Origin of the sequence: Pseudomonas sp. SJZ077, from assembly GCF_007993905.1 — a bacterium.
GTDB classification, from domain to species: domain Bacteria; phylum Pseudomonadota; class Gammaproteobacteria; order Pseudomonadales; family Pseudomonadaceae; genus Aquipseudomonas; species Aquipseudomonas mandelii.
This window is the reverse complement of sequence record NZ_VIUJ01000014.1, coordinates 1-57,671: the sequence shown is the minus strand read 5'-3', so window position 1 is coordinate 57,671 and position 57,671 is coordinate 1. Positions and strand designations below refer to the sequence as shown.

The following is a 57,671-nucleotide window of genomic DNA, read 5'->3' as shown; positions in this document are numbered from 1 at the left end:
AAAGTTTCTTTAACAAAGGCGCAAACATATCGGCAGGATCTTCCACACTAAAGGGATGGAGGGCGGCCCCGTGAGTCGCCCGTGCAGCCCTCATGGCCGCATGCGAACGAGCATTCTACCCGGAAACGATGGTGAGGAAAGTGGCGTTGTTCCACGATGCATGCACTGCGCTGTGACGGGGCTCACTTAAAATAAGGGCTTTTTGCGCAACTTCAAGCCATTCGCGGCAGAAGTTACTTGTTGATTTAATGGGTAAAGCGCTCGCAAAGCAATGGGTCGGGCGCATGTGATGCTTTCTGCTACCATGGCGGCTCTGTTACTTCAGGTGTCTGATCATGGCATTTCGCCCTCTCACGGCCAGAGCACCCGCCGTTCTGCTTCGCGAAGCCAAGCCGCTGAAAGCCATTTTTGGCCATGCTCAACGCCTGGGTCATCTGCAACGTCTGCTCGAAAGCCAGTTGCAGCCTGCTGCGCGCGAGCATTGCCATGTGGCCTCGTGGCGCGAAGGCAGTTTACTGCTGATCGTCACTGACGGTCACTGGGCCACCCGCCTGCGTTACCAGCAAAAACGCCTGCAACGCCAGTTACAGATGTTCGACGAGTTCGCCAGCCTGACGCGGATTCTGTTCAAAGTGCAGCCCCCCACCGTTCAGCAAGGGGCGGCGGGGCATACCATCAGTTTGTCGACGGATGCCGGCGCAACCATTCAGGCCACGGCCGATGGCATCAGCGATCCGAATCTGCGAGCGGCGCTGGAACGCCTTGCGGCCCACGCCAAACCCAAAACCTGAAATTGATGTTTCACCTGTAGGATCGCCGCACCGCTCGCTCCTACAGGGTTGTGTCCGGCCAGTGGTTGTCAGCGGCGTTTACTGCCACCGAGCAGCGAGCCCATCAGTCCGCGTACCAGCTGCCGGCCCAATTGATTGGCCGCCTGGCGCATCGCCGATTTCAGCGCCTGCCCCGCCGCCGTGCCGAGGAATTCCCCGGCCTTGTCGGTGAAACTCGGCTCTTCGGCGGCCGGTTTACCCGGAACGGCCTCAGGCTCCGGCGCCAACCCTTTACGACCCATCAATATTTCATACGCCGATTCCCGATCAACCGGCTTGTCATACCGCCCCTTGAACGGCGACCCGGCGATCAGCATCGTGCGCTCGGTTTCGGTCAACGGCCCGATCCGCGATTGCGGTGGGGCGACCAAGACACGCTGAACCATCTCCGGCGTGCCCTTGTCCTGCAAGGTGCCGACCAGCGCCTCGCCGATCCCCAGTTCGGTCAACACCGACAGGGCATCAAACGCCGGGTTCGGCCGGAAGCCCTCCGCCACCGCTCGCAGGGATTTCTGCTCCTTGGCGGTGAAGGCGCGCAAACCATGCTGGATACGCAGGCCGAGCTGAGCCAGCACGTCATCCGGCAAGTCGCCCGGTGATTGCGTGACGAAATACACGCCCACGCCTTTGGAACGAATCAGCCGCACCACCTGCTCCAGGCGATCCTGCAAAGCCTTGGGCGTGTCGGCGAACAATAAATGCGCTTCGTCGAAAAACAGTGCCAGCAGCGGTTTGTCCGAATCGCCACGCTCCGGCAGTTGCTCGAACAACTCGGCCAGCAACCACAGCAGGAATGTCGCATACACCTTCGGCGCTTCGTGGACCAGACGACTGGCATCCAGCAAATGAATGCGCCCACGGCCGTCAGCCGTCGGTTGCAGAATGTCTTCGAGTTGCAGCGCCGGTTCACCGAACAGCGCTTCGGCACCTTGTTGCTCCAGGGTCGCCAGACGCCGCAACAGCGCCTGACTGGAACCGGTGGTCATCAACGCCGCGTCGTCCCCCAGCAACTCAGGGTTGTCACGCAGGTGATTGAGCAGCGCCTTCAGATCCTTGAGGTCCAGCAGCAACAGCCCTTCGCGGTCCGCGACCTTGAACGCCGCATACAGCGCCGACTGCTGGCTGTCGGTCAACTCCAGCAGGCTGCCGATCAGCAACGGCCCCATTTCGCTCAAGGTGGTGCGCAATGGATGACCGGACTCACCGTGAATGTCCCACAGGGTGACCGGGTAAGCCGCAGGCTTGTGGTTGAGCCACGGCATCCCGGCGATCCGCTCGGCGATTTTGCCTTGAGGGTTGCCGGCAGCACCCAGGCCACACAGGTCGCCCTTGATGTCTGCCGCGAACACCGCCACGCCCGCGTCGCTGAAGGCTTCGGCCAGTCGCTGCAACGTGACGGTTTTACCGGTCCCGGTAGCGCCCGCGACCAGGCCGTGACGGTTCGCCAGGCGCATGGCCTGGGAGATAGGCTGGCCGGCAAGGTCAGCGCCGATAACGAGTTGCGATGAGTCAGGCATTTTGTCACCCATGGTTAATCTTTGATCCTGCACGGCCGATACAAATAGTTGTGAGACCAATCCGAAAATAGCGTCGGTAATTCCCTAAGGAGAGGATGGAAATATCAGCTTTTTTTCAACATTGCCCATTTTGCGTGCCTTTATAAAAGCACGCTCAGGACATTAAGACCTTAGCGGAACCCCAAGCCATGAACAAAAACCTGCGTTTCAGCCATAAAATCTTGCTTGCCGCCGCCCTCATCGTCATTGCCGCCTTCGCCTCGTTCACACTGTACAACGACTACCTGCAGCGCAACGCCATTCGCGAAGACCTGGACAATTACCTCAACGAGATGGGAGACGTCACCGCCAGCAACATCCAGACCTGGCTGACTGGCCGTATCCTGCTGATCGACAACCTCGCTCAAAACATAGCCGTCAATCCTGAACAGGCCAACGTCGCGAGTCTGCTTGAGCAGAAAGCCCTGACGTCGACTTTCATGGCGTCCTACCTGGGAGACTCCACCGGCAGCTTCACGATTCGTCCCGACGCCAAAATGCCTGCCGGTTTCGATCCGCGGGTGCGTCCTTGGTACAAAGGCGCCGAAAGCAGCAGCACGGCGACCGTGACCGAACCTTATATCGATGCGGCCACCGGCCAGACCATCATCTCCATCGCCACCGCCTCGAAAAAGGCCGGGCAAAGCGTGGGTGTGGTGGGCGGCGACTTGAGCCTGCAAACCCTGATCGACACCCTCAGCGCCCGTGATTTCGACGGCATGGGTTACGCCTTCCTGGTCAGCGCCGACGGCAAGATCCTGGTGCACCCGGACAAAGCCCTGGTGATGAAGTCCCTGAGCGAGGCGTACCCGAACAATACCCCGCGCATCAGCAGCGACTTCAGTGAAGTCGAAGTGGACGGCAAGACTCGCATCGTCACCTTCACAGCGATTAAAGGCCTGCCATCGGTCCACTGGTACATCGGCCTGTCGGTCGATAAAGACAAAGCCTTCTCGATGCTCAGCGAGTTCCGCGCCTCGGCGGTCGTCGCGACGATCATTGCCGTGGCGATCATCATCGCGTTGCTCGGCATGTTGATCCGCATCCTGATCCAGCCGCTACATGTCATGACCCGCGCCATGGAAGACATCGCCGACGGTGAAGGCGACCTGACCAAACGTCTGACCATCGTCAATAACGACGAATTCGGCGTTCTAGGCACAGCGTTCAACCGTTTCGTCGAACGCATTCACGGTTCGATCCGTGAAGTGTCCTCGGCCACCGGCCAGGTCAACGAAGTCGCGCTGCGTGTGGTCGCCGCGTCGAATTCGTCGATGTTCAACTCCGACCAGCAAGCCTCGCGCACCAGCAGCGTGGCCGCCGCGATCAACCAGCTCGGCGCCGCCGCTCAGGAAATCGCCCGCAACGCTGCCCAGGCGTCCAGCCAGGCCAGCGATGCCCGCAGCCTCGCCGAAGATGGCCAGCAAGTGGTGGATCGCAGCATCAAAGCGATGAATCAGCTGTCGAGCATGCTCAGCGCTTCGAGCACCAACATCGAATCGCTGAACAGCAAAACCGTGAACATCGGGCAGATTCTCGAAGTGATCACCAGCATCTCCCAGCAAACCAACCTGCTGGCGCTCAACGCAGCCATCGAAGCGGCCCGCGCCGGTGAAGCCGGGCGTGGTTTTGCCGTGGTGGCTGACGAAGTGCGCAACCTGGCGCACCGCACGCAGGAATCGGCGCAACAGGTGCAGACCATGATCGAAGAGCTGCAAGTCGGCGCCCGCGAATCCGTCAGCACCATGAGCGACAGCCAGCGCCACAGCCAGGACAGCGTGGAAATCGCCAACCTGGCGGGCGAGCGCTTGAACAGCGTGACGTTGCGTATTGGTGAGATTGACGGGATGAACCAGTCGGTGGCGACCGCGACCGAGGAACAGACGGCGGTGGTGGAGTCGATCAACGTCGACATTACCGAGATCAACACGCTGAATCAGGAAGGCGTGGAAAACCTGCAATCGACGTTGCGGGCGTGTTCGGACCTGGAGCAGCAGGCGGCGCGTCTTAAGCAGTTGGTGGGCAGTTTCCGTATTTGATGCGGCATTGAGGTCCTCTTCGCGGGCAAGCCTCGCTCCTACACGGATCAGCGTTAACGTGTAGGAGCGAGGCTTGCCCGCGAAGGCGTTTTGAAATACACCGCAAAAACCTCGCTGATCTGCGCGCCACAAAACCCCGACCGAACATCTATCCTTCATAAAGGTCAACCAAGGGAGAACAACGGACCGGAGGGATGCTCACTGTGCATATCGCGGACATCACCATGTTCTACGCCCCGGCCAGCGGTGGCGTGCGCACGTATCTGGATGCCAAGCACCGTCGCCTGAGCATCAAGCCAGGCATTCGCCACAGTTTGCTGATTCCAGGGGCACACCTGAGTGAGCATGACGGCGTCTATTCAGTTCCAGCCCCGGCCCTACCTTTCGGCAAGGGTTATCGTTTTCCTCTCCGCTTGGCGCCATGGCGAAATGTCCTGCATGATTTGCAGCCTGACCTGATCGAAGTCGGCGACCCTTACCTCACCGCATGGGCAGCTCTGGATGCGCGCCGGCAACTGGATGTGCCGGTGATCGGCTTTTATCACTCGGACCTGCCACTGCTGGTCAGCAATCGAATGGGCAATTGGGTGACCCCGAATGTCGAGGCCTATGTCCGCAAGCTGTATGGCAACTTCGACCGGGTGCTGGCACCGAGTCAGGTCATGGCCGACAAGTTGATCGGTCTTGGCGTGAAGAATGTGTTTGTACAGCCGTTGGGGGTCGACCTGCAAACGTTCAATCCCCAAGCAAGGGACAGCGGCTTGCGGGCCGAGTTAGGCATTGATGAAAACACCCATCTGCTGATTTTTGCCGGCCGTGGCTCCAAGGAAAAAAACCTGCCGGTCTTGCTCGGTTGCATGAAACGTCTGGGGCCTCGTTATCATTTGTTGCTAGTCGGTTCTTCCATGCCCGCTGTGGTGCCGGACAACGTGACTGTCGTCGATGAGTTCTGCCCGGCCACGCAAGTCGCGCGCTTGATGGCCAGCGCTGACGCGTTGCTGCATGCCGGCGATCAGGAAACCTTCGGCCTGGTGATCCTCGAAGCCATGGCCAGCGGTATTCCGGTGGTGGCGGTAGCCGCCGGGGCCTTTCAGGAAATCGTCACCGATCAATGCGGCTTGCTCTGCGCGCCGAACAATCCCCTGGCGATGGCCAATGCTGTTCGCGAGCTGTTCAGCCACGACAGCGCCGCCCTGGGCAAGCGCGCCCGCAGCCATGTCGAACAGCATTACGCCTGGGACACCGTGGTCGACAGCCTGCTGGGGCACTATCACGCAGTGCTCGGCAGCCAATGGCCGCTGACCGCCAATGGTTGAGCCCATGAGCCTGCCCAGCCTGGTACTCGTGCTGCATGACGTTGCGCCGCAGACCTGGGCCGATTACCAGCCTTTTGTCGAGGCTGTCGATGCCCTGGGCGAGGTGCCGATGACCTGGCTGGTGGTGCCGAACTTCCACAAGCACAACGACCTGGACGAGCATCCGGGATTTCGCCGATGGCTGACCAGCCGAATCGCCCGAGGTGACGAACTGGCATTGCACGGCTACTTTCATTGCGACGAAAGCCCTCCTCCCAGCAATCCCAGAGACTGGTTCATGCGCCGGATCTATACCCACGAAGGCGAGTTTTACAGCTTGTCGCAAGCCGCCGCCCTCGCCCGCCTGCGTGCCGGAATCGAAGTGTTCCATCGTTATCATTGGCCACTGGAAGGCTTCGTCGCCCCGGCGTGGTTGATGAGCGAAGGCACTCGGCAGGCGTTACGCCAGTTACCGCTGGGCTACACCAGCGATTCACAGCATCTCTATCGGCTGCCGGACTTCAAGGCCATCGATGCGCCGGGACTGGTCTGGAGTGCGCGCAGTGCCTGGCGCCGGGGGCTGTCGAAAATCATCAGCGACCAGCGTGAACAGCGCTGGCGGCACGCGCCGGTGATTCGTCTTGGACTGCACCCGGTGGACATGCGTCATGGATTTTCGCGCAACTATTGGCTGCAAACCCTCAAGCGCTTGCTCGATGAGGGGCGAGTGCCAATGACCAAGGCCCAGTGGCTCTCTTTTCACAGTGATCGTCTCGGTCGCGCCGCATGAGCCGGGGCATTCTGCTGTTTATCGCCCTGCTCGCCGCGGTGCTGATTCCATTGCTGCTGGGCGGCAACGAGACGTGGTCGCGGCTGCAAAATTTCCCCTTGAATGAATTGCTGATCATGTTCGGCATGATCTTGCTGTGCTGGGTGGTGAACACCCTGCGCTTGCGCCTGTTGCTGGGCGATCAGTGCGACAAGGTCGGCCGGGTGAAGAGTCTTGGCGTATTGATGGCCGCCGAGTTCGCCTACTGCGCCACCCCAGGCGGCAGCGGCGGCCCGCTGACCATCATGGCCCTACTGGCGCGCAATGGCGTGCGCCCGGCACGGGGCAGCGCGGTGTTCGCCATGGACCAACTCAGCGATCTGCTGTTTTTCCTCTGCGCGCTGAGCGGGATTCTGATTTATGCGTTGTTCCAGCACCTCAGCGAACGCCTGGAATGGCTGCTGATCGTCAGCGCCGTCTCCATGTTTGGCGGGTTGCTCAGTTGCGTGGTGGTGGCGCGCTACCATCGACTGCTGATTCGCCTGAGCGGGCGACTGCTCGTTCGCCTCAACGTCAAAGGCAGCACGCGCCTGCGCTGGGCACGCAAGCTCCTTCATTTCCTGGCAGCGTTCACTGACACGCTGAAGTTGCCCGTTATGACGTTGATCAAGGTGTTTGCCCTGACCTGCGTGCATTGGCTCCTGCGGTATAGCGTGCTGTATCTGGCGTTGCGCGGGCTCGGGGCCGACTTGCAGTGGGCCTGGTGCTTTCTGATCCAGATGCTTTCACTGAGTGCAGGGCAATTCAGCCTGCTGCCGGGCGGTGCGGGTGCGGCGGAGTTGACTTCAGCGGCGCTGTTGGCGCCCATGGTGGGGAAATCCACCGCCGCGGCGGCGATTCTGATCTGGCGGACGGTGACGTATTACTTCTACCTGGTAGTGGGCGGCCCGGTGTTTCTGCTGATGCTGGGGCGGCCGCTGCTGAAGAAACTGATGAAGTTCAAGCAGGCTTAGGCTTGTCTTCGGGTTGCTGCTGCAACTGCTCCCACAACTCGGCGGCACCGGGAAACTCCGTGCCGTCTTCAGGGCTCATCTCATCCGGGTCGTAGCGACTCAAACAGCCCTCCCCCAACGTGGCGGGGGCCTTGGAAGTGGCTTTGTCGAGTGGATCGGCCATGGTCATGTCCTCAGTGCAGAAACGGCGAAGGGCCTGAAGCGATTGAACGCCCAGGCCCTTCGAATTTCAACCGTGATGTGCGGCGATCAGAACACTACGGTCTTGTTGCCATGCACCAGCACCCGGTCTTCCAGGTGATAACGCAGACCGCGGGCCAGCACCATTTTCTCGACGTCACGGCCGAAACGCACCATGTCTTCAATGCTGTCGCTGTGGCTGACGCGCACCACGTCCTGCTCGATGATCGGACCGGCATCCAGCTCTTCGGTCACGTAGTGACACGTCGCACCGATCAACTTCACGCCACGCATCGAGGCCTGGTGATACGGCTTGGCGCCGACGAACGACGGCAGGAAGCTGTGGTGAATGTTGATGACCTTGTGCGCATATTCCCTGCACAACGCGGGCGGCAGGATTTGCATGTAACGGGCAAGTACCACCACTTCGGCATCGTGCTGTTTGACCAGGCGCGAGACTTCGGCGAAGGCCGGCTCTTTGTCCTGTGGATTGACCGGCACGTGGTAATAAGGAATGCCGTGCCACTCGACCATGCTGCGCAAGTCGTCGTGGTTGGAAATCACACAGGAAATTTCGCAATCCAGTTCATCACTGTGCCAGCGGTGCAGCAAGTCGGCCAGACAGTGGGACTCACGGCTGGCCATCAACACAACGCGCTTTTTCTGCGCGGTGTCGGTAATGCGCCAGTTCATCGAGAACTCTTCGGCAATGGGTGCAAACGCTTCGCGAAAGGCCTCAATACCGAAAGGCAGCGAGTCGGCACGTATTTCGTGACGCATGAAGAACCAGCCATTCTGATTGTCCGAGTGATGGCTCGCTTCAGTGATCCAGCCGTTATGTGACGCCAGAAAGTTACTGACTTTAGCAACGATGCCGACGCGGTCCGGGCAAGCAATCACCAGCCGAAAAGTGCGCATGAGGGGGAAACTCCAGAACTTCGCAAAGGCCGCCATTCTAGCGATTGCGCAGCAAAACTGCAGTATCGATGACACATTGACCTGCACGCGGGTCAGTGGAACAGATTCCGGCAGCCCCTCACCACCCGCGCGATGGTGTTCTTGTAGTCAATCTTCAAGCGCTCAATTGTGAATATCTGTGATGACTGCATCACACTTTTAACTCTGCGTTGAATTGACGCCCTATTCATCGCAACTAATTTAAATAAAAAGCCGGTTAAATGTTTACTTGATGAAACACCCTGACTATTATTGCGGCACTGTCACCCTGCCATCCAGCGCCCAACATAAGGTAGTCCTCATGTCCTTGATCAACGAATATCGCGCCACCGAAGAAGCTATCAAAGAGCTGCAAGCCCGTTTGAAGAACCTGTCCCAAGACGACAAACTGCAAACCGAGCTGGAATTCGAAGGCAAACTGCGCACCCTGATGGGCGAATACTCCAAGTCCCTGCGTGACATCATCGCGTTGCTGGACCCAGAGTCCAAGACCAAAGCACCACGTGGCGGCGCAGTAAAAACTACTGGCACCAAGCGTGCTCGCAAAGTTAAACAATACAAAAACCCGCACAACGGCGAAGTCATCGAAACCAAAGGTGGCAACCACAAGACTCTGAAAGAGTGGAAAGCCAAGTGGGGCGGTGACGTGGTTGAAGGCTGGGCTACCCTGCTGGGCTAAGCCCAATAGGTTGTCAAAGACTTATCCGTGACAAAAAATAACGCCAGCTGATGCTGGCGTTTTTTTATGCCCGGAATACAGCCCGGGCATTTTTCGTTTTCAAAGATTCAAACGTTTGCGTAATTCCTGGACATAATTCTGCCATTCACTCAGTACCTCTCGCTGAAACGTTGTAGCAGTAACGCTCAATTGGGCTGCGGCTTCTACGAAACTTTCAAGCGTATTGGGCGCCCCCCACTCCGGGGTCGACAAACGTTGCTGACAGAATGTTTGCCAGCGCTCTTGCTCCTCGGAATTCAACGTATCGGGGAAGTTGCGTGCGCGATAACGAAACAATAATTCAGGTAAACGTTCGTCATCGAAAGGCCATTGCTGTTGTGATAATTGGGCTGGGTCGGCGGCCCTGACTTGCTCACATAGACGACGATCCCGATCACCGATAAAACCATCGTATAACTGTTGTTCGGGGTCCCGGCTCGGAGTGAAATCTTCGCTGGCATAAATAGCCAACACTTTATCTCGCCAAACTTGTTGTGCGTCACTTAGCCGCAGTACGCGATCCTGATAAAGCGCCATGTCCAGCCCCAGGCGTTGCTGATCGTCAGGACGAAGTACCGACAGCGGCGCCACCACCGGGCACTTGTTGATATGAATGAGCTTGAGCGGCACCGGCAATTCGCCGTCGGCCAGGTCATCACGGCGGGTATACAGGCGCTGACGCAAGGTTTCTGCGTCCAGATCAAGCAACCCCTGGGGATCCAGATGCAGGTCACAGACAATCAGGGCGTTCTTGTTGCGTGGATGCCAGGCCAGTGGCAACACCACACCGACATAACTGCGAGCCGCCGAGAATCGTCCGGAAATGTGCACCATCGGCTGTAACAGCCGAATCTGATCCATCACCTTTTGTTTGCCGCGCAACTGGAACAACCAGTCATACAACTTCGGCTGCTTCTCGCGAATAAGCCGAGCCAGGGCGATGGTGGCGCGAACGTCCGACAGCGCCTCGTGGGCATTGCCGTGGTCAATGCCATTGGCGGCGGTCAGCCGTTCGAGTTTAAGCGTCACCCGCCCTTCATCATCGGTTGGCCAGACAAGGCCATCGGGGCGCAAGGCGTAGGCCGCACGTACCACATCAATCAGGTCCCAGCGGCTGTTGCCGCCCTGCCACTCGCGCGCATACGGGTCGAAAAAGTTTCGGTACAGGCTGTAACGGGTCATCTCGTCATCGAAGCGCAACGTGTTGTAACCCGCGCCGCAGGTCCCCGGTGCCGCCAGTTGAGCGTGCACCCGGGTCATGAAGTCGGCTTCGCTCAAACCGTGTTCGGCCAGCTGGCTGGGCGTAATACCGGTGATCGCGCAGGCTGCTGGATGCGGCAGGATGTCGTCGCTGGGCTGACAGAAGAGGTTGACCGGCTCGTCTATTTCATTGAGATCGAAGTCGGTGCGAATCCCCGCCACCTGGAGCGGGCGGTCGCATCGGGGATTGATGCCGGTGGTTTCGTAGTCGTACCAGAAGATCGAGGTCACGGGCTGTTCCTGAACTGAAGATCGGCAAAGTCTAGGCGTTCACATCCCGCCCCGGCCAGTAACTTGTCATTCAATCACTTCTGGTTTCGCAACGTGCAATACATAGTTATGTCGTTTCCCCCCGAGAGGCTGCTAGCATCGGACAGACATCGAATCCCGAACAGGCCACATCAAGGTTGCCCATGCTCGAGACCACAGCACTGCCAAGGAATGCGACGCTGCCCCCACCACTGGACACGCGGTATCAAGTCGAAACGCCCGAAGGCATCGACTTGCCACTGCGCCCGGCCGGGTTGATGGTTCGTGCGCTGGCGTTCTCCATCGACCTCGGGTTGCGCGGGCTGATACTCGGCGTGCTGTTTATCGTGTTGGCGTTTCTGGGAAAACTCGGTGCCGGGCTGGGCTCGATTCTGCTGTTCGGGGTCAGCTGGTGGTACATGGTGCTGTTCGAGGTCCTCAATCAGGGCCGTTCGCCGGGCAAACAATGGATGGGGTTGCGCGTGGTACATGACGACGGCACCCCGATCGGATGGTCCGCCTCGCTGTTGCGTAACCTGTTGCGATTCGTCGACCTGTTGCCGTTTGGCTACTTCCTCGGCGCCATCAGTTGCCTGCAACACCCCTCCTTCAAACGCCTCGGTGACCTGGCCGCCGGCACGCTGGTGATCTACCGCGAACAGCCATTGACCCGACCGCAACTGCCCGACGTCCAGCCTCGCCGCCCGGCCTTTGCCCTGACGCTACCCGAGCAACGTGCCGTCCTCGGGTTTGCCGAGCGCCAGGGCGAACTTTCCGAGGCGCGCAGCCATGAACTCGCGTCCATCCTTGCCCAACCCTTGCAGGTTCCCGCGCCACGCGCCGTGGCGGAGCTTAACGCCATCGCTCGTGGTTTGTTGGGGCCCGCATGAAGCAAAGCCTTTTCGAAAATCGCCACAAGGCCGAATGGGCGCGGTTTTCCCTGGTGCTCGAACAGCTGGAGCGCGGCAAGGACGCTTCCGGTATCGCCAGTTTCCCGAAAGACTATCGACGGCTCTGCCAACAACTGGCACTGGCTCAGGAACGGGGCTACAGCAGTTTCCTGATCGACTCGTTGCAGCAACAAGTGCTGCGCGGGCATCAACAGCTTTACCGGCATCGCAGTCGACTGGGCGCCAACATACTGAGCTTTATCCTTGCCGGCTTCCCGCGGCTGGTGCGCGAACAATGGCGCTTTGTGCTCGCCGCCAGCCTGATGTTTTTTGGCAGTCTGATCGGCTTCGCGCTGCTGGTGTATCTGTTCCCGGACCTGGTCTACAGCCTGATCCCGGCCGAGCAGGTCAGTGAGATGCAAAGCATGTACGACCCGGTCGCCGGCCATTTGGGCCGCTCGGCGGAACGCGCCGCCAGCGAAGACTGGGTGATGTTCGGTTACTACATCATGCACAACATCGGCATCGCCTTTCAGACCTTCGCCAGCGGGTTGCTGTTTGGTCTGGGCAGCGCATTTTTCCTGCTGTTCAATGGCTTGATGATCGGTGCGGTGGCGGGACACTTGACGCACATCGGTTTCGGCCAAACCTTCTGGTCCTTCGTGATTGGTCACGGCGCGTTCGAACTGAGCGCCATCGCGTTGGCCGGTGCCGCCGGCCTGCAACTGGGCTGGGCGTTGATCGCGCCGGGACGCCTGCCCCGCGCCGAAGCGTTGCGACTGGCAGCGCGCAAAAGCGTGTTGCTGATCTGCGGCGTCATGCTGTTTCTGCTGATTGCCGCCTTTATCGAAGCCTACTGGTCGTCGATGACCGCGCCGGCCCCCATGACCAAATACCTGGTCGGCGCGGCGCTCTGGTTGTTGGTGGCGACTTACTTGCTGTTTGCCGGACGGACCCGCCATGCGCCTGAGTGATGCCACGGTCGTCATCCGCCCGCGCAACTCCTGGGAAGCCATGGACCTGGGCGTGCTGCTGAGCCAGCGCCATCGACGGTTGCTGATGACCAGTTGGGCCATCATCACCTTGCCGATCTTCGCGCTGCTCAGCTTTTTCCTGTGGGATTCACCCTCCCTCGCCGTGTTCATCTTCTGGTGGTTGAAACCGGCATTCGAGCGCCTGCCGCTGTATATCCTGTCCAAAGCCATGTTCGGCGAAACGCCCACCTTGAAACAGGCGCTGCGCCAATGGCCGAACCTGCTCAAGCCACAACTGTTGGCCAGCCTGACCTGGCGACGCCTGAGCCTGAGCCGCAGCTTTCTGATGCCGGTGGTGCAACTCGAAGGCCTGGCGGGTGATGAACGACAGCAGCGCTTGCGGGTGTTGCTGCAGCGCAACGCCGGTGCAGCGCAGTGGTTGACGATCATTGGCGTGCACCTGGAAAGCGCGCTGTGGATTGGCCTGATGGTGCTGTTCTATATGTTCCTGCCACAGCAGGTTGAACTCGACTGGAGCTGGCAGACCTTGATCGACGTGGCCAGCCAGGACTGGCGCTGGCTGGAACACCTGACGAATTTCTTTTACGTGCTGGTGCTGATTGTCTGGGAGCCGATCTACGTGGCCTGCGGTTTCAGCCTTTATCTGAATCGACGCACGGTACTGGAAGCCTGGGATATCGAACTGGTGTTCCGCCGATTGCGCCAACGCCTCAGCACTACGGCGGTCACTCTGCTGCTGGCAGCGATAATGCTGGTGCCGACCACGCAAAACGTCTGGGCCGCCGAGCCGGTCATTACCCCGGACAGCCCACGTCTGCTGGACCAACCACTGACCAGCCAGGCCTCTAGGGACACCATCCAAACAATCCTCGATCAGCCCCCGTTCACGAACAAGGAAACGGTGACCCGCTATCGATTTGGCGAAGACAAACCCGACACCAAAACCCCTGACGACGGGAAAACACCCGAATGGCTGAAGGCTTTGGCCAGTCTGCTCGACAGCCAGCGTTTCGGCTTTATTGCCAACCTGATTGAAGTTCTGCTCTGGGCCGCCGTAATGAGCGCCATCGGCGTGTTGATCTGGCGTTACCGCGACTGGTTGCAGGCATTCGTCAGTCGTCGGCCGGTGTTGAACCGACGAGCCGCGCGTCCGTTACCGCAGCAAGCATTCGGCCTGGACCTGAGCCGCGAAACCCTGCCCGCCGACATTGCCGCCAGCGCTGAAAGTCTCTGGCAAACCAACCCGCGCGCGGCCCTCGGGTTGCTCTATCGCGCCCTGCTCAGCCATTTGTTGCACGACCACAACATGGCACTGAAACCCGCCGACACCGAAGGCGAGGTGCTGCAACGCGTCGAACAACTGCACCAACCGGCCTTGCTCGCTTTCAGCAAAACCTTGACCGGGCACTGGCAAAACATGGCCTACGGGCATCGATTGCCACCCGCGCATTTGCAACAGGAACTGTGTGACGGCTGGCGAACCTTGTTCGGCCCGGGAGCCGTCCGTTGAACCGGCGCTGGTGGCTTTCGGTCGGCGTGTTCATCACCGTACTGGTGGGCGCGCTGAGTGTTTATCTGTACCTGAAAGCCACGCCGTATCAGGCCGAAATCGATCACGGCCCCACGCCCGAAGCCCAGGCCAATCCCTATCTGGCCGCCGAGCATTTCCTGCGCAAACAGGGTCTGACCGTCGGCCATGCCAACAGTCTCGATGTGCTGCCCAGCCTCGATCCGCATCAGCACAGCCTGTTGTTGCTCGGTGATCGCTACAACATGACCCCACGCCAGATTGATCAAGTGATGAACTGGACCCGGGCCGGCGGGCGCCTGTTGTTTGTCGCCCAGTCGCTGTGGGATGAAAAGACCGGCCAGAGCAATGACCTGCTGCTCGATCGCGTGCAGGTGCATCAGTCGCTGAGCAAAGACCTCAAGGAGCCTCCACCGGACATCCTTGACGACCCGTTCCCCAAACTGACCAAGCTGTACCTGGAAGACGAGAACGCGCCGGCCTACGCCAGTTTCGATACGGCGTTCCACCTCGAAGACCCGAATAACCTCGCGCAAGCCTGGGCCAACAGTGGCAAGGCCACGCACATGATGCAGTTGAAACACGGGCTCGGCTCGATCATCGTCGTCACCGACGCCGACCTGTGGAAAACCCCGGCCATTGCCCAATACGACAATGCCTGGCTGCTCTGGTACCTGACCGCCGACACGCGCGTGACCCTGCTATTCAATACCGACCACGACAGTCTGCTGACCTTGCTGCTGCGCAACTTCCCTCAGGCGTTGATCGCCCTCATCGCTCTGATCGGTCTTGCGCTCTGGCATGTCGGGGTACGCCAGGGTCCGCTGCTGGCACCGGCGTCGAAAGGTCGCCGGCAACTTCAGGAACACCTGCGCGCCAGCGCAGATTTCATGCTGCGCCGCAGCGGTCAGCACAGCCTGTTGCAAGCCTTGCAGCAAGACATCCTGCGCCGTGTCCGCCACCGACACCCCGGCTTTGAACAACTCGGCGTCGCCGAACAATGGCTGGTGCTCGCGCGCCTGACCGGCCAGCCCACACGCGCCATCAGCCAGGCGATGAGCCCGCGACCGAAACAGCGGCTGTCCAGCGCTGAGTTCAGTCGACAGGTCGCCCACCTGCAAACCTTGAGGAACACGCTATGAGTCAACAGATCGAGCCCGGCAGCGCGACCCACGCCGCCCAGCAACGCCAGCGCGCCAGTCAGTTGGCCCAGGCCGTGCGCAATGAGTTGCAAAAAGCCGTGATCGGACAGAACAGCGTGATTGACGACGTTCTCACTGCACTGATCGCCGGCGGCCACGTGTTGCTCGAAGGTGTGCCGGGGTTGGGCAAAACACTGCTGGTACGTGCCCTCGCCCGCTGCTTCGGCGGCGAATTTGCGCGCATCCAGTTCACCCCGGACCTGATGCCCAGCGACGTCACCGGGCACGCGGTCTACGACCTGAACACAGAGCAGTTCAAACTGCGCAAGGGTCCGATATTCACTAACTTGCTGCTGGCTGACGAGATCAACCGTGCGCCGGCGAAAACCCAGGCCGCGTTACTTGAGGCCATGCAGGAACGCCAGGTCACTCTGGAAGGCCGCGCCTTGGCCATCGTGCAACCGTTCATGGTGCTCGCCACGCAAAACCCGATCGAACAGGAAGGCACGTATCCACTGCCCGAAGCTGAACTCGACCGCTTCATGCTCAAGGTGCGCATGGATTACCCCGACGCCGATCAAGAGCTGAACATGGTCCGCCAGGTCAGCCGCTCGACCCGCGCCGACATGCTCGACGTGCAACCGCTGCGCACCGTGCTGCAAGCCAAGGACGTGATGGCCTTGCAGCGCATCGCCAGCGACCTGCCGCTGGACGATCAGGTCCTCGATTACGCCGTGCGCCTGGCCCGCACTACTCGCACCTGGCCAGGCCTGACCCTCGGCGCCGGGCCACGCGCGTCCATTGCCCTGGTGCGTTGCGCCCGCGCCCGCGCGCTGCTGCGTGGCGGCGACTTCGTGATCCCGGATGACATCAAGGGTTGCGCCTTGTCGGTGCTGCGCCATCGCGTCCGGATCGCCCCCGAGTTCGACATCGAGGGGCTGGATGTCGATCAGGTGCTCAAGCAGTTGCTCGATCAAGTGCCGGCGCCGCGTCTGTGAAACCGTCGCGCCTGTTGCTGATCTGGCTCGCCATCTTGCTCGCCATCGGCATCGTGCTGGGCATGTTGCGGGCACTGGACATCGACATGCCCTCAACCCTGTTGTCGATCAACTGGGGATTGTTGCTGGCGCTGCTGGCCCTGGCCGTTCTCGACGCCGTTCGCCTCAAGCGTTTGCCCTCGCCACGCCTCCAACGCCAAATGCCCGGCAGCCTTGCACTCGGCCGTTGGAGCGAAGTGCGGCTGGAGGTCGAGCATGACTTTGATCAACCACTGAACATCCAGATCTTCGACCATGTTCCGGAAGGCCTGAGCTTCGAAAACCTCCCGCTGCTGGCAGCACTGCAACCCGGTCAACAGAGCCTTGTGGGCTATCGATTGCGCCCCCTCAAGCGCGGCCACTTCACCTTCGAACACTGCGAAATCAACCTGCCGAGTCCAATGGGCCTGTGGTCCGGCAAACGCCTGCTGAACGTGACCGACAGCACCCGCGTCTACCCCGACTTCGCCCGTCTCTATGGTGGTGAACTGCTGGCGGTGGACAACTGGCTCAGCCAGCTCGGCGTGCGCCAGCGCCAGCGTCGCGGCCTGGGCCTGGAATTCCATCAACTGCGCGAATTCCGTGAAGGCGACAGCCTGCGCCAGATCGACTGGAAAGCCACCGCCCGCCAACGTACACCGATCGCCCGTGAGTACCAGGACGAGCGCGACCAGCAAATCATCTTCATGCTCGATTGCGGCCGCCGGATGCGCAGCCAGGACGGCGAACTCGCCCATTTCGATCACGCACTCAATGCCTGCCTGTTGCTCAGCTACATCGCCCTGCGCCAGGGTGATGCCGTGGGCCTGAGCACGTTCGCCAGTGATCGCGCGCACTACCTCGCCCCGGTCAAAGGCACGGGGCAGCTCAATGTGTTGCTCAACACCGTCTATGACCTCGACAGCACCCAACGCCCCGCCGACTACCAGGCTGCCGCCACCCAGCTACTGGCCCGCCAGAAACGCCGGGCGCTGGTGGTGCTGGTCACCAACCTGCGTGACGAAGACGACGACGAACTGCTCACCGCCGTCAAACGCCTGAGCAAACTGCATCGGGTGCTGGTGGCGAGTCTGCGCGAAGACTTGCTCGACGATTTGCGGCACGCGCCAGTGCAAACCTTACCGGAGGCGCTGGCCTATTGCGGGACGGTGGACTACCTGAATGACCGGGCGCAACTCCATGAGCAGTTGAGTGCTCATGGAGTGCCGGTGGTGGATGCCCGGCCCTCAGAGTTGGGGGCCGGGTTGGTGACGCGGTACCTGGCATGGAAGAAAGCGGGATATCTATAAACGCCAAGCAATTAACGCTTTCCCTCAATGAAAAGGCATTAATTGCTTAGCGAAAACAGATGCCGATATCAAATAACAGTTCCGTCGTATTTATTGTGAACCTCCAGCCTCCCCCCGGCTTGTGTAGAAATAGTTGTAGCAGCCTCACCCTTTGAATCAGTGAAATAGAAAAACTGGTTAGTGGCTCTAGTGACTCGACCCCCCGGAATCCCTTTTTTCAAAAAAACGGATGTCGCCCGAATGTGATACTTCTGCCATTCAATATCCGGCCATTGATATTCAGCAGTGGACCAACGCTCAACAGTCACATGATTATGGCCCAACGACATAGCTAATGGCGAAGACCTCACTCCCGACTCCACTAACATCAGTTGCAAGAAAAAATCTCCGTTCGTGGTCGTGTCGAGACAATTCAGTTCCCACGTCACGCCTTCTGATGTCAGCAGTTGCTCGCGCCCCAGCGAAGGTGCAACCACCACACCTAGATTGACGGCGGGCTCTCCGCCCCATACCAGTTTTATAGGCTTGTTCAGAAACTGGCTGGAAGGTTTGGGTCGCACGGTGACCGTGTGCCTTGCACCATGGCAGGGATAGGCGCTCGCTCCAAAATCAACTGAAAACTCATCAAACTTGACGTCCACTTCTTGCGCGAAATTAACGACTTCCCCCGGCAACGGCGGTGAATTCGGCAGCTGTTCAAACTCTGGAAGGGAAAAGTTCAATACAAAAGGACCGCTGTGCGCAATCTCGGTAAAAATAGACCAACACAAGGAGGTCGTGCCCTTTGCCATCTCACACCGTTGCTCCAAAGGCGGATCAAAAACCAGACCTTGCTCCTCCACGTCCGACGCGTATTCCAGAGCAAGAAATCCTTCAGGTGCGCCTATCAGCCAACTGTATTTATAGTCCAGTTTAAGGGTGCAAACCTCTCCCGAAACCAAATTCAACTTTACGTCAAGCCAATCTACTTCTACATCATTAACGTAAGGTCTGAACTCTTGCAGCCAAGTAGAACTGGAAGTAGAAGTAGAAGTAGAAGTAAAAGTAGAAGTAGAAGTAGACATATTTGGCACCAACTCAAACTCAATAAATTTCGCTTCCCACCCGCCAAATCCACCCGTCACGACAGCTTGTAGAAGCCCCTTCCTTACGCCTGGCATCCTGAACTCCACCCAGGCATTCCCTTCAGCATCTGTCCTCGTCGGAGCAATTGTCCTGTCGGGGTAATCCCACCTCACCTCAACATCCTGCAAAGGTTCGCCTGTCTGCGCTGAAACCACATTAGCGACCGCCGAAACCAATTCACCCAGATGACCATTGGGCTTCGGACTACAGAGCGTCTGTATTTTCCGAGGCTCGTTCAATACATATGAAAGCTCAACTGATTCTGAATAGTCCTTACCCCCTACCGTTGCGGTCAGCCCAGCCTCTCCGGGCGTAGTTGGAACAAACCGCACTCTCGCCACACCGTAATAATCAGTCTCGGCAGTCACAACTCCGAGGTCCGGGCTTCGCCATGTGACAACCCACCCCACCATCGGCTTGCCACTGATCACCGACACCACCGTGACCTGTCCGACCAATGCCTGGCCCCAGTCCAGTGTCTGGAAAGCGCTGCTGTTGCTGCTGATTTTCAGCACCTGCGAGCCTTCCCCGAGGGACATCGGGTTAGCCGGCGACAGGCTCGCCAGCCGCTCGGACGACAGACGGAGCGCGAAACTTGCATCCCTGAGATCGGCCACCTTGAACTGGTAGTTCAACCCCATGTCGCCGTGAAACAGTCGAGGCACGCCGAGCCCGGCCGATAGAAAGTTGATTCCCAACGCCTCCGGTCCGGCCCCCGTCATTCCCAGTATCAAGTGCCGGCCAGACAGCGGGCTGTTTGCCGCCGCCCTTAAATCAATCGAATGTGTGCCCTTGCGACGGGGGAAGCAGGTGTGCTGGCTCCAGCGCTTGAATTCTTTCTGATCAAAGCTGACCTCCAGCCCCTCCCAGGGATCAGTGGCCAGCGCCCGGACCGTCGTGTCGCGTTGCTCCTTGAAGCCGTCGTACAGGCTCTCCACTTCGGCCGTCACTTGGTACGCCTGATCAGCATTTTCCGGCGAAAAAGCAAACCCGGACCAGCCATCCGCATCGCTTGGCACCACGCTTGAGTCCACCCATTTCACCGGCACCTCACCCACGGCCTGCCCGGTAAAGTGCGAGCACACCTGAACCCAGTTCCAGGCCGGTTCCTGCCCGACCACCGGATCCACGGCCGATTCGCGCCACGCCTCGATCCTGACCTTGTTATGCGCCAGCTTCATCGGCGTCACGGTGGCCACAAACTCCAGCTGAGGGAGTGCCAGGGTCAGGGCAAACTCGCCCCTATCCCCACTGCGAGTAAAGTCCAATTCCCAAGGTGTGCCCCCGTCGCTGATGAGCTGCGGCACATTCAAAGCGGGGTCGATGGTTGCCTCCAGTTGGTCCGCCGGGGTTCCCGACCATGTCAGCGATGCCTTCAACCCCACCAGCGGGGTCAGCGCATTGGGCAACACGTTAAAACGGTGCTGCGCCCCCAGGCATGGATACAGAGCCTGGCCGTCAAGTACTGCCTGTACCTGATCGAGCAACAGACTCAATTCTTCTTTCGGGTCCGCCGCTATCAATCGCCCAAAAAGCTCTCGAACAACCCGTTCACCCTCAAGCCGCAGCTCCAGATCGAACAGGCTGCTGATGCTGGCATTTGCCTCTGAAACAAGCTTCCACTCCACGCCGCCTGCCACTAGCACTTTGGAAACGCCAAGGTCAGTGGGCACCAGTCCGATATCCGGCGCGGCACCTCGCCAATGCAAACTGATATTTGCGTCGACCCATCCACTGCCAGCGATAGGCTCGACTTTCAGGGTATGGGTCTGACCACGCCGACAGAGCAGTCCAAGCTCAACACGATCGACTTCCTCCCCATCAAGCAGGATCTTGACCTCACTCTTCCAGGGGTTGGCCGCTGCCGCCACCACATCAAATGGCCATTCAACGGCAACGGCTTCCAGATGGGCACGGACGCTGGCAGTGACGACATACTGTATGGCCTGACTTGGCGCAAACAGAAAACCGGCCCAGCCACCGGCTCCCGAACGGGTCGAGCTCCTGGCCTCGACGCTTCCGCTGCCCTTGGGCTGAGCCACCCAATCAACCAGTGCACCGATGACCGGTTCACCCGCCCCGCCGTTCAGGTCGTGCACCACCTGAACCCGCAACAACACGCTCTCGTTTTCATCTACCTCTGGTAACTTGTTGGCTTCACGCACGTCGCCGATCCTGACCACGTTACGCGCCAGCGACATGGGTTTTTTCGGTGAAGGCAGCAACAGTTTCGAACAGACCAGCGACAGCCAGAACTGGCCGTCCAGGCGATCCTCACTTGTCAGCGTCCAGGGAAGCTCGACGCCGTTGCTCGGTATCGGCAACCAATACCCAAGCGCTGGATAGACGACAACCCCCAGTTGTTCAGGCGAGTCACCGCTCCAGTGCATCGCGAGATGCGTCCCCAGCAACGGACTGGTCTCAGGCAGTTTGACAACGACGGAGTAAACAGCCCCCCGATTGGGGTAGCCGGTTTTTTCTTCCCAGCGCGATCCTGCACCCTCGATGACGGCCAACACATCCTTCCACGGATCCGTCGCCAGTACCCGGACCGTCAACGATTGAGTCTCGACACCCGTCGAGTAGTAGAGACTCTCGACCGACGCCTCGACATCGTGGTGACCCTCTGCCGTCGGCTCATATTCGAAGTAAGCCCAGCCCTGCTCATCCGTGACGTCAGTGCCTTTAACGCCCTGGCCTGCGACCGTCCAGGTCACCGTCAGCCCGCTGAGAAGCTGGCTGGTGTAATACGACGCCACTTGAACCCCCAGGCGTACCTTTTGCCCATATTCAAGAATCGGGTAGTACGCCGCCTCCAGCACCTCACGAAACACCAACCGGTGATGTCCCAGCGACACCTCAATCGGGTAAGGTTCGGCGGTGTATTGGTTAAGCAGGTTCATGGTGAACAGATAGGGCGCCTGATCCCCGATCAATGGGCAGTCGATCATCCAATGCGAATCCAGCGGATGATCCACGCCCCAATCGGGCGTCGCGAGGATCGCGCCATGGGGGTTGTCGTCGCTGATCAATGCCGCTTGGGTACCCAGCCAGGCGTTGTCCGGCGCAAGCACATATTTCAGTGTGTGGGCCAAGCTCGCGGAGGCACCCAGGCACATGTACAAAGTCCCTGTCGATGGCACACGTTCTTCGTCCAGAATCAACGTCTGCATCACCGCCTGTTCCAGATGCACCTGGAGCTTGATTCGGGTGATGCAGATCTTCGAGAAATAGTCCGAAGGCTCGTTTTTGGGGCTGGATACATCGACGCGAATGACGTCCCCGCTTTTGAACGGAAGCGCCAACTCGACTTCATATTCACGCGGAATGAATTCCAGTGGCTGCCCGCCAGCTAGGCGCGCCTGATCGGCCTCAAGGTTGCGCGGTGGCCCCGGCAATAACTCGATTTTCAATTCATCGCTAGCCCCTTCGATGCTGATGTGCATCAAACCGGCCTCGGTATGTCGCGTCTCACACAGAAAACTCAGGATATAACGCGACTTCACGTCAGGATCTTTGGGAACAGTGATGTCCTGACTGACTGAAGACTCATTACCGGCGCCCAGAAAACGGGTCCTCTGGCCCTGGTACATTTCTTCTTCTATACCCAGCCATAACGGATTGGTCGGGCCTTTTTTCCATTGATTGAACGACTGGGCGAAATCGCCGTTTTTCACCAGAGTCTCGTTGGCCTGGATGATCGACTCACGCATGAATGTCCGCTCCCTTGAACTTTTCGTTCTGCCCGGCGTTTTCGGCCTGGGTCACCATGTCTTCCACTTGGCGTGTGAAGGTTGGCTCGCCGACCTTGGCCGTGTAGCGAATGCGCACGATGATGTCCGTCAACGAGCCCAACATGGCCCGCTGCGGCTCTTTCGACGACCATGGGAAATTTAGCGTCCAGCGAGACACCAGCCCGGTGTTTTCGAAGGGGTTGAGCAACCCTTCATCGGGTTTCATCGCGACCATGCCGTTGTCGGCCATCCCGACCGACAAGGCTATTCGCTGACCGCTGCGCAGGTTGAACTGCACATCGGAAGGCGCTACGGCACCTTCAGGTTCGTGCAAATACTTCACCGACTGGGCCGTTGCCCTGGTTGCGGTCATGCTGCTGATCTGGAGCAAGGTGGCCCGCACATCCTCGAAAGGCCCGGTCAGCACCGGCAGATCGACTTCGACCGAACTGATCTGCCGGCAGTAATGCCCCGGATGATCACGATCGAACAACAGCTGAGTGAGCGTGAACTCCAGAGTCCCTGTCTCCTGCAACCGGGCCAACGCATCCGCCCAACATTCAATACCTACCTGCGGAAATTGTTCGTCGTCAAACAATTGCCGCAGCGATACGGTTTTGACGAGTTCCAGCCGTCGTTCATAGCGTTGCAGGTATTCACGCTCCATGCGCAGCAGATGCTCGCGCAAGTGCTCCCCTGCCGTCAGGCCGTGGCGGTTGTCCAGCCAGACCTGAGGCAAGGGGATGAGCGAGTCGTCATCGCCGGTTTCGGCACTTAGCGAGGCCTGGGCGCTGAGGCACAGGCTGACGACCGCGTCGTAAGCCTGATAGTGCAAAGCCTTGAGCTGGCCCAGCAGCCAGCCGTACAGTTCGGCATTGGTCGCACGCTTCTTGAGGAAGTTGTAAACCGTCAACGCCTGACTGTTGGCCCTGAGGGTTTGCGCAAGGCTGGTCCGGGCGGCCTGTACGGCATGCTCTTGCGCAGCGATCTGCTCATCAATCGCCCGAACCTCCGCCGACGCCTGATTGCGCTGCAACTCCCATTCAGTGCGACGGCGACGGTACGCCTCGGTAGTGGCCTGTTTGTCGGCATCCAGTTGCAGCACTGATGAGGCGATGTCCAGGCCGAAGCAAACGGCGTCAGTAATTTTGTCGAGACGATGCCCCCCATTCGCCAGGCCAAAAATGGTCGGAAAAGAGGCAAGCACCGCGCCAAAAGGCTTGATGCTTGCCGAGGTCAGCGCGAGTATTTTTGATTTCTGCAGACTCTCCATGACCTCGTATTCAACCTTCGACACATTTTCGTCATACAGTCGCGCATAAGCCTGCGCCCGCTCCTGCGCCACTGCCCGGCTCTGCACCAGCGCCGTCACAGTGGCGACCATCTGGTCGATGGTCTGTTGCTGCACGGTCTGGGCATAAGTGCCCAGTTCCACCAGATGGTTTTGCTGCATGTCCTCCTGTTCGACCCGATCCCGTCGTTCAAGCAGACTCAACACTTGGTTGCCGTAATCCTGCAGGGTTTGCACCGCTCGCAACGCGGCCTCGAACGTGACCCGCCAGCGGAAGGCACCGACCACCAATCGCCCGCCCATGGGTCTCGGCGCGCCGACGCCCCCGGTGGCCAAATCGCGCAGCAGTTGTTCGGGGTCTGTGGGCGGGCTGAAAAGTGGAATCTGCAGAAGCTTGCCGTCGAGGGTGCGGTTGTTGCGCAGGTTATCCAGACGCTGGCCGGGCAAGTCGAACAGAGCGAGCAATTGCGGATTGATCGGCAGTTTGAAAGGCTCATTCGCCAGTAGACCGAGCAGTGGCGCCGCATCGGAAGCAGCTGGAAAATCCGCCAGGCTGAAAACAAGGTTTTGTTCAAACGCCTCCAGCGCCGGTCGCGAAACGCTCGAGTTCAAAAGGCTCTCGACCGTGGTGGTTTCCCACCGGTTTACCGTTTGTGCCGAGGGTGCCTTGCCCATCAGAAACTCGGCCTGGACATAGCACAATTTAGCCGCCACCAGGCTGTCACGGGTCAGTTGCCGGTAGTACCAGTCGCCCCAGGCGATCAGGTTGTTGACGTACTCAGTGAACACCAGAATCTGAAAGTGCCGGGGCGCGGCATAGCCGATGGCATCGGGATCGGTGGGAGCCTCGGTTTCGCAGCCCGGGTTACCGGGGGCACTCAAGGGCCGGCAGCGCCAATACAGCGGTTTTGCAGGTGGGGTAGCCTCCGCTGGCGCTTGTGGATCAAACACATAATGCAGCCAGTTCTGCGCTTCCAGAAAACGCCCTTCCTCGCGCAGTCGTGTGGACACCAGGTGCGGCAGGTGAAAAAACAGCTCCCAGAAAAACAGGCCATTGGCACCGTTGAACGCACCGTTCGGCTCGTTGATCGTTCCTGAGGCCGGAGGTGGCTCCGACAGAAACTGTGTTGCCCAATCGAGGACGGCATCGACGGAAATATTGGAAAGCTGCACCAGCTCGGTGCCGAACAACGAGTTCAGACGGGTGAACTTAAGCGCCAGATCCGGCTGATTCAGCGCGAGAAACTGCGCTGCATCGAGAGTGTTTTTGAGCAGGGCTGGAGGGGGGAAGTCAGTGACGTTGACGACCGTCAACTCGAAGTGTTTGTAGCCACGGTTGCCAGCGGATGTACCAAAAGAAAAGGTAGGCTTCCTCCACGTCCCCTTCGCCCGTCTGAAGACCTGCCACTGGGTACTCCAGCCCCCCGCCGTTGGGAAGCTCTGTTTTATGGGTGCCTCATCTCCGGCGCTCGGGTCATTCAAACTCAACTCAAGCTCAAGATTATTTCCCGGGTAAATCGTTGGCCTGCAAAAACCCTGAACACACAGCACATCGTCATTACCCTGACGAAACACTACAGCCTGCAGATCCAGATAATTAATGTAGTCGTTCGCACCAGCGTCGACGGTCACGATAACTGTCGGTTGATTCATCAGTGGGTGCTGAACCGTCTCGGTGCTGACAAAACGATAGCCGGCCGCGTACTTCAGCCAGTCGCCATCACCGTCGGTCAGCGGCCGCAACAGCACATCACGCACGGCATACGCCTTCTCGAACTCCCCCGCAGCGTTGCCGTTGGTCAACAACACGCCCAGTTTTCCCTTGGGGTTTTGACGATCGGCCAACACGGTCGCAATGAGTCGGGCCCCGGGGGTACGGTCATCATCATAAGTGGAATAGTGCAGGTTCAACGGTGCGGACCATTGGCCACTCTGGGTCATGAAAGCCAAATGGATGTTCAGCCGGTGCGGCAAGCCGTCATCGTCCCCCTTGCCTTCCACCTTGTCCTGCCATTCGGCCCAGACCACACACAACCGCCCGTTCCAGAACACCGGACGAATGTCCAACAACCTCGCACCAGCAGGAATATCCACTGATTGCCACTCACTCCATGCCGCCGGATTAATCGCTGTGCAACTGGGAGAAAGTTCAACCTCGGCCTTGCGCCAGAAATACTGACAAGGCTCCCCTCGGGTCCGACCGATACAGTAATAATCCGCTCGCGCGGGTGAGATGCCGTCCATAAAACAGTTGATGACGTCCAGGTTGCAGATCTGCTCGAATGATTGCAGGTAAGTCTGCAACGCTGACTGTACGGAATCGCTGTTCAGCCGCGTCTGGTTGAGGTTGTTTTCAAGGGTCTTGAACAGGCTGGTCTTGCGCTGGCGGAAAGAAGGGTTAATGAAGTTTTCCGGATAGATTGCAATCTTCTGCAACGCCGCCCAATCCGGGTAGTTGCAGTAGAGTAACCACGTGGCCAGGTCCCGTTTGTCGAACTGAGTCGCTGTAAAGCCGGGTTCCAGCTTGCGATACACCGCATGAATGTATTGCTGCGCGCAACTGACCGCTTCGGCGAGCATGGAGTTCTGCACCGGGTAGGCATCCAGCGGATCCATGCGCAGGAGTTCGGACAGGTCTGCCGGTGTCTTCAGAAAGGGGTACTTCCTGCCCCCATCGGCTTTTTCAATGTGTCCGATGCAGTACTCGATCAACGCCATACGACGTTTTTCGAGCAACCCGCCGATGTTATTCGATTCCATGATCCTTCTCCGTTGGCCTTATCCGGGGTCGCACGTCAGTCAGTGATACCGTTCATGCCGGTTTCACATCGCCCACGAACGTAATGGGGTCGAAATTGCTGCTTCTTTCACTGCTTTCGCTGAGGACGTTGACCGTGAATGTTCCACCGGTACGGCTGGAGACAAACACGCGCGTCAGCCCCTCCTGATTGGTCAATCCCTGCGCTGGCCGAATCACTAGCGACGTGCCCTCCTCTCCCTCAGCGGGCGTAGAAGACCATCGCACGAGTTGGTTTTTCCCGAGGTTTTTATGCGCGTCTATAAGCGTGGCAAACAGCTCGACTTCATGACCCTGGGCTACGGGGCCCGACGGCACCGCAGACATGAGCGGGCGCACAAACGTCAACGTCTTCGGATCGGCGATGACGTTAATGGTCGGGGCGTACTCCGGTTCAAACAGATCCAGCCAGAACAGCGGAGTGTCGGTGCCCATCACCGCACCCGGAATAAACTCCGCATTGACCGTTCCGTCCATTGAGGTGGGTTTCGTATCGATGCGGCCCAGGGTTGCGCTCCAGTAGACGTTGACCCCGCTCAAGGCTGCTCCGGCGTCATCCGTGAGAGTGACCGTAAAGTTAATTTTCTCCTCCGGTTTATTCGCCACCACCTCGGTGTTGTCCACAGTGCATGTCATCTTGACGAGCTGTTTCAGGTCGCTGGGGAGCGGGATGACGGCATTCCTCGATTCGGACAGGCTCAGCAAGGCATGCTCGGCGGCGTCTGCATAAGCGGTCTTGTCAATTGCCTCCGGCAAATGACCGATCAGAAAAATCGTCAGGGCATCCATGTCGGTGTGCATCGACAGCACCCGGACACGCATCAACAGATCAAGCTGGATCAAGTCTTTCAACACCTTCACCTTCGGATCAATGCGTCTGACACACTCGCGCACTTCCTGAACACTCCAGTCAAAAAACTCCGCCAGCTTGATGGATGCCGCCTGTTGGGCCAGCTTCAACGCATCACCTGCCACGCTCGGCAGTGCATTGACTTGTCGCAGGTAATCGAGCAGTTTCTGCGCCGGCTGTTCGCTCATTTCAAACGCCCGGGTGAGCGCTGAAAGGTAGTAAAGCGTCCTCACTGAGAACGCATGTTTGTCGTCCTGATGCAGCCAGGCCTTATGGCCGTAATCAAGATAGTCCTGCAACAAGGCGGCACTCAGATCCAGTTTCGCCACCACCGCACTGCGGCGCCGTACATCGGCCAACAGTGCGAGCAATAGGTCTGGCTCATCTCTGCGTCCCAACACAATTTTCTGAGGATCCTGAGCGGTTCGTTCGAGCACCAGACGCAACAGCAGGTGAACCGTGGCGTTTGCCCAACTCAGCACCCGTATTGTCTGCTCTGCGTCGACGCCGGTATAAACCGCCAGGCATTCCTTGGCCACCGACACCTGGGCCTCCCGGGCCTGCAAGAGCACACCGAGCATTTTCTCGACAATCGCAGCACGTTGCGTGGCATCGATGTCACCGAGGCCATCCTTGACCGCCTGTTCAAGATACGCCCGGGCAAGGGCCAGGTAGTCGGACTCCGCTTCAAAAGACGCCAGCACCAGGCCATCGGCGTCGACCAGCCCCGTCAACAAGTCCAGCCAGTCGGCAGCCGGCAGTGGCGGCACGCCGGCCATCAACAACCCGGCGTTAGTGAATCGCGCGGCGGACAGCAGGTTGCGTACCTGCTCAAACAGTTGGACTTCACGTTCAGCGGCCGCACTCAATGGCTGCGGTGCGGACACCTGCTGCAGCATCCACAGCACCGGTATGTCGCGATCCCGGCACCAGCCTGTGCAGGAATGCATCGCATAGATGAGGTTCAGCACGTCGGGGGCGGCGGCCAGAGTCGTATTGATGCAAGGGACACCCGCCAGGCCGTTGAGCCAACTCTCCCCGCCCAGCAACCTCAGCATCAGCACGCCTTCGACCGGTGTGATGCCCAATAGGCGTGGCAGCTTCACCATACGGTAAAAACTTGAAATCACCGCCGGACTGCGTTTCAGCGTGCCCTTGAGGTCATGCGCCTGGTCAATCGCCAGAGCCAGGTAATAATAAGTCTGCGGGTCAATGCCCAGACCGCTGCACAGTTGGTTGACCGTCAAGTCGGTTGAACCCTGCGCCGGTAATACCGGGAACGCACCGTTATCGAGTTTCATGGGTTCTCGATAATCGCCGTGGTGATTGAAGACCTGATCAAACTGCGACGGCGAGTCCCCGCGACCGTAGATCGACAACTGATCGATGAACACCGCGAAGTCGTGTGCGGTACATCCATAACGCTCGCGTAACGCCTGGAACAGGCCCAGTGCATGCACCACGTTGTCTGTTATCAGCCACTTGCTTTCATCCGCGCCGCCCTGCACTTCCGCCCTGATGGCGGCTGCCAGCAATGCATCCACCTGGTCGCTGGGCAGCCCCAGCCACTGGTCCAGACGCACTTTGCGATTCATCCGGTCGTATCGGTCAAGGCCTTCGGCGCTCCTGGGGTCCGCTGACAATCGGTTAAGGAACACAGGGCCATCTGAAATAAGGATGGGAGGGTGTGTATGGGCATTGATGTAAACCGAACCGGACCGTTCGCTTTCCGGCCCAGCAGGGTTAGTCGGGGTATACGTCACATTGGCAGAGCGTACCGGTAAGAAACTGCGAACCGACAACAAGGCCTCGATTTGCGGGGCATCTAATTTTGTCCGCTCACCGAAGAACGGCACCTGGTTGAGGTTCTGCCACGTCACGCCTTCGGCACCAAAGTGTTGCAAATAAAATGCGTCCCGTTGCTCATGCTCTGGCGGATCCTCCGTCAGCATCTCCCGCATATACGGCCCCAACCGCGATGCATGGGCGAGTGCTCGCCCGGCATCGGCGTCCCACGCCTCGGCTTGCAGGAAATAGGGGAAATTCAGGTCAACCATGTGCGCAAAATTACCCACCGACAAACCATGGTGGCGGGTGATGGCGTCAAGGGTGACCCAGTGCTGGTAATAAGGCAGCCCGTTCGGGTAGCGCGCCTCGATCAGCGCATCTTCCAACACCAGGTCCGCATTATTCGCGGTGATGAACCTTTCCAGCACTGAGGTGATGATGTCGACAGAGGATACGGATTTGTGCACCGCATTGAAGTCGACAGACAGCAGCTTGAGGTCTGTGCGGCGAGTATGGAGGAGCAACCCATCGTCATCGGACGATGGCTCGATACGGTCGCGGATCCATCGCAACAATTCGATCAGATAAGCCACCGGTGAATCAATGGACTCCAGAGCATCCGGGGGACAAAGCTCTTCAAACCGGGTGTCGAACAGTCCCTGATAATTGGGTCCCAGGACCATCGACAACAACCCGTCCAAAGGTGCTGCAGCGCTGTTTCCACTGCCCGTCAGCGTGTGCTCGATAAACTGGCGCCGCACATAGGTGGCCATGCTGTTGGCACGCCGCAGAAACTGCCGCGCATCAGCAGGGCTCATCTCAAAATCCCTGACCAGTCCCGGCACCCCCCTTTCCACCAGAGGAAAGATCGACCCCGCCTTTTTAAGGTAAGTCTCGAGGGTGGTGTAGCGTGTAAGTTGTTCTCCACTAAACATCTGGTTCAGCAGTTGCAAGGCAGGAGGGGCATCAGCCATGGTCAGGTTCCTTGAGTCGATAACGGCCCTGGACAGCCTGACAAACCTGTCAGGCCGCTGCGTTCGGTTGAAGAGATTTGGCGTCAGAAACCGACCACCGTCTACTGTCAGAATTGACAGTAATGATGACCGCTTATCGAAAAATGACGCGTCAAGGTTCCGTTGAGGGAGGCAAGACTTCGAAGCGCTTGCTGACGATCAGGTCGGAAACTGTCTCGCCATCCGGGTTGTCCGTGAGGGTTTGTTTGATCCAGCACCAATTGCCGCCCGGGGGCAGCGCCTTTATCGCCCCGCCCTGCCAGCCGGTTTCGACGGTGGCATCCTGCACCCAGACGTGTTCCGGGTTGAACCAACTCATGACTTGCCCGACGCCCGGCCTGCCCTGGCCTTCGAAGTGAACCGGGTTTTGGACCCAACGTCCCGGCGCAGGCACATCAATAGTTGGCCGATACGTACCCAGCACGACCGGTCGCTCAGGCGAGTCGAGCGAATCGAAACCGTCGCACGAGGCCACGGCCACGAAGCCGTAGCTCCCCCCGGGCAAATCGAGCTCCACCGTCACCGACCAGGTTCGATCATCCAGCACCACGGTGCTTCCCAGGACGGTAAGTGCCTCAGCGATCAGTTTCACCGTCACCGTGTCTCCGGGCACGCCAAAGCCTGAAACCACCGCCTGCCGGCCGATGTGTTCGTCCGTCGCCGGGGTTTCGATGCTCGGTGCCGCCGGCACGACGTTGTAGGCCAATGGCGGGCTGTCTTTTGACGGCCGCCCTTCAAACGTCTGCCTGGCCCAAATGGTTTTGCGCCCCACCGGCAACGTCACCTCGCCGCTCCAGCGACCGTTGATGCTTACCGCAATGTTCCTGAGTAGAGGCTCGGCCTCGCCCTCCAGCCAGACGTCAACCAGAGCGCCCGGCGTGGCCCGTCCCTCCAGCGTCGAGGTTCGCGGCAGATTCTGGTCTGCTTCCGGCACCGTAATGGCCGGCGGCACCACCACAACTTCAAACGTGCGCACCTCACTGCGCAACGACTCCCGTCCGTTCAGCGTCTGTTGAGCGTCAATGGTGTACTCACGAAATTCGAGAGCAGTGAGCCCGATCGACCATCGACCACCGTCAATCAGCACTTTGGGTTCACCCAGCTCTCCACCGAATCGGGCATCGCGCAACTGCATCGTCGCCCCCTTCAGACCGCTCTCCCCCCGCACAGTGATGTCGCGGTCGACTTCTGCGCTGGCGGCGGGCTCGATGATGACCGGCTGAGGGATGGGCATTTCGATCAGGAAGGTTTCGGAGGCGGCCGGCGAAGTCTGCCCGGCGGCAGTCTGGGTCACCGTGACGGTATAGGTAGTGTCCGGCTCAAAGGGTGTATTGCGTTCAAAGGTCCAGCGTGTGTCAGTCACCTGGGCGGTGTGTACCGTGTCGCTGTCGCTGAACGTGAGCTCAACCACCGCATTCGTCCAGCAGGTGCCCGACACGACGACGAAGAAACCGTCCACGTCTACCTGGCTGATTTCCGGGGCCAAGGGTGGAATGCTGACGGCCAGCTCAAGCCAGCTCGGCGACCATTGACCATTCAGCGACTGCCGGATATGCACTTTTCGATTGAGCGTCGGGCCCCACACGACGGCTGTCTTGCTCGACCATTGGCCGTTGGCGACCAGCGCATCGGGGGCGGCGTTGGACCCGCCGCCGGGGTTGGCAATCTTCACCGTAGCGCCGGTATGACCCCGGCCCGAGAAGGTCGGCTGGTAGTCCTTGGTGTATTGCAGATCGGTTGGATCTTCCAGTTTCCTGTCGACAGTGAACGAATAGGGGTGAGATTCAACCCAGCCGTTGGCATTGTCGGGCACTTTCTGAATCGCCTTCAGCGTGTACAAGCCCAGCGTCCAGCCCGTTGCCGACGTTTCCCATTGGCCATCGGGTTTCACCAACACAGGAGGCGGCGCCGTTCCGACCGGGCCGCTGTCCAGAATGAGCTGGACCGTGGCGCCGACATGACCGGTGCCTGAAAACTTGACGGTGGTGTCGGATGGACTCTCGATGTTGACAGTGGTTAATGCGGGCGGGCGGACTTTGAATGACCGTGCCTCACTTTTGCTATTAGGCTGACCGTTAGCCGTTTTGGCCACAATGGTAAACGAGCCGGGAGGCATGAAATTGACACGGGTGGTCATGGTCCAGCGTCCATCTTGTGACACCCGACCTTCACCGATTTTAAAACTGTGATCCAGGTCCTGGACCACCTCCACAATGGAATTTGGTTCACCTCCATAACCGGAGACATTTCCGTCTTGATCGATTGTCACCCCGTTACCGGGTTGTTCAATGACGATCGCTACTATCTCAAAGGAGACGCCACCCCAATGAATGCCTGTTTCATATCGAGCAGCAAGGTTAAAAATCCCGAACTGGATTTCGCTCAAATCTATCTGTTTACTCCAGTTCCCATAAAAATCCGAATCCTCTGTCGTTCCAAAATAAATATCGCCTGCCTGGCTTTCAATTCTAACTTTGGAATAAGGCTTTCTGCCTGTCCCCTCGACAGTAATCTTCCCGCGATAAACTCGGGCATTATCAGTTGGGTATTTAAACTGCGGAGCGATGATCACTTGCAGCTCGACGGGCACCGCATTCGCTGAGTAGGTTTGGCTGACAAACTTTCTTGCTTTAAACACTTGATGACAGGTAATTAAGATATTGCCTGCATATAAGTTTTCGGGAATGACTGTCCAACTACCATCGGCGCGAACAACGCCACTACCAAAATAAATGCCTCCTTCCGCCCTGTATAAATCAATCGTTGCGCCGGGAGCACCATTATTCCCTTCTATTGGCGCAGTGAGATAGGTGATGGAACGGGTCAGAATGACGGGCCTTGACAGCACCACGATACGCAGGAGATTACTGGGCATAAACCAATCACCATCGATCCACACCTGAGCGACGATGTCATGAATGCCGTTTGGCAAAGGACTTTTTAGCTGTAGGGCTGCTTTACCGTTGCTATTGACTTGCGTACGTCCACATAACTCGTCCCACGAGTAGGCATCTACAATATTGATATTCCAACCCGGTTCTGCAGTCACTTCGAAGCTTTGCAGACCTTCAACTCTTAGTCCCTGCGGCCAGTTGAAATTCGGAGCCATATTTCCGTTCACGGCCCAAGGCTCTTCTGAGATTTTTACATTGTCAGAGCGTGGAGGAGAGACCTCTGAAGGGTCGTCATTATTGAGCTGTTTTACCGATGGGTTCGGCTCCCCCTGAAGCGGCACAGGATCAACAAAAATAAGCCGACTGGCCATCCACCAATCATCGTTTCCATTCCATAACCAGACAAAAAAACGCTGCTCTCCAGGCGAGAAAGAATAACTATGGAGTGAAAAGTGCCCGTCACCCTCCATTTTCTGCTCAGCGCTATACGTTTCTCCGGTAAAGGCATCCACTATTCTGACGTAACAGCGGGCATGCCCCCCTCCCTCCAAAGTCAAATAGGTTGGATTGTTCACCTGACGTGAAACATATGGCCGCGACCATAGAATCCCGGGTCCAGACGAGCCGCCAACATCTGTAAAGTTTTTATCTTCCGACATAAAGCTGTCCGTCCCTAATGTTCTGCGCAGACCGTAAGTACCTTTCTACTTCTCGAACAGGGACGCTGCCTACCTGTAACATCTGACAGTTCCGACGGACGGCACCGCAGTCAATCAGTCCTTTCCGCCCGGCCCGTTCAAGCCCTCGGCAAGTGACTACAGCGCCTTGCGCAATGGACTACACATCCGCCAGAATCCGCCGGCTTGTGCACCTTGGCCTTGCCCCGTAACTTGATCCGCGTCGCTGCCAATCAGCGATCGGGTTTAGTCGCCCGGCGGTTCGATACATGTGTATAAGCGTCATCCAGTCGGGTATTCCCTATCCCCGCACTTGATGGTGGCTGTTCGCAGGGCGCCCTCGGGCGCGCCGGAATTCGTATCTCCGCCGGTCGACTAACCTGCTTACAGCCGCCACCCCTCGTTTAGTCGCGAGATGGTGGCAGCCCTATAACGGAGATCGATCATGTTCAAAGCCACACCCAATCCCCCCGAAACCGACCCGGTTTCCCCCTACGCCAGCCTTGATTCAAGAAAGCTCCACGCTGCCGCCGACAAGGCGCTCGACCACTACCTCAAACCTGATGTCGAATCCCTTCGCTCTTCCCAGGACCGTGCCATGAAAATGTTCACCGTTGTCGCCGATGCCAAGCCCGAAGCGCTGAACATCGAGACCTACGAAACCTTTTCCACGGTCAGCACGCTGCTGCTTGACCTGGCGGACAGCCTGGACGACAAGCCGCGGCATCTGGCGATGGCGATTTACCGGATGAGTGAGTTGGGGTTGATGCTGGTGGAGCGGTCGCTGGATAACGAAAAGGCGATCAAGACGACCTGAGCTTGATTATCAGGCGCCTGAGCTGACGCCATCGCGAGCAGGCTCGCTCCTACAGGGATTTTCAGTGACCACAAAATTTATGGACAGCCGATACCCCTGTGGGAGCGAGCCTGCTCGCGATGGCCATTGCCGATGCATCACAACACTCAGGCAGACGCCGGCATCGGCTGAAAACTGAAGTACTGCGTCAACGCCTCCACCAATTGCCCATACTCCGGCGGTGCCCGTTGCAGGCTGAACCCGGCGTCGTAATGGTGGGGGGTTTCGTCTTCATGGCACCACAAACAACACGCCGTCAGGTCAATGACCTGCTGGCAGCCGTCGCTGGCGGGGATTTTCAAACGCAGGTCAAAGTCGACGCCCACCATCATGGGCAACTGACTGATGAGCATCAGCCCGTCTGCGGACACGTTGCCCAAAAAGCCGATGGGTTTGTCGGTGACGCTGTTGAATACTTTCAGAAAATACGGCAGTTGATGCCGCTCGATCCGGCGGTCGGTAAACATGCGCAGTTGGCCCAGCAAGGCCCTTAAGCAGAGCCGCACTAATGCTTCGGAACGTGCCGTTTTTGCTTTTGTTGAAAAGCCTGGCGCGCTCTCCCCGTTCCCGGTGCGTCAGTCCATGAATCCGCTGACGCTTACGGCTGCCGGTCACAGGTATGACCTCGGTCTAGAGACATGGCTCTAAAACCGATCCATTCGACTATAGCTCACCACCGCCGGGCGGCCAGCCTTTGCACGACAACGGCAATCAGAACCGCGTCGGGCGCACGACCGCTGCGGCGCTGCGAGTCGGGTAATGGCCCAGGCTCTGCAAGGTTTCCAGACGGGCGCGGGCGCGGTAGGCGTATTCGCTTTGCGGGTAGGACGCCATGATGAACTGATAAGTCTGCGCCGCATCGATGAACAGCTTCTGCCGTTCCAGGCACTGGCCACGCATCATCGACACTTCCGGCCACACATAAGGCCGCGCACGGCTGGAGCGTTCGACTTTGGACAATTCGAGCATCACCTGCTCGCAATTGCCGCGATCGTAAGCGCTGTAGGCATTATTCAAATGATGGTTCATCGACCAACGGGCGCAACCCGTCACACTGAGGGCAAGGGCGGCAATGAGCACGAATCGCATGGGGGATCTCCTGTCTTGAGCTCTGTATCGACCCGTGAGCAGAAATCTTCAGGAATGTTCGGTTAAAGAAACAAACGAAAAAGTAGTGCAAACGAACAATGACTACACCCGCTGACCATAGTAGCCTCACTCAGCGCTTGAACTCAGGAGTCTTTGCATGTCCGTCCGTCGTACCAAAATCGTCGCTACCCTTGGCCCGGCCAGTAACTCGCCGGAAGTTCTCGAACAGCTGATTCTGGCTGGCCTGGACGTCGCCCGCCTGAACTTCTCCCACGGCACCCCCGACGAGCACAAGGCTCGCGCGAAGCTGGTGCGTGACCTCGCGGCCAAGCATGGTCGTTTCGTGGCCCTGCTGGGTGACCTGCAAGGCCCGAAAATCCGGATCGCCAAATTCGCCAACAAGAAGATCGAGCTGAAGATCGGTGATCAATTCACCTTCTCCACCAGCCATCCTCTGACCGAAGGCAACCAGCAAGTGGTCGGCATCGACTATCCGGATCTGGTCAAGGATTGCGGCGTGGGCGACGAGCTGCTGCTCGACGACGGCCGCGTGGTGATGCGCGTCGATACCGCCACCGCCACCGAACTGAACTGCACCGTACTGATCGGCGGCCCGCTGTCCGACCATAAAGGCATCAACCGTCGCGGCGGTGGCCTGACGGCGCCGGCCCTGACCGAGAAAGACAAGGCCGACATCAAGCTCGCCGCCGAGATGGAAGTGGACTACCTCGCCGTGTCCTTCCCGCGCGACGCCGCCGACATGGAATACGCCCGTCAACTGCGCGACGAGGCCGGCGGTACTGCCTGGCTGGTGGCGAAGATCGAACGCGCCGAAGCCGTGGCCGACGACGACACCCTCGATGCACTGATCAAAGCCTCCGACGCCGTCATGGTGGCCCGTGGTGACCTCGGTGTGGAAATCGGCGACGCCGAGCTGGTGGGCATTCAGAAGAAAATCATTCTGCACGCACGCCGCCACAACAAGGCTGTGATCGTGGCGACCCAGATGATGGAGTCGATGATCCAGAACCCGATGCCGACCCGCGCCGAAGTGTCCGACGTAGCCAACGCCGTGCTCGACTACACCGACGCCGTGATGCTCTCGGCGGAAAGTGCTGCCGGCCTGTACCCGCTGGAAGCCGTGCAAGCGATGGCGCGCATCTGCATCGGCGCGGAAAAGCATCCGACCAGCAAGACCTCCAGCCACCGCATCGGCAAAGTGTTCGAAAGCTGCGACCAGTCCATCGCCCTGGCGGCCATGTACACCGCCAACCACTTCCCGGGCGTGAAGGCGATCATCGCCCTGACCGAAAGTGGCTACACGCCGTTGATCATGTCGCGCATCCGTTCTTCGGTGCCGATCTACGCGTTCTCCCCGCACCGCGAAACCCAGGCCCGCGCGGCGATGTTCCGTGGCGTCTACACCGTTCCGTTCGACCCGGCATCGCTGCCGCCTGAGCAAGTCAGCCAGGCCGCGATCGACGAGTTGCTCAAGCGCGGCGTTGTCGAGAAAGGCGACTGGGTCATCCTGACCAAGGGCGACAGCTACCACACCATCGGCGGCACCAACGGGATGAAAATCCTGCACGTTGGCGATCCGATGGTCTGAGTGATCAGAACGGCTGAAACAGAAAACCGCCATGTGAATGGCGGTTTTTTTTCGCCTGAAGAACGGCGCCCTGGACAATGACAGACCTGTCTACTGTCAGGTTTGACAGTAGACAGGTCTGGCCCCGTGACCGTCCAATCAAGCCTGGGCCACGAATTCGCCTCCCAACTGGACATGAGGAAAACGTCTTCATCTTCTGGTCTGCGGCAGCCGGCCTCATCGTACCCACCACGGAGATCGCTAAATGAAGACTCAACGCACCGCCGAGGCCGGCATGCTGGACGAAAGTTTTGCGGACAAGGGCATTGCCTGGATTGGTTTTGGCCAATACACGGTGGCCAGAATTGAAAGTATCAAAAGCGTCGGGGAAGGTACTGAAGGCAAAATCTATTTCGCGGGCTGGTACCACGACAACAACATGGCAATGTCTTTGTACTTGTTGGGTCGACTGAATGCCGACGGCTCTGCCGATAAAACGTTTGGCGAAGAAAGTGATGACGGTGTCGTCGTGGGGCGCTTCAAGGGCCTCAGTTCAACCGTAAAGTCGCTGGCGATTCAACCTGACGGCAAAATCCTTTTATTTGGTAGCGCCACCGGCAGTGAGTTTCTTCGGGCACCGGCCTTTGCGCGTTATAGCGCTGATGGAAAGCTTGACCGCAGTTTCGGCGAAAACGGCGACGTGGTTCACAACATTATTGTGCATCCCCCAGCTCGTACCGCTCGCCAGAATGAATTGCAATCAGCCACCGACAGTTCCTCAAACCCCTTCGGCGTAGAAATCCTGCCCGATGGAAAAATACTTGCGTTCAAGCATCATACGTTTGGCGACTTGAATACAGCGGTAGGTCTGATTATTCGACTCGACGATAGAGGATCGCTGGATCTGGATTTTAATCAAATTGGCCATATCGTTGTCTCCCATCCCGACTATTTGTTTAACCACACACAACTCATGAGCATCATGGTGCAGGCCGACGGCAAGTACCTGGGGTGTGGAGCGGTCTGGGATGAACGTGAACCTCACGCTGCCATGTTTGTGCGCTACCACCCGCAGGGTACTCTCGACGACTCGTTCGCAGATCGTGGATTTGCCATTATCAAAGGCCCGGTCGACATGGGCGGATTACGCCTCGAGGCGATGGCTCAACAGCCCAATCAACGTATTTTGGGAATTGGTGCGACCATCACACCTTCAAACGACAGGGGCCTGCTGCTGAGCATCGAACCCGACGGCTCGCCCAATATTCAGTTCAACCGGGGATTGCCCTTGCTTACCGAGCTGGAGCCAGACGCCTTGACCGCGTGGACAGCGGGCGCCATTCAAGAGGATGAGAGAATTGTGGTGGTGGGAGGCGTCGGGACTGCCGATGGCGAAGTCGATATCGTTGTTGCACGGTTTATCGATGAACAGTTTGATCCCGAATTCAATGGCACAGGCTATGTTCGCACCGAGGTGGAGCCTGGGACTGAAGTCGCGACAGGCATGGCGTTGCAGAGCGACGGTAAAATAGTGGTCGCCGCCTACACCGGGAGCAAAAAACTCATCATTTTGCGTTACCTGTCGTAGTGGTCAGCAACGTCAGCCCCGCCATGTGAATGACGGGGTTTTTTGGTGATCGTTCCCACGCTCCGCGTGGGAATGCCTCTACGGACGCTCCGCGTTCGGCTCTTGATGGGACGCGGAGCGTCCCGGGCTGCATGATCGGTGTCAATGCCGTTTGATAAAAGCCGACAATGCCGCCAACGCTTCCGGCGAACGCAACCTTTGGGTGAACAACGCGCCCTCTTCTTCGATCACTGTGCGCAGCTGCTCCCGGCCCGGCGCTTTCATCAATTGCTTGCTGATCCGCACCGCTTCCGGTGGCAATGACTCAAACCGCAACGCCATCTCCCGCGCCTTGGCCAACGCCGCTTCGCCACTGCCCAACGCTTCGGTGGCAATGCCCCACGCCGCAGCCTGCTCACCGCTAAACCCGTCACCCAACAGCAACAGCTCCGCTGCTTTGGCATGCCCGAGCAATCGCGGCAGGATCAGGCTCGAACCAAACTCCGGACACAACCCGAGGTTCACGAACGGCATGCGCAACCGCGCATCACGGCTGACATACACCAGATCGCAATGCAGCAACAGCGTCGTGCCGATCCCCACCGCCGCGCCCGCCACGGCGGCGATCACCGGTTTGCGGCATTCCAGCAAGTTGAGCATGAAGTGGAACACCGGGCTGTCGAGGTTGCTCGGCGGTTGCTGGATGAAGTCGGCGATGTCGTTGCCGGCAGTGAAGCACTCGGCGCTGCCGGTGATCAGAACGGCGTTGATGTCGGGGTCGGTGTCGGCCTGTTTCAGCGCGTCGGCCAAGTGGCTGTACATGGCGCGGGTCAGGGCGTTTTTCTTGTCGGGGCGGTTCAGGCGCAGGGTCAGCAGGCCGCGTTCGCGTTCAAGCTGGATGGCATCGGTCATGGCGAGTCTCGCGTCGTTAAACGATCAGCGCTCAACCACGGGGAACAAAGACATCCGCCAGCAGTTGGTTGCGCGGCAACCCGGCCAGGTACAAACGCCGGGCAAAGGCGTCGACACTGTCGGGGGCTCCGCAGACTAAGGCCAGGGTTTGCCGGGAAACAAGCCGCAGTTGCGCCAACGCCTGCGGCAACTCGGCCGGGGTCCAGCATTCAATGCTGAGGTTTTCACGCACATCGGCCATGGCTTGCAGGGGCTTGGCCAGGTAATGCTCGCTGGCGTCATGGGCGAGGTGAATGACGCGGATGGCGCCTTGGTGATCCTGACGCAACGCTTCGCGCAACACACCGAACAACGGCCCCAGTCCCGTACCGGCAGCCATCAGCCACAGCGGTCGAGTGCTCCAGTCCGGGTCATATTGCAACGCTCCGCCACGCAGTTCGCCGAGGCGGATCGGGTCGCCGATTTTCAGCTGACGGGCCGCGTCGCTGAATTCACCCCGCTGTCGACAATCGAGGTGGAACTCCAAAAAGCGGTCCTCTTCCGGCAGGCTCGCCAAGGAGTAGGGCCGTGCCACGTTGCCCGCCCACAACACCAGATGCTGCCCGGCGCTGTAGCGTAACGGTCGCTCGGTGGTCAGGCGCAACCGCAATACGCTGGCGCTCAACCAATCAACGGCGGCGACTTGCGCGGGGCGGCCGTCGACGTGTGGATCGAAGGCATGCACCTGCAAGTCCTCGACCACCTGGCACTGACACGCCAGACGCCAACCTTGCTGACGCTGTTCAGCGCTCAAGGCATCGGGACGACTGTCGCTGGGCAAGCCTTGAACGCATTGCACCAGGCACGCATGGCAACTGCCGGCGCGACAACTGTAGGGCACGGCCACGCCGTTCTGATTCAGGGCATCGAGCAGGTTGCTGCCCGGGGCCACGGACCAATGGCGCTCGCCGACGCGCAACTCAGGCATCGACGTTCTCCCACGCCGCCGCGCAGCGATTGCGCCCGTCACGCTTGGCGCGGTAAAGCGCCTGGTCGGCGCGCTGCAAGGCGTCGTCGAGGTCATCGCCCAACTCCAGCAACGTCATGCCGGCGGACAAACTGAGGTGGGCGACGTTGAGTCCGATCAACTCGACATCGGTAAAGGCGATGCGCAGCCGCTCGCAACAAGAGGTCAGGCGTTCGGCGTTGCAGTCGGGCAGCAACACCACGAACTCCTCGCCACCATAACGGGCCAGCACATCGCCCTCTCGCAGGCAGGCGGTGGCCACGCCGGCAAAGGCTTGCAGCACCTGATCGCCAGCAGCGTGGCCATGAACGTCATTGATGCGTTTGAAGTGGTCGAGGTCGATCAACGCCAGGCCATGCACCACGCCCGCCTCCATCGCGTTCAGCTCGCGGGAAGCCAGGCGCAGGAAATGCCGGCGGTTGAACAGCCCGGTCAGTTCGTCGGTGGCGACCAGGTCTTCGAGCTGGCGCATCATCCCGCGCAGGGTGTCCTGGTGCGCCTGCAAGGCAAACCGTCGTTGGCGCATACGTTGACGCGAGGCCTGGACGTAACGGGCATAAAGCTCCAGCCACACCAACACGATAAACAGCACGCACACCTGCAACGCGGCCAGCGCCGGGTCGTGCAACTGGAAGTGGTAGCCCTCCCATAGCGTGATCGCACTGAAACTGAAAAACACCAACAGGGCACAGCGCACAAACGCACGGCGCGAAAGATGGAACAGCCCGAACAACATGATCAGCAGGTAGAACACCAGGAACGCGCCGCGCGCCTCATCCAGATTGGCAATCAGCCATGTCTGCCACCCCAGGCCCATCAATACTTGTGCTTCGGTCAGGCTCGGGTCGGAAAAGCGCAGGTTGCAGCCGCTGTAAAACACCGCGAACAACGTCCCCTGGGTGATCACCACCAGCGCGCTGCCGATGGCCACGCTGGTCAGCGGCTCATCGTAATGCCCGGTGAAAAACGCCATCCACAGCAAGACCAAAGCCAGGGCGTAGGTGCCGGCTGCGAGGGCGAAGCGTTTGAGCAAAAGCCGTTGGATGGCGTTATGGGTCAATCGTTGACTCACCGTGCGAAAGGAGGCTGATCGAGTGTCCTACTCTACAGACCGAATGCCACTTTAGTGGGGTGTCTGATAAATGACCATTCAATTTTCGGGGCAGAAAACTGGCGTCAAAAGCATGTCCCTGAATGACACAAAACCTGTGGTGAGGGAGCTTGCCTGTGGCGAGGGGATTTATCCCTGTTCGACTGCGAAGCAGTCGCCCATCCGACACACGGGGTATACCTGTCTCACCGAGGTGTAGCTATCGGGGGCGGCTTCGCCACCCAACGGGGCGGGGCGACGTTTCGCTAAATCCCCACACCGCAGATAAATCCGCCTGCCGCAAGATTGACTTTCGGCGGGTGTGCCCGGAACCGAGGCGCGGTATACTGCCGCGCCTTTTTAGCGTCGCGCCAGCAGCCCCGGCGTGCCCTGACTCTTCGAGCCAGCTTCAAGTTGCAAGCTCCAAGCAGCAAGCTCAAAGCAGTACACAAACTGCTCTTACTTGCCGCTTGTAGCTCAAAGCTTGAAGCTGGCTCGAAGAGCTATTGAATGTTCCCGTCTTTTAGAGGAGCGCGACTCATGACCGTGATCAAGCAAGACGACCTGATTCAGAGCGTTGCCGACGCCCTGCAGTTCATTTCCTATTACCACCCCGTTGACTTCATCCAGGCGATGCACGAGGCCTACCTGCGCGAAGAATCGCCGGCAGCTCGTGATTCGATGGCGCAAATCCTGATCAACTCGCGCATGTGTGCCACCGGCCACCGCCCGATCTGCCAGGACACCGGCATCGTCACCGTCTTCGTCCGCGTGGGCATGGACGTGCGTTGGGATGGCGCCACCATGGGCCTGGACGACATGATCAACGAAGGCGTGCGCCGGGCTTACAACCTGCCGGAAAACGTCCTGCGTGCCTCGATCCTCGCCGACCCGGCGGGCGCTCGTAAAAACACCAAGGACAACACCCCGGCCGTTATCCACTACTCCATCGTTCCGGGTAACACCGTGGAAGTGGACGTGGCAGCCAAGGGCGGCGGCTCCGAGAACAAGTCGAAAATGGCCATGCTCAACCCGTCCGACTCGATCGTCGACTGGGTATTGAAGACCGTTCCGGAAATGGGCGCCGGCTGGTGCCCACCGGGCATGCTCGGCATCGGCATCGGCGGCACCGCCGAGAAAGCCGCGGTCATGGCCAAGGAAGTGTTGATGGAGTCCATCGACATTCACGAGCTGAAAAAGCGCGGCCCGTCCAATCGCATCGAAGAGATGCGCCTGGAACTGTTCGAGAAGGTCAACCAACTGGGCATCGGCGCCCAGGGCCTCGGTGGCCTGACCACCGTGCTCGACGTGAAGATCATGGATTACCCGACCCACGCCGCTTCGCTGCCGGTGTGCATGATCCCGAACTGCGCCGCCACCCGTCACGCGCACTTCGTATTGGATGGCTCCGGCCCGGCGACCCTGGAAGCGCCACCGCTGGACGCCTACCCGGAAATCGTCTGGGAAGCCGGCCCGTCGGCCCGTCGCGTCAACCTCGACACCCTGACCCCGGAAGACGTGCAGAGCTGGAAGCCGGGCGAAACCGTCCTGCTCAACGGCAAGATGCTCACCGGTCGCGACGCCGCGCACAAGCGCATGGTCGAGATGCTGAACAAAGGTGAAACCCTGCCGGTCGATCTGAAAGGTCGCTTCATCTACTACGTCGGCCCGGTTGATCCGGTGCGCGAAGAAGTGGTGGGCCCTGCCGGTCCGACCACCGCCACGCGGATGGACAAGTTCACCCGTCAGATCCTCGAGCAAACCGGCCTGTTGGGCATGATCGGCAAATCCGAGCGCGGCCCGACCGCGATCGAAGCGATCAAGGACCACAAAGCCGTTTACCTGATGGCAGTGGGCGGCGCAGCTTACCTGGTGGCGCAAGCGATCAAGAAATCCCGTGTCGTGGCATTCGCCGAACTGGGCATGGAAGCGATCTACGAGTTCGACGTCAAAGACATGCCGGTGACTGTTGCAGTAGACAGCAAGGGCGAGTCGGTACACATCACCGGTCCTGCCATCTGGCAGAAAAAGATCAGTGAAAGCCTGGCGGTCGAAGTGCAATAAGCACTGCGACTTTGCCAAAACGGCCGGCTCGTCTGAATGGACGACCCGGCCGTTTTTTTTGCTTGCGAATAATGCCGATGGCATTAAAAGCGATCCGCTTACAGCTATTTGATCTAGAACCCCCCTCCTGATCTGTCAGATCTGACAGGTTACGCAAGACTCCCAGCTTGTTAGCGTCTGATCCATCACGCGACACCGTTGCCACGGGCGAACGCCAGGCCAAAACAGGATCAGCCCCATGGAAGACCAAGCGTCCCTGAATATCGTCGCACCCGCGATTGCCAAGAGCACTTCGATCGCCAGCATCGGCAATGATTGGGCTAAAGTCGGTTGGACGGGAAGCGCGTCTTTCGCGCTGTCGCTGCCGAGTTCAGCGGGACGCGGCTGCGATCCCCAGCTCTCGTTGAGTTACAGCAGCCAGTCGGCGAACGGACCGTTCGGCATCGGCTGGCAGTTGAACCTCGGCGCCATCACTCGCCAGACCAGTAAAGGTGTGCCGCGCTATACCGGCGATGATGTGTTCATCAGCCCTCTGGGTGAGGAGTTGATGGCCGAGCGCAACGCCAGCGGTGAGATCGAGGAACGTGAAGTCTCTGAATACCGTGGCCTGTCTGTCGGCAAGCACGCTGTGCTGCGCTATCGGCCACGGGTCGAAAGCACGTTCGATTTGATCGAATTCTGGTATTCCGATTCGAACCCGGAAGGGTTCTGGCTGGTGCACGGAGCTGATGGCAGCCTGCACCTGTTCGGCAAGATCGAAAGTGCGCGCAAGGCAGACCCGCTGGACTCAAAGCGAATTGTTGCCTGGTTGTTGCAGGAGAGCATGAATGCCTGGGGCGAGCATATCCGCTACGAATACCTGAAAGACCAGGCCCCTGGAGAAGAAACCGTCCCGCATGACTACCGCGCACAACGCTACGTCCATCGCGCGTTGTATGGCAACGTTGCCGCGTATGACCAGTTGTACGGCTGGGACTTGCCGCAGACACCGACGCCTGCATGGCATTTCCACTTGGTGTTCGACTACGGCGAGCGCACCCGGGAGCTGACTGAAAAACCGGTGTATGACGGCCCGACGCTCAAGCCCTGGCTGATTCGTGAAGACCCCTTTTCGTCCTATCGACAGGGCTTTGAAGTGGGCACTCGCCGCCTTTGCCAGCAAGTGCTGATGTTTCACAGTTTTCCGGAGTTGGGCAGCGAACCTGTGCTGGTCCGGCGCTTGCTGCTGGAGTACGCGGCCAACACAACCCCCTGGTCTTACAGCCAGATCGCGGCGGCGCATTATCAGGCGTATGACGCCGACGGCACCGTGGAAAACATGCCCCCGGTGGAGTTCGACTATTCGGCGTTTGAACTCAATAAAGAGCCGGTTGCCTTCTTCCCGTTCGAGAACATGCCGAGCCTTGAAGACAGCGGACTCTATCAATGCGTCGACCTGTTCGGCGAAGGCCTGCCGGGCTTTCTGTGTCGCCATGACCAATGCTGGTACTACCGCGAGCCCTTGCGTGCCACCACGGGCCCTGACCACATTCACTACGGCCCGTGGACAGCGCTGACGAAAATCCCGGTGGCCGACCGCAATAAACCTGCGCATCAAGCCCTGATGGACATGACCGGAGACGGGCGTCTGGACTGGATTGTCGCCCAACCCGGCATGTGTGGTTTTTACACGCTGAACCCGGATCGGAGCTGGTCAACCTTCATCCCCTTTTCGGCCTTCCCGGTGGAGTTTTTCAACACCCTTTCGCAGCTGTGCGATTTGACCGGCGACGGGCTCAGCTCGCTGGCGCTGATCGGCCCCAACGCCGTGCGCTTCTACGCCAATCAGCGTGAAGACGGCTTTGCCAGGGCCGAAGATGTCCTGCATGACCCCGACCGTTTGCCCATCTTCAGCAACTCAAGCAGCGAACTGGTGCTGTTGAGCAATCTGCTGGGCAGCGACATGACCGAGTTGTGCCGCATTCGGCACAACGAAATCAAATGCTGGCCAAATCTGGGGCACGGACAATTCGGCAGCGGTTTTGTCATCAGCGGCCCTAGTTTCGAGTACGCCGCGTTCGACGCCGCGCGGGTGCGAATCGCCGATCTGAATGGCTCCGGTGCCCCGGCGCTCATTTATCTGAATTCCGCTGGCTTTGACATTTACCTCAACCACGGCGGCAATGGTTTTGCACAAACGCCCATCACGGTCCCCTGGCCCGAGGGCGTGCGTTACGACAACCTGTGTCAGGTCACTTTCGCCGACCTGCAAGGGCTCGGCTGCGCCAGCCTGATCCTGACCGTGCCGCACATGAAGCCCCGACACTGGCGCTACGACTTTGTCGGCGCCAAGCCCTACTTGATGATCGCCAGCAACAACAACATGGGGTGCAGCACGCAGGTGGTGCATCGAAGTTCTGCGCAGTTCTGGCTGGACGAAAAACAGCAGCTTCTCCAGCTTGAGCGCCCTCCCGTCTGTTACCTGCCTTTTGCTGTGCAGGTCGTGAGTCAACAAACCCAGCGGGATGAAATCACCGGTAATTGCCTGAATCAGTTTTTCCGGTATTTCGAGGCCTGGTATGACCATCAGGACCGGGAGTTCCGTGGCTTCGGAAGGCTGGACCAAACCGACAGCGAAACCGGTTCGAACGAAGACGAAAGCTTCACCGCCCCGGCATTGGTCCGCACCTGGTTTCATACCGGCATGCAGATCAATATGCCTCGCGACGGTTATTTAAATCGAGATGATCAGGCACATCCGTTGGGCGACATGCTGTTTTGTCGATATCACCCGGGCGACGAGTACGAAGAAATCATTGCGCCCGGGGATGAAGCCACCGTTCACGAAATCGCCCGCAGCCTGTCGGGTGTCGTACTCAGGGTGGAAACCTATGCGGCGACCGACCAGCTCCCGGAGACGCCTTTTCTGGCGGTCCAGAATCGATACATCGTCCGTAACGTGCGTGAGCGTGGCGACCACCACCCCGACACGGTGTTGATGACGTCGCTGCTGGAAGAAATCCACTATCACTATGAGCGTTTCGTCGAAGACCCCCTGTGCCGCCATGTCATCAACTTGAGCCGGGACGAGTTTGGGCTCACCACTCACAGCATCACGGTCAGCTACGCACGGCGCCTGACAGAGCAAGACGAACCGCCATTTACCGATATCGATGAACGGCAATGGTGGAAGGACGCCCATGATCCGGCGCAGCAGTCCTACTACTTGAGCGAAACCCGCGCCGGGTTTATTCACCAGGTCGATCCGCAAGGCTGGAGGCTCGGCCTGCCCTATCGGCAACGCGGCAATGCCTTGGTATTGCCCAAGAAGCCAGCCGCTGAAGGGCTTGATCCCAGCGTGATTTCTTATGAGCAGTTCCTCGAGCTGTTCGACTCTCCCGAATGGGCGGCCCGGCGGGAATTGACGTCGCAATCGGTGCAGCGCTACGTCTCTACAGCGAATGAAACATTGCCGGAGGGCACGGCCGGGTTCGAAGCCCTGACGGGGCCGATGGAAATCGCACAACTGAACAAGGCAGCGCTGGCGGTCTACGGCGATGTGCCAGATCCGTCGTTCGATATCCGGGCAGAACTGGAGCGTATCGGTTATCTGTGCATGAAGCTGTTTCTGGGCACGGACGCAGAGGCCGACGAAGAAGAGGACCAACAGAGAAATCTTTGGTCCGCCCTCCACAACTTTGCCCGATATGCAGACCTCGATCACTTCTACAAGGTCGAGGGGGTCAACGAAACGCTAAGCCACGGCATCACCAAGGTTCAATACGACAGTTACTGCCTGCTGATCAACCGCTTCGAGCTGCCGGATGGCTGCACCACACTCGCCGAGCATGACTATCACGCGTTGACAACGTTGCGCACCACCGATGCCAACGACAACGTTGAAGAAGTCCTCAACGATCCGTCCGGTCCGCACACGGTCACCTTCTATGGAACAGAAAACGCTGTGCGTGCCGGCTTTGACGCCATCGCCGACTATGTCCGGCCCGTTGACGCCAGCCCGGTCACAGCCATCGAATCCCCCGAGGACGCGCTACAAAAAGCCGCCAGTACCTTTCGCAAAGACCTGCTCAGCTGGATGGGTCAGCTCACCCATCCCGTCGAGCAGACACCCGACTGGCTGGCTGAGGGGACCGCCAAAGGTTACGTGTTGCCAAGCCTGCACATCCGCGCCAGTGCGCGCCTGCTCCTGGGCCGGCTCAAGTCCCGGACAACGGCGGAGCAGGCGCTGTGGGACCTGCTGCTCAGCGTGCCGCGCATTCCGCTGCACAGCGTCGTCATTTCCGCTGACCGGTACCCGGATGATGACCAACCCGCGAACTTCCAGATCATCCTGTCGTTGATCGACGGTTTCGGACGCCCCCTGCAAACCCAGCAACGGGTTGAGCCCGGTGATGCCTATGTCGTGGAAAACGGCAAACTGGTGATCGAAGACGGCAAGCCCAAGGTGACACACGCCGACCAGCGCTGGCGTATCAGCGCACGTGTTGAATACAACAACAAGGGACTGCCGGTACGCACCTATCGCCCCTATTTCGCCAACGCTTACGGCTACATTGATGACGATTGCTTCAAGGAATACGGCCATCACGATAAAAGTTTCTACGATGTGCTGGGTCGCCTGATCAAGGTCATCAACGCCAAGGGCGATGTCGCCTACACCCTCCTCCACCCCTGGTACAAAACTGTTCTGGACTTTAATGACACCTACAGTGAGCCTGCTTCGAACGCGAGCAAGGTGGACATGCAATGAGCAACTCCGCCCACTGGAACACCGCCGCAATAGAGTCAAATGATGCGCGTGGATTGGCAGCGCGCCATATCGCCTACCTGCGCAAAACGCCAGAGGACGCGCTTGAACCGCTGATCACCCGGCAACGCCATGACGTGATCGGCCACCTGGTGGAACAACGGGACCCGCGCCAGGCCGATGCGCTCAAGCCCAACCTGGCCACGGTTTATGGACTTGCCGGGCAACCCGTCATGGTCGACAGCGTTGACGCCGGCTGGCGGATCAGCCTGCCGGGGCTGGCCGGAGAAATCCTCCAGCGCTGGGACGCACGCGGCAGCCATTGGCGCACCGTGTACGACGAGCAGTTGCGCCCCGTTGCCATCGATGAAAACGACCAACCGAACGTCGAAATCTTCAGCTATGCCGATGCCGGCGCCGATAAAGCCTTTAACCTCTGCGGCCAGTTGATCAGCCAGGTCGACCCCTCGGGCACCATGGAATGGCTCAGCTTCGGCCTGCAGGGCCAAGCGCTGAATGACAGCCGGACGATCACCGGTGCCGGCACGTTCCCAAGCCACCGGACCTACAGCCCGCTCGGTGCGCTGCTGACCCAGACCGATGCCGGCGATCACCGGCAACGGATGGTTTACGACCGCGCCGGACAACTGCAACAGGTGCAGTTGCGGCTCACTCCCGCCGAGGCCTGGCAGTCTGTGCTGGAAGACGCGCGCTACAACGCCGCCGGCCAGATCATCGAGCAGCATGCCGGCAACAAGGTGCTCAGCACCTGGGCTTACGATGACGCCGATGGCCGTCTCACCACGTTGAAGGCGGGTGTGCCCGGACAGGGCCTGCTCCAGCATTTTCAGTACGCCTATGACCGTGTCGGTAACGTGCTGCGCATCGACGATCTCACCTTCAAACCGGTGTACTTCGCCAATCAGCTCATCGACGGCCACCGCGGATTCATCTACGACACGCTGGAACGATTGATTTGCGCCAACGGCCGTGACGCCGCCCCGAGCACCGGCCTGCCTGGCCGCCCTTCGCCGACCGATCCCGACCACCTCCTCAACTACACACAGAAATACGAGTACGACGAAGGCAACAATCTGATCAAGCAGGTCCATGAACGTGCCGTGGGCAATTACACCCAACAGATGCGCATCGACCCTACCAGCAACCGCGGGGTGCGCTGGAAACCGGGTGACCCCGAGCCGGTGTTCGACACCCTGTTCGACGCCCACGGCAACCTACACGCCTCGGCCCCCGGAAGGCCCCTGGACTGGAACAGCCGCGATGAACTGGCCCGGGCGGTGCTGGTTGAACGTGACGACGGCCGCCACGATACCGAAGTCTTTCGCTACAGCCAGGGCGAACGGGTGTTCAAGCGCCATGAATGGCAAGCCGCGACCTTCACCCACTTTCATCAAGTGCTGTACTTGCCGGGGCTGGAAATCCGCACCCGCGACAATGGCGAAACGCTGCACGTCATCACCGTGCCGGGGGGCCGTGGCAGCGTGCGTTGCCTGCATTGGGTCAGCAACAAACCGGACGGCATCGAACAGGATCAGTTGCGCTACACCCTCGACGACGAGTTGGGTTCATGCCTCATGGAACTGGACCAGGCCGCCCGGCTGATCAGCCACGAAGGCTATTACCCGTTCGGCGGCACGGCCTGGCTGGCGGCGGCTTCCCTGCTGGAAGTCGGCTACAAAACCCTCCGTTATTCGGGCAAGGAAATGGATGAATGCGGGCTTTATTACTACGGCGCTCGATACTACGCGCCATGGTTGCAGCGTTGGGTGAGTGCCGATCCGGCGGGGGAAGTGGATGGGCTGAATCTCTACAGATTTGTAAGGAATAATCCGTTGCGCTATGTCGATAACGACGGCGAGGCAAGCGGCGAAGCGGTCATTCGCAACTATTCAAGTTTCATTTCTGTCCTGGTCGCTTACGCCACTCAAACGCTCGAGCAAATCGACAACATAATCAATAAAACCAACATCGCCAAAGACCTGGCGAAAAACCTGGCCGGGGAATCGATAAATGCAGCCATCGGTTTTGCAGGCGGGTATTACGGGGCTGGAGAGGTCGGCATCGTGTTGCCGGACAAGCCACACATTGCATTCCTCACCAAGCAAAGCAAACCGCCTTTTTCAGAAGGTCTGACCGGTGGCAATCTGGGCGGTGAGCTGGCTGGCTCCGCGGGTGGGGCTATTTTGCCGACCTCCGGCCTGATCAGGCCTCTCATCCCGCAGACATCCACGATGTCCATCAAGGAAATTGATCGTCAAGTCGGCGTCCATGTGGCGGATGATTCGTATGACTGGCTGGGAAGCGGTATCAGTATTGCCCTGAACAATGTCATCGGCTCGGTGGTACCCGGGGTCGGCGCCATCCTCGCCATGGGGTCCAGGGTTCAGGAAGCTGAAGACATCAATAATCGACTGGACCCCGTCAAGATCCTCAAAATAGAGCGGATGCTGGATGAGTGGGAAAGCGTCGACAATGAACGCTTCGCCCAATTCGAAAAAGCGTTTGACGCCGCCGGTGTCGATACCCTCTACCCGCAGCGTACAACCCTCAATGTCAGTGGCTCGGCCCCCGAAGCCATACACCGTATCGATGTGCAACGTGCTCATCACAAGACACAAGATCTTATTCGCCGAAGCAAAGCGGGTATGGCGCGATACAGGGAAATGGGCACGACAGACAACCAATTCCTGGCAAGGCAAGCACGCACTGCGAGTCGTCACCATGCGTCGGCCTGAGCGACCAGCAACACGTTGCGCGCCGCCCTATGACATTGAAATCGGGAGCTGCTGCCCGTGAACACCGCTATCCATAGGGGCACCGCCAATCTTCAAGCCACCGATGCTAGAAGCCTGCCGATTCGCCAGGTGGCTTATCTGCGCAAGAACGCCGGCGACGTTGCGCAATCACTCATCTCGCGGGGCGTTCATAACCTCGCCGGCCACCTGATCGAGCAATGGGATCCGCGGCTCTCCCTCCCGTCCTTGAGCAACGTCTATCGTCTCTCCGGCGACGCCATCCGAATCAACAGCGTGGACGCCGGCAAGCGCTTGATCTTGCGGGGGCTGGCGGGCGAAGAACTCCGGCGCTGGGACGCACGCGGCAATCATTGGCGCACCCGGTACGACGATCAATTGCGCGCCGTTGCCATCGACGAAAACGACCAGGAGAATGTCGAAACCTTCACCTATGCCGACCCATCGGCCAATCCCGCCTTCAACTTGCGTGGTCAGATGATCAAGCAAGTCGATCAATCAGGCACACTCGAACCGGGAAGTTTCAGCCTCCAGGGATCGCCGCTGAGTGAAAGCCGAACGATTGCGGGTGCCGGCATTTTCAGTAGCAATCGGCGCTACAGCCCTCTGGGCGACCTGCTGATTCAAACCGACTCGGGAGGCCATCGGCAGCGCTTGCACTACGACATCGCCGGACAGCTCAAGCAGGTTGTTCTGCAACTCAGCGCCGGCGAATCGCAAACCGTCCTGCAGGATGCGCACTACAACGCCGCCGGCCAGATCACGATGCAAACGGCCGGTAATGGTGTGATCAGCCGATGGACCTATTGCCCGGCCGACGGGCGCCTCACCACCCTCAAGTCGGGGAAACCCGACGAAGCCTTGCAGCAAAATCTCCACTATTTCTACGACCGGATGGGACAACATCCTGCGTATCGAAGACCACACCCTCGCCCCGGTGTACTTCGCCAACCAGCGCGTCGATGGCCATCGGGAGTTTATCTACGACTCGTTGTACCGAGTGACCTGCACCCGGGGTTTCGAGGGCGAAGTCCCTAATCTGGAGTCCGGTTTGCCGGAGCTGATCAAGCCTGTCGACACCGGTCGCCGCTATGGCTACGTCGAAGACTTCACCTACGACGATGGCAACAATCTGATCGAACTGCGCCATCAGCGTGAGGGTAATAATTTCACCCTGCGCATGCGCATCGACCCTGAGAGCAACCGTGGCGTGCGCTGGAAAACAGGTGACCCGGAGCCGGATTTCAAGACCCTGTTTGACCCGCATGGCAATCAATCATCTCTGCAAGACGGCGCGCATGCCCTGATCTGGAACGCCTGGGATCAATTGGAGAAAGTGACCTTGCTCACCCACAGCAACGGCCTGGCGGATGATGGGGAAAGCTACCTCTACAGCCAGGGTGAAAGGGTTTGCAAACGCCACGTCACCCACACTCGGTCAATGACTCACAGCCGCGAGGTCCTTTACCTGCCAGGGCTGGACATTCACACCCGCGACGACGGTCGGGTGTTGCACGTCATTACCCTGCCACTGGCCTTCGGCAGCGTTCGATGCCTGCACTGGGCCAGCGGGGGGCCGGGAGATCTGGAACCTGATCAGCTGCGTTACAGCCTCGACGACCATCTGGGCTCCTGCACGCTGGAACTGGATCGCCATGGCGCCTTGATCAGTCTTGAGTTCTATTACGCGTTTGGCGGCACGGCGTGGTGGGCCGCCCGTTCAGAGGTGGAAGCCGATTACAAAACCATTCGGTACTCCGGCAAGGAAATGGATTGCAGCGGACTTTATTACTATGGCGCCCGGTATTACGCGCCGTGGTTGTGGCGCTGGATCAGTCCCGACCCGGCAGGCGATGTGGACGGGCTGAATCTGTATGCGATGGTGAACAACAACCCGATTGTCTTTACCGATTCCGATGGCCGTATGCGGGAAACCCCGGAGGAACGGGCCGTTAGAAAAACCAGGAGCGAGGAGAGACAAAGAGCGAGGGCCGCCCGATCCGCTTTGAATCAGGCGGCTTACAAACACACCCAAATCGTAAAACTCTCGGCACATAGAGCCCGGGACGCACAACGTCAGATTCTCAACCACGGTTCGGCGGCGGCCCTGGGTTCCTCTACCGCGATCAGAGTCGGGGCACATGTTGCAGGCCAGGTTTTTTCCTATGGGGTTGGAATCGGGATCGGAATCGGGACGGCGGCGTTAGGGGTCGCCGCGGGGCCGGTGGGCGTTGCAGCAGGTCTGGCGACAGGCATTGCGGCAAAAAAAGCGGTGAGTTTCGGTGTCGACTGGGCATCGGAGCGAGCAGGTCTGAGTACCTCGGTCAAACTGAAATCAGGGAAGCTGGACCCTCAGCGAATCATCAGCAAAGGTGAATACAAGACCATGGACCTGGTTCCCTATGCCAGCGGCAAACTCAAAGGCGTCGTGAAAGGTGTCATGGATATGAACAGAAAAGGCCTGTTAAAGGGCGGCAAGGAAGGTGGGAGCCTGGCCGTTTCCGTAGGTCTGAAAGTGGCGGGTGCGCCGATGGCCAGTGAAATGAGTGGCGGACTGTCGGTGCTCCTGGGGCTGCCTGAGATCTTTCATGAGGTCATGGGGGCGGCAGGGGAACTGACGCCCGAGAAGATTGCAAAGCTGGACGCGAACATCAATGGTCTGATTGGCGTATTGCAAGACAGTATGAACAACGTTGCAGCAATGTTCGCAGCCCACGGCATCGAGGCGATCAATACATTCAGCTACATTCCGAGCAAATTTCACAAGGCGTCCGGCGATACGGTTGAGAGCCTGACCCGGATGACCGACAGCGCCATCAATGAACTGCGCAATACCCAGAAACTACTGCACGCGCAGCCGTCCAGAGTCGCCCCTCAATGAGCGGCCACTGTGGCAAAAGCCAGGAAACCGGGCGGCATGCTATGGTGCGCGCCCGTACCTCTTCCTGTTTCCTACCGCATGCTGCCGACTTCTCGCACGTTACGCCTGACGCTGTACACCTTGCTGATCGTTGCCGGTGCCGCACTGGCGGCCGGAATTGCCCTGCGTCACACCGAACGCCAAGCGCTGGTCGAGGACGCTGCGCGGGCCAATCAGCAACTGGCGCTCTACGCCAATTCCCTGCACACCCTGATTGATCGCTACCGCGCCCTGCCCGCCGTGCTGGCGCTGGACCCGGAGTTGCGCGCTGCGCTCAACGGTCAGGTCACGGCGGAACAACAGGACGCGTTGAACCGCAAACTGGAAAAAATCAACGGCGCCGCGCAGTCCTCGACCCTGGAACTGCTCGACCGCACCGGCCTCGCCGTGGCGGCCAGCAATTGGCGCTTGCCCAGCAGTTACGTCGGCCACAACTATGGTTTCCGCCCCTACTTCAGCCAGACCCGCACCCAGGGCACCGGGCGTTTTTATGCGGTGGGGGTGACCAGCGGCATTCCGGGCTATTTCCTGTCCAGCGCGGTCACCAGCGACGCCGGCGAGTTCCTCGGCGCGATGGTGGTGAAGCTTGAGTTTCCGGAACTCGAGCGCGAATGGCGTCAGGGCAGCGACACGCTGCTGGTCAGCGACGCACGCGGCATTATCTTCATCGCCAATCAGCCGGGCTGGCGCTACCGCTCGTTGAAACCCTTGAGCGACAGCGATCACGCTGAGCTCAAGGCCACCCGCCAATACGACAAACAACCGCTGACCCCGCTGGACTATCAATCGCTGCAGCGCTTCGACGACAACAGCGATCTGGCGCGGGTCGTCGGTCCTGACGGCACGGCCAATTACCTCTGGGAATCGCTGCCACTGAGCACGGAAGGCTGGACCCTGCACCTGCTGCGCCGCCCGCACGTCGCCTTCGAAGACAGCCGCAACGCCGCACTCGCCGCTGCCGGGCTGTGGCTGGCGCTGGTGTTTCTGTTGCTGTTCCTCAACCAGCGCTGGCGCCTGGCGAAAATGCGCCAGCGCAGCCGTGAAGAACTCGAACAATTGGTCGAAGAGCGCACCCGCGACCTGCGCACGGCTCAGGACGGTCTGGTGCAATCGGCCAAACTCGCGGCCCTCGGCCAGATGTCCGCCGCCCTCGCCCATGAAATCAATCAGCCACTGACCGCCCAGCGCATGCAACTGGCGACCTTGCGTCTGCTGCTCGATCACGGTCGGGTCGACGATGCCTACAAGGCGTTGAAACCGGTGGACGACATGCTGACGCGCATGGCCGCCCTCACCGGGCACCTGAAAACCTTCGCCCGCAAAAGCCCCAGCGGCTTGCGCGAACGTCTGGACCTGGCGGCGGTGGTGGACCAATCGCTGCAATTGCTCGACGCGCGCCTGCGCGATGAGCAGGTCAGCACCGTGCTGCACCTGACGCGTCCGGCGTGGGTGCGCGGTGATGCGATTCGTCTGGAACAGGTGTTGATCAACCTGCTGCGCAATGCGCTAGATGCGATGCAGGACAAACCCTGCAAACGCCTGGAAATCCGCCTCGAACCCGACGAGCAACTCTGGCGCCTGACCGTCACCGACAATGGCGGCGGCATCGCCGAAGAGCATCTGCCGAACGTGTTCGATCCGTTCTTCACCACCAAACCGGTGGGTGATGGCCTGGGTCTTGGCTTGGCGGTATCGTTTGCCATCGTGCACGAATCGGGCGGTCGCCTGAGCGCCGACAATCATGCCAACGGCGCCGTGTTCACCGTGACTTTACCCATCGACCTGGAGGCCCACAGTCCATGCTGAATTCCGTGATGGTGGTCGACGACGAAAGCAGCATTCGCAGCGCCGTCGAGCAATGGCTGAGCCTGTCGGGTTTCGAGGTGCAACTGTTCAGCCGCGCCGATGAGTGCCTGGCGCAATTGCCCAGTCACTTTCCAGGGGTGATCCTCAGCGACGTGCGCATGCCCGGCATGACCGGCCTGGAGCTGCTGGCCGAAGTTCAGCGCCGTGATGCCGACTTGCCGGTGATTCTGCTGACCGGCCATGGCGATGTGCCGATGGCGGTCGACGCCATGCGCGATGGCGCCTACGACTTTCTGGAAAAACCCTTTAGCCCGGAAACCCTGCTGAGCAGCTTGCGCAGGGCGCTGGACAAGCGCCGGCTGGTGCTGGAAAACCGCGCCTTGCATGAGTTGGCCGACAACCGCGCCAAACTCGACGCGACGCTACTGGGCGTGTCACGCGGTTTGCAGACGTTGCGCCGACAGGTGCTGGATCTGGCGACGCTGCCGGTCAACGTATTGATCCGTGGTGAAACCGGCAGCGGCAAAGAGTTGGTCGCCCGCTGCCTGCACGACTTCGGGCCGCGCGCGGACAAGCCGTTTGTGGCGCTCAATTGCGCAGCGATTCCCGAGCAGTTGTTCGAGGCGGAATTGTTCGGCCATGAGAGCGGCGCGTTCACCGGCGCCTCGGGTAAACGTATCGGCAAGCTTGAATACGCCGATGGCGGCACGCTGTTTCTCGATGAAATCGAAAGCATGCCCCTCGCCCAGCAGGTGAAATTGCTGCGGGTGTTGCAGGAGCAGAAGCTTGAGCGGTTGGGCTCCAATCAGAGCATTCGCGTGGATCTGCGGATCATCGCCGCGACCAAGCCTGATCTGCTGGATGAGGCACGGGCCGGGCGTTTTCGCGAGGACCTGGCGTATCGCTTGAACGTCGCTGAGTTGCGCCTGCCGCCCTTGCGCGAGCGGCGTGAAGACATTCCGTTGTTGTTCGAATCGTTTGCGCAGAAGGCCGCCGAACGTTTGGGCCGCACGTTTCCACCGTTGAGCGGCCCGCAGTTGAGCCATCTACTGAGCCACGACTGGCCGGGCAATGTGCGCGAATTGGCAAACGTGGCCGAACGTCAGGTGCTGGGGCTGGGCGAGCCGGAACCGGTCGGCATCGATCCCGGCCAGTCGCTGGCGGCGCAGGCCGAAGCGTTCGAAGCGCATTGCCTGCGCGCGGCGCTGACCCGGCACAAGGGCGACGTGAAAGCGGTTCTGGAAGAACTGCAACTGCCGCGCCGGACCTTCAATGAAAAGATGCAGCGGCATGGGCTGACTCGGGAGATGTTCTCGTAGTGCCTGAACGGCCCCCT

General features: G+C 59.3%; 36 protein-coding genes (1 of these 36 running past the window's edge). 22 read left to right on the top strand and 14 right to left on the bottom strand.

The annotated features are described in order from the left end of the window. Nucleotides 1-28: the 5' end (the start) of a preprotein translocase subunit SecA gene (gene secA / locus FBY01_RS20350; RefSeq protein WP_145309215.1), read on the bottom strand. It extends 2,708 nt beyond the left edge of the window; only the first 28 of its 2,736 coding nucleotides appear in the window; it begins with the start codon at nt 26-28; its stop codon lies off the left edge, out of view. A gap of 307 nt (nt 29-335) precedes the next feature. Between secA and FBY01_RS20345 the strand changes: the two genes are divergently transcribed. Beyond that, entirely contained in the window at nt 336-791 is a 456-nt protein-coding gene (locus FBY01_RS20345; RefSeq protein WP_008147416.1) for a DUF721 domain-containing protein, read from the top strand. Between the two features lie 68 nt (nt 792-859). Here FBY01_RS20345 and FBY01_RS20340 read toward each other — a convergent pair whose 3' ends face one another. After that, a complete protein-coding gene (locus FBY01_RS20340) occupies nt 860-2,347 on the bottom strand; it encodes a helicase HerA-like domain-containing protein (RefSeq protein ID WP_010457524.1) in 1,488 nt (495 codons plus the stop codon). A gap of 188 nt (nt 2,348-2,535) precedes the next feature. On the opposite strand from FBY01_RS20340, the gene FBY01_RS20335 reads away from it, so the two are divergent. From FBY01_RS20335 to FBY01_RS20320, 4 genes are all read left to right on the top strand, one after another. Next, entirely contained in the window at nt 2,536-4,425 is a 1,890-nt protein-coding gene (locus tag FBY01_RS20335) for a methyl-accepting chemotaxis protein (protein ID WP_010457526.1), read from the top strand. Nucleotides 4,426-4,619: 194 nt separating this feature from the next. After that, nucleotides 4,620-5,741, top strand: coding sequence for a glycosyltransferase family 1 protein (locus FBY01_RS20330; protein WP_010457528.1), 1,122 nt, complete (start codon nt 4,620-4,622; stop codon nt 5,739-5,741). Then, entirely contained in the window at nt 5,734-6,510 is a 777-nt protein-coding gene (locus FBY01_RS20325; protein ID WP_145309213.1) for a DUF2334 domain-containing protein, read from the top strand. Before FBY01_RS20330 ends, FBY01_RS20325 begins: the two co-directional genes overlap by 8 nt. Then, a complete protein-coding gene (locus FBY01_RS20320; RefSeq protein ID WP_145309211.1) occupies nt 6,507-7,502 on the top strand; it encodes a lysylphosphatidylglycerol synthase transmembrane domain-containing protein in 996 nt (331 codons plus the stop codon). The genes FBY01_RS20325 and FBY01_RS20320 overlap by 4 nt, the downstream gene beginning before the upstream one ends. Here the strand turns inward: FBY01_RS20320 and FBY01_RS31590 are convergent. Both FBY01_RS31590 and purU read right to left on the bottom strand, forming a co-directional pair. Next, complete coding sequence (locus tag FBY01_RS31590) at nt 7,489-7,665, bottom strand: hypothetical protein (RefSeq protein WP_010457533.1); 177 nt, start codon at nt 7,663-7,665, stop codon at nt 7,489-7,491. The two genes, FBY01_RS20320 and FBY01_RS31590, sit on opposite strands and share 14 nt — an antisense overlap. 86 nt (nt 7,666-7,751) lie before the next feature. Further along, a complete protein-coding gene (purU, locus tag FBY01_RS20315) occupies nt 7,752-8,600 on the bottom strand; it encodes a formyltetrahydrofolate deformylase (RefSeq protein WP_010457535.1) in 849 nt (282 codons plus the stop codon). 340 nt (nt 8,601-8,940) lie between these two features. Here purU and mvaT point away from each other — a divergent pair, with 340 nt between their 5' ends. Beyond that, nucleotides 8,941-9,318 (top strand): histone-like nucleoid-structuring protein MvaT, encoded by a 378-nt coding sequence (mvaT, locus tag FBY01_RS20310; RefSeq protein WP_007933316.1) that lies wholly within the window; start codon nt 8,941-8,943, stop codon nt 9,316-9,318. A 99-nt stretch (nt 9,319-9,417) separates the two neighbouring features. Here mvaT and sbcB read toward each other — a convergent pair whose 3' ends face one another. Next, nucleotides 9,418-10,848, bottom strand: coding sequence for an exodeoxyribonuclease I (gene sbcB, locus FBY01_RS20305; RefSeq protein WP_010457539.1), 1,431 nt, complete (start codon nt 10,846-10,848; stop codon nt 9,418-9,420). A gap of 182 nt (nt 10,849-11,030) precedes the next feature. Here sbcB and FBY01_RS20300 point away from each other — a divergent pair, with 182 nt between their 5' ends. Genes FBY01_RS20300 through FBY01_RS20275 form a run of 6 tightly spaced genes read left to right on the top strand, consistent with a single transcriptional unit; the run spans nt 11,031 to nt 17,747 of the window. Beyond that, nucleotides 11,031-11,756, top strand: coding sequence for an RDD family protein (locus FBY01_RS20300; RefSeq protein WP_010457542.1), 726 nt, complete (start codon nt 11,031-11,033; stop codon nt 11,754-11,756). Further along, the gene (locus FBY01_RS20295; protein WP_145309209.1) at nt 11,753-12,730 is read left to right on the top strand and encodes a stage II sporulation protein M; all 978 of its coding nucleotides are present in this window, start codon (nt 11,753-11,755) and stop codon (nt 12,728-12,730) included. Before FBY01_RS20300 ends, FBY01_RS20295 begins: the two co-directional genes overlap by 4 nt. Continuing rightward, nucleotides 12,717-14,261: a DUF4129 domain-containing protein gene (locus tag FBY01_RS20290; RefSeq protein WP_145309207.1), complete on the top strand. Its 1,545-nt coding sequence runs from the start codon at nt 12,717-12,719 to the stop codon at nt 14,259-14,261. Before FBY01_RS20295 ends, FBY01_RS20290 begins: the two co-directional genes overlap by 14 nt. After that, nucleotides 14,258-15,421 (top strand): DUF4350 domain-containing protein, encoded by a 1,164-nt coding sequence (locus tag FBY01_RS20285; protein WP_145309205.1) that lies wholly within the window; start codon nt 14,258-14,260, stop codon nt 15,419-15,421. Before FBY01_RS20290 ends, FBY01_RS20285 begins: the two co-directional genes overlap by 4 nt. Beyond that, entirely contained in the window at nt 15,418-16,419 is a 1,002-nt protein-coding gene (locus tag FBY01_RS20280; protein ID WP_010457549.1) for a MoxR family ATPase, read from the top strand. The genes FBY01_RS20285 and FBY01_RS20280 overlap by 4 nt, the downstream gene beginning before the upstream one ends. Beyond that, nucleotides 16,416-17,747 carry a DUF58 domain-containing protein gene (locus tag FBY01_RS20275; protein ID WP_145309202.1) on the top strand — a complete coding sequence of 444 codons (1,332 nt, stop codon included), beginning with the start codon at nt 16,416-16,418 and terminating at the stop codon, nt 17,745-17,747. Before FBY01_RS20280 ends, FBY01_RS20275 begins: the two co-directional genes overlap by 4 nt. Before the next feature lie 68 nt (nt 17,748-17,815). Here FBY01_RS20275 and FBY01_RS20270 read toward each other — a convergent pair whose 3' ends face one another. The 4 genes from FBY01_RS20270 to FBY01_RS31905 form a co-directional block, all read right to left on the bottom strand. Next, nucleotides 17,816-22,585 carry a hypothetical protein gene (locus FBY01_RS20270; RefSeq protein ID WP_145309200.1) on the bottom strand — a complete coding sequence of 1,590 codons (4,770 nt, stop codon included), beginning with the start codon at nt 22,583-22,585 and terminating at the stop codon, nt 17,816-17,818. Beyond that, the gene (locus FBY01_RS20265) at nt 22,578-26,657 is read right to left on the bottom strand and encodes a neuraminidase-like domain-containing protein (RefSeq protein WP_145309198.1); all 4,080 of its coding nucleotides are present in this window, start codon (nt 26,655-26,657) and stop codon (nt 22,578-22,580) included. Before FBY01_RS20265 ends, FBY01_RS20270 begins: the two co-directional genes overlap by 8 nt. A 52-nt stretch (nt 26,658-26,709) precedes the next feature. Continuing rightward, on the bottom strand, nt 26,710-30,306 hold the full coding sequence (locus FBY01_RS20260; RefSeq protein ID WP_145309196.1) for a Tc toxin subunit A: 3,597 nt from the start codon (nt 30,304-30,306) through the stop codon (nt 26,710-26,712). 151 nt (nt 30,307-30,457) lie between these two features. Then, the gene (locus FBY01_RS31905) at nt 30,458-33,898 is read right to left on the bottom strand and encodes a hypothetical protein (RefSeq protein WP_256664440.1); all 3,441 of its coding nucleotides are present in this window, start codon (nt 33,896-33,898) and stop codon (nt 30,458-30,460) included. A 463-nt stretch (nt 33,899-34,361) separates the two neighbouring features. Here FBY01_RS31905 and FBY01_RS20250 point away from each other — a divergent pair, with 463 nt between their 5' ends. Then, nucleotides 34,362-34,733 carry a DUF6124 family protein gene (locus tag FBY01_RS20250; RefSeq protein ID WP_145309194.1) on the top strand — a complete coding sequence of 124 codons (372 nt, stop codon included), beginning with the start codon at nt 34,362-34,364 and terminating at the stop codon, nt 34,731-34,733. 146 nt (nt 34,734-34,879) lie between these two features. On the opposite strand, the gene FBY01_RS20245 is transcribed toward FBY01_RS20250, so the two are convergent. Both FBY01_RS20245 and FBY01_RS20240 read right to left on the bottom strand, forming a co-directional pair. Further along, nucleotides 34,880-35,239 (bottom strand): PilZ domain-containing protein, encoded by a 360-nt coding sequence (locus tag FBY01_RS20245; protein WP_010457554.1) that lies wholly within the window; start codon nt 35,237-35,239, stop codon nt 34,880-34,882. Nucleotides 35,240-35,483: 244 nt separating this feature from the next. Then, a complete protein-coding gene (locus FBY01_RS20240) occupies nt 35,484-35,861 on the bottom strand; it encodes a tol-pal system YbgF family protein (protein ID WP_077748721.1) in 378 nt (125 codons plus the stop codon). Between the two features lie 157 nt (nt 35,862-36,018). Here FBY01_RS20240 and pyk point away from each other — a divergent pair, with 157 nt between their 5' ends. Next, entirely contained in the window at nt 36,019-37,470 is a 1,452-nt protein-coding gene (gene pyk, locus FBY01_RS20235; RefSeq protein WP_010457556.1) for a pyruvate kinase, read from the top strand. 244 nt (nt 37,471-37,714) lie between these two features. Continuing rightward, the gene (locus FBY01_RS20230; protein WP_145309192.1) at nt 37,715-39,037 is read left to right on the top strand and encodes a delta-60 repeat domain-containing protein; all 1,323 of its coding nucleotides are present in this window, start codon (nt 37,715-37,717) and stop codon (nt 39,035-39,037) included. 141 nt (nt 39,038-39,178) lie between these two features. Here FBY01_RS20230 and FBY01_RS20225 read toward each other — a convergent pair whose 3' ends face one another. From FBY01_RS20225 to FBY01_RS20215, 3 genes are read right to left on the bottom strand one after another with little or no spacing between them, the layout of a single operon-like run. Then, nucleotides 39,179-39,928 carry an enoyl-CoA hydratase-related protein gene (locus FBY01_RS20225; protein ID WP_145309190.1) on the bottom strand — a complete coding sequence of 250 codons (750 nt, stop codon included), beginning with the start codon at nt 39,926-39,928 and terminating at the stop codon, nt 39,179-39,181. A gap of 31 nt (nt 39,929-39,959) precedes the next feature. Continuing rightward, nucleotides 39,960-40,895: an iron-sulfur-binding ferredoxin reductase gene (locus FBY01_RS20220; RefSeq protein ID WP_077748724.1), complete on the bottom strand. Its 936-nt coding sequence runs from the start codon at nt 40,893-40,895 to the stop codon at nt 39,960-39,962. After that, nucleotides 40,888-41,994 carry a diguanylate cyclase gene (locus FBY01_RS20215; protein WP_145309188.1) on the bottom strand — a complete coding sequence of 369 codons (1,107 nt, stop codon included), beginning with the start codon at nt 41,992-41,994 and terminating at the stop codon, nt 40,888-40,890. Before FBY01_RS20215 ends, FBY01_RS20220 begins: the two co-directional genes overlap by 8 nt. A 570-nt stretch (nt 41,995-42,564) precedes the next feature. On the opposite strand from FBY01_RS20215, the gene FBY01_RS20210 reads away from it, so the two are divergent. From FBY01_RS20210 to FBY01_RS20185, 7 genes are all read left to right on the top strand, one after another. Beyond that, nucleotides 42,565-44,088: a fumarate hydratase gene (locus FBY01_RS20210; protein ID WP_010457560.1), complete on the top strand. Its 1,524-nt coding sequence runs from the start codon at nt 42,565-42,567 to the stop codon at nt 44,086-44,088. A gap of 238 nt (nt 44,089-44,326) precedes the next feature. Further along, on the top strand, nt 44,327-48,838 hold the full coding sequence (locus FBY01_RS20205) for a SpvB/TcaC N-terminal domain-containing protein (protein WP_145309186.1): 4,512 nt from the start codon (nt 44,327-44,329) through the stop codon (nt 48,836-48,838). Continuing rightward, complete coding sequence (locus FBY01_RS20200; protein ID WP_145309184.1) at nt 48,835-51,591, top strand: RHS repeat-associated core domain-containing protein; 2,757 nt, start codon at nt 48,835-48,837, stop codon at nt 51,589-51,591. The genes FBY01_RS20205 and FBY01_RS20200 overlap by 4 nt, the downstream gene beginning before the upstream one ends. A 57-nt stretch (nt 51,592-51,648) precedes the next feature. Continuing rightward, entirely contained in the window at nt 51,649-52,647 is a 999-nt protein-coding gene (locus FBY01_RS31900; RefSeq protein WP_256664439.1) for a hypothetical protein, read from the top strand. Beyond that, on the top strand, nt 52,610-54,490 hold the full coding sequence (locus FBY01_RS20195; RefSeq protein ID WP_256664438.1) for an RHS repeat-associated core domain-containing protein: 1,881 nt from the start codon (nt 52,610-52,612) through the stop codon (nt 54,488-54,490). Before FBY01_RS31900 ends, FBY01_RS20195 begins: the two co-directional genes overlap by 38 nt. 78 nt (nt 54,491-54,568) lie before the next feature. Then, nucleotides 54,569-56,335, top strand: coding sequence for an ATP-binding protein (locus tag FBY01_RS20190; RefSeq protein WP_145309182.1), 1,767 nt, complete (start codon nt 54,569-54,571; stop codon nt 56,333-56,335). Beyond that, entirely contained in the window at nt 56,329-57,654 is a 1,326-nt protein-coding gene (locus FBY01_RS20185) for a sigma-54 dependent transcriptional regulator (RefSeq protein WP_145309179.1), read from the top strand. Before FBY01_RS20190 ends, FBY01_RS20185 begins: the two co-directional genes overlap by 7 nt. The last annotated feature ends 17 nt before the right edge of the window (nt 57,655-57,671 follow it).

Coding starts and splice junctions, on each gene's coding strand:
- FBY01_RS20245 (WP_010457554.1), bottom strand. CDS start 35,239: ATGTTTACCGACCGCCGGATCGAGCGGCATCAACTGCCGTATTTTCTG.
- FBY01_RS20280 (WP_010457549.1), top strand. CDS start 15,418: ATGAGTCAACAGATCGAGCCCGGCAGCGCGACCCACGCCGCCCAGCAA.
- pyk (WP_010457556.1), top strand. CDS start 36,019: ATGTCCGTCCGTCGTACCAAAATCGTCGCTACCCTTGGCCCGGCCAGT.
- FBY01_RS20290 (WP_145309207.1), top strand. CDS start 12,717: ATGCGCCTGAGTGATGCCACGGTCGTCATCCGCCCGCGCAACTCCTGG.
- FBY01_RS20205 (WP_145309186.1), top strand. CDS start 44,327: ATGGAAGACCAAGCGTCCCTGAATATCGTCGCACCCGCGATTGCCAAG.
- FBY01_RS20270 (WP_145309200.1), bottom strand. CDS start 22,585: ATGCGTGAGTCGATCATCCAGGCCAACGAGACTCTGGTGAAAAACGGC.
- FBY01_RS20185 (WP_145309179.1), top strand. CDS start 56,329: ATGCTGAATTCCGTGATGGTGGTCGACGACGAAAGCAGCATTCGCAGC.
- FBY01_RS20230 (WP_145309192.1), top strand. CDS start 37,715: ATGAAGACTCAACGCACCGCCGAGGCCGGCATGCTGGACGAAAGTTTT.
- FBY01_RS20260 (WP_145309196.1), bottom strand. CDS start 30,306: ATGGCTGATGCCCCTCCTGCCTTGCAACTGCTGAACCAGATGTTTAGT.
- FBY01_RS20295 (WP_145309209.1), top strand. CDS start 11,753: ATGAAGCAAAGCCTTTTCGAAAATCGCCACAAGGCCGAATGGGCGCGG.
- FBY01_RS31905 (WP_256664440.1), bottom strand. CDS start 33,898: ATGTCGGAAGATAAAAACTTTACAGATGTTGGCGGCTCGTCTGGACCC.
- FBY01_RS20330 (WP_010457528.1), top strand. CDS start 4,620: ATGCTCACTGTGCATATCGCGGACATCACCATGTTCTACGCCCCGGCC.
- FBY01_RS20320 (WP_145309211.1), top strand. CDS start 6,507: ATGAGCCGGGGCATTCTGCTGTTTATCGCCCTGCTCGCCGCGGTGCTG.
- FBY01_RS20200 (WP_145309184.1), top strand. CDS start 48,835: ATGAGCAACTCCGCCCACTGGAACACCGCCGCAATAGAGTCAAATGAT.
- FBY01_RS20340 (WP_010457524.1), bottom strand. CDS start 2,347: ATGCCTGACTCATCGCAACTCGTTATCGGCGCTGACCTTGCCGGCCAG.
- purU (WP_010457535.1), bottom strand. CDS start 8,600: ATGCGCACTTTTCGGCTGGTGATTGCTTGCCCGGACCGCGTCGGCATC.
- mvaT (WP_007933316.1), top strand. CDS start 8,941: ATGTCCTTGATCAACGAATATCGCGCCACCGAAGAAGCTATCAAAGAG.
- FBY01_RS20325 (WP_145309213.1), top strand. CDS start 5,734: ATGGTTGAGCCCATGAGCCTGCCCAGCCTGGTACTCGTGCTGCATGAC.
- FBY01_RS20240 (WP_077748721.1), bottom strand. CDS start 35,861: ATGCGATTCGTGCTCATTGCCGCCCTTGCCCTCAGTGTGACGGGTTGC.
- FBY01_RS31590 (WP_010457533.1), bottom strand. CDS start 7,665: ATGGCCGATCCACTCGACAAAGCCACTTCCAAGGCCCCCGCCACGTTG.
- FBY01_RS20335 (WP_010457526.1), top strand. CDS start 2,536: ATGAACAAAAACCTGCGTTTCAGCCATAAAATCTTGCTTGCCGCCGCC.
- FBY01_RS20220 (WP_077748724.1), bottom strand. CDS start 40,895: ATGCCTGAGTTGCGCGTCGGCGAGCGCCATTGGTCCGTGGCCCCGGGC.
- FBY01_RS20300 (WP_010457542.1), top strand. CDS start 11,031: ATGCTCGAGACCACAGCACTGCCAAGGAATGCGACGCTGCCCCCACCA.
- FBY01_RS20210 (WP_010457560.1), top strand. CDS start 42,565: ATGACCGTGATCAAGCAAGACGACCTGATTCAGAGCGTTGCCGACGCC.
- FBY01_RS20225 (WP_145309190.1), bottom strand. CDS start 39,928: ATGACCGATGCCATCCAGCTTGAACGCGAACGCGGCCTGCTGACCCTG.
- FBY01_RS20190 (WP_145309182.1), top strand. CDS start 54,569: ATGCTGCCGACTTCTCGCACGTTACGCCTGACGCTGTACACCTTGCTG.
- FBY01_RS20345 (WP_008147416.1), top strand. CDS start 336: ATGGCATTTCGCCCTCTCACGGCCAGAGCACCCGCCGTTCTGCTTCGC.
- FBY01_RS20250 (WP_145309194.1), top strand. CDS start 34,362: ATGTTCAAAGCCACACCCAATCCCCCCGAAACCGACCCGGTTTCCCCC.
- FBY01_RS20265 (WP_145309198.1), bottom strand. CDS start 26,657: ATGGAATCGAATAACATCGGCGGGTTGCTCGAAAAACGTCGTATGGCG.